A 57,671-nucleotide genomic window follows, 5' to 3' on the forward strand; every position below is an offset into this window, starting at 1 on the left:
CATTTTTACTGGACACTGGCGAGTACCGGTGAGCATTGGGACCCGAATAATATTCTGAACGATTGGACGGGCTCCACTTTTGTACCAGGAGCTACCGGAGGTGTGGTAGTTGCAGGAGGTGAGATCAATGTAAAAGATATTCCCTTACAGTTAGCGCCGGGGACGTCCGTACTTGTGGGAACTGCATGGAAGCCACATATCCCGCAAGACTATGTAAATAGCCCAAATCAGGTAGATGTATGCCTGCTGGCAAGGATTACCGAACAGGTTGCGACACATCCTCCTTTTGGTGGCGTGAATTGGTTTGACGTTTTTATGCACGTTCCTGAAACGGGCGGCAATGAAAAATACAATGTAACTAACAATAACAACATTGTAACCCGTAACCTGATTGTGACAAATACTGACCTCAATAATAAAGGCACAGAAAAGCATCAGGTTTGGGTCGCCAATGCAGAAACAGAGCAACATTATTTCAACCTGCAGTTAATTAATAACCGTGCAATACACAAGCAACTGGCTGGCGACTTTTCGGCAGTTGGCTATATCACCCTGTATCTTGGTGATCTTTTTGATCGTTGGGTGGCTGCCGGTTCTCACGGCATCTATGCAACATCAGATGAGCATAATAAATCAGTAACCTTTGACGGCTCTAGTACTTTGGAGCTGGATGGCATATCATTAGATGCTGGTGAACGTTTCCCTGTAGGAGTAGAAATACATTTGCGTAGCGGCGCAAAAAGCTATGGTAATGATTTTACCGTTCATTTCAGGCAGTTTACCTCAGATGCAACAAATACTTATTCAGACCTGTACGGAGACGTGAGTTTCCTAATCAAAACACCGGTAGCGGATTTGCTGCATTTTGCAAGGAAAGCCCCGGCAACTACAGAAGTACTCAAACAGGGCAATTTCTTTGCTTATCCAAACCCGGTAGACAATACGCTGTATTTTGGTTACAACGGAGATGGCGATATACAATCAGATATCATAGTAACGGACGTAGCGGGTAAAACAGCAATGGTTAAGAAAAATAATGCCTTTGTTAAGGGGCAGACATACTCTATAAATACCAGCGTGCTTCAACCTGGAATCTACCTTGTACATTTTACCAATAGTAGGGGCAGCGAGGAAACAATTAAGATTACCAAGCTAAAATAGATACTCTTTCTCTGAGCGGCTACAGTGTAGCTTTAGGGGTGCTTATTGGCACCCCTTCATATTTACAACCTTTTTTACACGATGAACTTGGGATTTGTGAATAGCTATTGATGCCTATTGCTTCGTTATCCTGCAAGATTTAACGATGACGGCAAATCCGGAAAAAATTGTATTATTTTTTAAAAATTTAAGCATAAGAGAGCATAAGTTGGAATGTACCTTTTTCAGCCGTTTTATATTCGCACCTCACCATAAACAAAAAGAAAATGGCAAATGCAATTATTACCAAAAAGGAATTGAATATTCCAGTCGGTGCACTCATTGAAGTAGCAGATGTGTTACTGGAAAATGAGATCACCAATAACATTACCGGAACCAACGAGGAAGAAGATGAACTGGTTATTGAAGTGCAGTACGAAAAGGAACAACGAGAGGCCATTCACCAAATCGAAGACATTATAGCCGACTATGAAGAAGAGGAGGACGAGGACGAAGAAGATGAGGATGAAGAGGATGATAAATAGTTGTCCGGGAAAACAGCACATGCCCTTTTTGGTTATGTGCTGTTTTCTTTTTAAAATGCCCTGCAACATCAGGTTGCAGACAGGCTTTTAGCAACACTGCACAAGCCACTTTGATTGATAACCAAATTGTTGTAAATTTATTAAGCTATCACTATGAAGGCAAGAATTATACCCTTATCCAAATATAAAAAACGGGTATTGGTGGAGGTGAATGATGAAGCAGTAGAAAGGCTGCCGGTAAGCCAGTGCCGAAAAGTATTGCAGGGTGCAGGGAAGCAGTTAAATGATGAAGCCATCCTGAAGATCAGGGACTACTTCTATCATCTGGCCGCTATTGCATGGGAAGCCTACCAGTGCGGCAAACAGCAACCAAAGAATAAGGCAATTCCTTTAGAACCAAATAAAACAGCCAATAATGAAGAAAGGCATTATTATGAAAAGAGCCATTATCTACGTGCGGGTTAGCACAGATGAGCAAAGTGAGAAAGGATATAGCTTACAACATCAGGAAGATCGGTTAAGGCAATACTGCCAGCATCACAATATTGAGATAGCAGGGTTTTATAAAGATGATCATTCGGCCAAAACATTTGAGCGGCCTGCATTTAAGGAATTACTTGCCTTTCTGAAGAAAAGTAAGGGAGCTGTTAACCTGTTGCTGTTCCTCAAATGGGACAGGTTCAGTCGTAATGCCGGTGATGCTTATATGATGATTAACCAGCTGGGTAAATTAGGAGTAGAGCCGCAGGCCATTGAACAGCCGCTCGACCTGAACATACCCGAAAACAAGATCATGCTGGCCTTTTATCTGGCAGCGCCAGAAGTAGAAAATGATCGCCGCTCTCTCAATGTAATTGCAGGTATGCGCAGGGCTATGAAGGAAGGCCGGTATATGACCACTGCTCCCAAAGGATATAAAAATAGCCGTAATGAGTTGAACAAGCCTATTATTATTCCGGGCGAAGATGCCCCTTTGATCAGATGGGTGTTTGAGGAAATTGCTAAGGGAGTATATACAGTTAAGGAAGTATGGCGTATGGCAAGAAAAAAAGAGCTGGACATTGGCCGCAGCAATATCTGGTACACATTGCGCAATCCTGTTTATTATGGAAAAATATTCATCCCGGCCTATAAAGATGAACCAGCCATGTTGGTAAAAGGTATACATGAGCCTATTATCAGCGAAGAACTTTTTTATCAGGTACAAGATGTATTGGACGGCAAAAAAAGAAATACAGTATCGAGATACACCGGTAAGGAAGAACTGCCGCTGCGGGGATTTCTGGAATGTCCAAAATGTGGCCGCAACCTGACCGGCAGCGCGTCAAAGGGAAAGATGGGGGTTCGGTACTTTTATTATCACTGCACCTCAACATGCGCCACCCGCGTGAAAGCCGAAGAAATCAACACATCCTTTAAAAAAAGATTATCGAAGCTCTTTTATAAGGATGAGTATATCTCCCTGTTTGAGCATGTGATGAGGGATTACTACCAAAAAAACTGCCGGGATGCTAATAAAGCCGGAGCCGGGATAAAACAGGAAATAGAAAAGAATCAGACCCGTATTGCCAATGCGCAACAGCTAATGGTAGATGGCCAGTTACCTGCTGCTGAATACATGGCTATCAAAAACAGGTACGAAACCGAAATACAAAGCCAGCAAAGGGAATTAAACAACCTTGCACAAGTAGATAATAATCTGATGGACTATGTAACGGAAAGCGCCGACTTGTTACGGAATGTTGCCCGGTACTATGAAAAGGTGGATTTACCCATCAAACAAAAGATCGTGAGTTCGATATGTGTTGGAAAACTGGAAATAGATGGAAACGAATGTCGAACTCCGAAATTAAATGAGGTAATCGACCAGATAAGCATGCTGGGCGCGGCTTCCAAAAGATTAAAAAAAGAACAGGCTGGCGATTTTGCCAGCCTGTCCAATTCGGTGATCCCCTTGGGACTCGAACCCAAGACCCATACATTAAAAGTGTATTGCTCTACCAACTGAGCTAGGGAATCGTTTCATTTAATGGGAGTGCAAAAGTAGTAATTAATTTATTACTTCCAAATTTTTTTTGCCTTTTTTATAACGCCTATGGATACACGTTGTCTGACAACGTATATTTGATACCATGACAACTCCTAAAGAATCCCCCATATTAACCTTTCAAACCCAGGAACAATGGGCCCATTGGCTGGATCAGCATCATGCCGATATGGATGGCGCCTGGCTGCGTATCTTTAAAAAAAACTCCCAAACACCAACGATCAATTATGCACAAGCGCTGGATGAAGCCCTCTGTTACGGCTGGATAGATGGAATAAAAAAGTCGCTGGATGACGTTTCTTTCATACAGAAATTTACGCCCCGCCGCGCCAAAAGCATCTGGTCGCAAAGAAATACCCAGCATATTGAACGACTCACCACCGCTGGGAAAATGAAGCCTGCCGGCCAGCGGGAAGTGGAAAAAGCAAAAGCCGATGGACGCTGGGAAAGCGCTTACGCCACTTCAAAAGAAGCGGCTATCCCGGAAGATTTTATGGCGGCGCTGAAAAAAAACAAAAAAGCCAAAGCCTTTTTTGATACCCTCAACAAACAAAATTTATTCGCTATTTACTTCCGCCTGCAAACCGCCAAGAAACCGGAAACAAGGGCCAAACGCATCGTTACGATTATCGACATGCTCAGTCGCCAGGAAAAATTTCATTAGCCGGGCCCTCTAAAAGACCCGGCTGTATTGAATTATACCATACCGTTTTCATGCGGCATCACCGCCGGTATCACCTGGCTCACCCGCCAATGCGCCGCCAGCAACTGATCCTCTAAACGGAAGATATCGTAAAAAACAGCGCCATGGCAGGTAGACTGTACCATCACCAACGCACCCTCTGCGATGATCCTGTGAATAATATGACCGCCAAAATCCTGCGGACCAGTATACCCTGGCGCCAGTAAGGCAATATCACCACTGCCGAAAAACTGCTGCACGATGGCTTTGTTCACCGCAGGAACACCCGGCTCCGCAATACCCGGAATAACCAGGGTAATAGCCTCCTCTTGCGTAGCATCCCAGTGCTCCGCCAGTTTTCCATCTGCCACCCGGTAGAGGTCTGCTATAGCGATGCGCTTTCCCATAAAGCGCAACTGCATCAGCAACAATACATAATCATCTTCTGCCATTACCACCACTATCGGCGATTCCCGCTGCTCAGGTACCGGCAGCTGCCGGAGCTGTTGCAAAGCGGTTTTCAAACCAGCCTTGCCCCCTTTTACCTGCGGACTATGCTGTATATAATCGTTGTGTACATAAGTATCTACTGCATCAGGGTTACGCTCCCCTATCAGCTGCTTTACGGCGGCCAATACCATGGCCTTATTGTTGACTGTAGTCATGATAGTAAATATATATCCGCAGCGCGATGGCGCGGAAAACAGGATTAAATAATAAGGTGAGAAATATCAGGGAAAGGAAAGCCCGCTTCCTTTCCGGGAAGCCGGATGTTGGATCCGGGAGATGAGATATGAAGCGTAAATACTGATGCCACAAACATAGCGCATTCTGCAGAAAAAGCCAATGCCTGCCGCCATAAAATAAAAAAGCGTCCGGAATCCCGGACGCCTGCCACTTATAATTATTTTTTACCTATCCCATGGCATTACTGTACATGCCATCTGCTTTCTCTTTCACATCTTCCATAAACCGCCGCGCTTTGCGGCCCGTTTTTTTCATCGCATTGCGGGTGTCATCGATGATACCTGAACCCTGTTGGCGCTTCCTGATATACAAGGCTGCTGCCAGGGACACTGCGGTACCCACTGCTGCGACTGCAATCAATATCTTTTTCATATGCCAGGTTTTTGGTCCATGATAAAAACCCAATTGTCATGCCAACAGCGGCATACACAGCCATTAGTAGATCTCCTTACCGAAGGGCGTAAAACTCAGGCTCATCAGCTTGAAATGCTGACGCCCAAAGGGAATACCGATGATAGTAATACATAGCAACAGGCCAAAAAATAAATGCCCCAATGCTATCCAGATGCCCCCGATAAATATCCAGATAATATTAAAAATGGTCGCCAAACAACCCGTTTGCCCCGGTACTTCCCGCACGTGTCGCCCAAAGGGAAACAGGGTAAAAAACCCTATCTTAAAACATTGTATGCCGAATGGAATACCAATGATGGTCAGACACAGCAAAAATCCGCTGATCATATACTGGATAAATGAAACAAAGCCCCCGAAAATGAGCCACAAAATGTTACCAAGTAAGTTCATATCCCAAATGTAGAACGGAACACGTACATTTTAAAGCAGCTCGATAACTTACCGGGAAAAATCCCGCCAAATGCGGCATTAATGACCAGGATCCGCTTCAAATACATCTGCTGCCAGCTTCCAGCCGGCAGTCTCCGGGCGCCATACCTGTACGAAATATCCTTTTTCAGTAGTCTTGTCCTCCCCATGATATATGATAGCCCGGCCATAATAATACTGCATTTCACGGGTAACGGATGCCCCCTGTCCCAATACCTCAAAGTCACAGCGCGTCACGTTGGCTGAGCTAAGGTAGCGGTCTATCTCCCGGGAATCAACCAGCTGCGGCCGGTTAGCGCGCACCACCAGCGGCGCAGCAGATATATATTGTGGGTAAGCCTCCGCAGGCCGGGTTTGCGCTAAGGTGCAAAATTGCTGAAATGCTTTTTCAGCAGTACTATCTTTTGCAGGCACGTAAACGGGTACATTGGCAGGCAATACTACTTTCGCTGCTTCACTAACCGGAGGCGACAAAGCCGCTACAGCATGCGTTATGCCTGCATCCAATGCTAACTTGTACACCTGTTGCTCATTCTTCTCCCAGATACTAAAAAAATACCCGGTACCCATTATACTATCCTTTAAGGAATACCAGTATGGGCCCGAGGTAAATCCCATATCGCCGGAGCGGGTCACCAGGGCGTATTCGGGGTACCACTGTAGTTTTTCAGCAGGCACAGTGGTCCGCCTGGCATTCAGGGAAAGCCCATTTACAGGCTTACCAGCCCGGAACAAAATTCCCTTAGGCGCCAGGTAGGCATCAAATGCTGCCTTGATGCTGGTATTCGCCGCCAGCCGGGCAAACGCCAGCTCATTGCCAACTAACTGTTTTTTATGAAGGAGATATTTATCGGGGGGAATCATGCTTACCGCGAGACAAATGGCAGCATGGAAAAGGAACAACTTCATGCTTTTTTATCTTAAAGTTGCAACATATGCCGCAATCTTTTTCACACCGGCGACATATGCCCTGCGAAGGAGGACAAACAACCGGTTCTGCTTCCCCAACTGCATACCTGCACCCGGGGAAGCATCCGGCAGGTATTACTTTTTCCAGCTGTTATCCTTTTCGTTGGCATCCATAAACAGGTTGCCATCCAGGGTAACCTGTTTCACGGCTTTCTTCAACGTTACCGGCAGTACCACCGCCCTGGTATTCGCTTTCCAGACAGCCGGCGTTTGATGAATGCTTTCTTTACTGTCGTCGGCATAGGTAATCACTACATCAAAAGGCACAGCAAATCCACCGGTATTGGTAATATGCAACAGCGCCTTCTTTGCACTGATCTTTACATCCGACAAAGTCAGGTCAATATAGTTATTGCTGAAGAACCAGTTGTTCCAGAACCAGTCCAGGTTTTGACCGGCAGCAGTGTTAAATGAATAGAAATAATCCCAGGGTATCGGGTGCTTTCCATGCCAGTTGTCCATATAGGCATGTAAACATTTTTTAAAGAGATGCTCCCCTAACAGGTCTTTAACAGCCAGGTACGACAACGACGCTTTTCCATAGGAATTGTTGCTATACCCCATGCCGCTTACCTGGTTAGACATGGAAATGATAGGCTGATCTTCTTCTGTAGAAGGATCGGTAATATATTTGGTGACCCGGAATCTTTTGTAGAAGTTGTCTGCCGCCTCCTTTCCTTTCTCCGCAATACCTATCAGGTATTCGAAAGTGGTAGCCCACCCCTCATCCATAAAGGCATAGCGACTTTCATTGATGCCCATATAAAAAGGGAAATAAGTATGCGCTATTTCATGATCCTGTACCAGCTGGGCAAAGTCGAGGTCATCCCCTACCGATCCGTCATTCACCATCATCGGGTATTCCATATCAGCAAAGCCCTGGAAGGCCGTCATTACGGGAAATGGATAAGGCACACCGGGATAATGATGTGAAAACCAACTCAACGCATTTTGCGAAAAAGCGACAGAATGATGGAAATCAGTAGCCGTATCATTATACGCCGCCTGTACACTGGCACGACGCATGGTGCTGCTGTCGACCACTACGCTCGACGCATCCCATACATAATGATTGCTGGCCGCAAATGTTACATCAGCAATATGATGCGCCGCAAACTTCCAGGTGTTCCAGTCGTGCTGCTGCGTAACCGCTCCCTGCTTCATCTGGTCGAGGGTAGCGATATGCAGGATATCATTGCTGGTATAGGATTGCTTTAAACGCCTGGCCACTTCGGGTTGCAGCACTTCTGCTGCATTCAGCAAATCGCCGGTACCCCATACCACGAAGTTCTTCGGTACTTTTACCGCCACCTGGTAGTCGTTAAAATCACTGTAAAACTCTACCCGGTCGGTATGGTCAATACCATCCCAGCCGTTGTAATCATCGTATACGGATACCCGTGGGTACGCATAGGCCATATATACGGTGGTGCTGTCGATCATCCCTTCGCGGCCGCTCAATACCGACAAATCATAATGCCAGTTGATCTGCAACTGCACGCTGTCTTTCGAAGCTAGTGCCTGTGGTAAAGATACATACGCAGTGGTGCCCACGTCGTTATTGAATCTAACCGCTACCCCGTTGATCAGCAACGTATCGATGGTGACCCCGTCGGTTAAAAAATCTTTACTCATATACCCGGAGCGGGGCGACTGGTACTTATGCAGGTTGCAGATGATGCGCAGCATCATTCCTTTCAACGCATTAGGGCTGTTATTTACATAGCTGATGGTTTCTGCGCCGGTAACGGTTCTGCCGGGCGGATTTACCGACAGCTGGATATCATAGCGTCCCTTGTTCTGCCAGTAACGTTTCCCGGGCGCGCCGGTTTTACTTCTTGTTTCATTAACATATGCCTGCTTAATATTGCGGGGCATATACAATTCCTGTGCGGATGCCAGGGTGTGCGCACCCATCAGCAACAGCAGGCTATACATGATCTTGTTCATACCTTAGTACTGGTTACAGGGATAAAAATAGGGAAAAGTTGACGGATACGCTTTTTAGAAGAAATACGATTCGATCTTCTGCGCCAGCCGCGACAGAAATTCGTTGGGAATATGATCGTGCGAAGCCGCGAGTTTCCCCTGCTCATCTGGCTGGAAAATTACCTGGTGCTCATCTATTTTCACGAGATAAGTTTTCTCCTTACCTGCCGCAGGAAAGATATGATAGTCTTTGCCGTCTAAATGAATGATCGTCTTTTCCATAGCTGTTTTTTTATGGAAAGTTAACCAATTAGCCGCATAAAAACGGGCAGCGACTGTTTCAAAAACGAACACATAGCATCTCACGTCTATATATAAAAATATAAAAACAAGTACCTTGGATTCCGGTATAATTTTCCTGACCCAGGAAATGCTATTAAATCTTGCCACTGCATGCAGCTATTTAAAATCGCTTACCGTAACCTGTTTAACAACAAAGGATATTCGGCTATCAATATTATCGGGCTGGCCACCGGCATGGCTGTTACGCTATTGATAGGCTTATGGATCTGGGATGAGCTCAGCTTCAACCAGGTACATTCCCGTCACGCGCGCATTGCCCAGGTGATGGACGTACAAACCATTAACGGCGAAGTAAATACCAGCGAAGCAATTGCCATCCCGCTGGCCGCCGCGTTGCGCAATGACTTCCCGGGCGATTTTAAACAGGTAGCGCTCCTGTTTCCCAATTTCGTACATGCGGTAACGGTAGGCGATCACAAACTATCGCAATCGGGCGTATGGGTACAGCCCGACCTACCCGCCATGCTGTCGTTAAAAATGATCAGCGGCAAGCAAGATGCCTTGAAAGATCCGTCATCCGCCCTCATCACCCGCTCCCTCGCCAACGCACTATTTGGTAATACCGATCCCATAGGCAAAGGCTTTAAACTAGACAACAGGACCGACCTGCAGGTGGGCGGCGTATTTGAAGACCTGCCGCAAAGCAGCTCCTTCTATGGCACCCAGCTCTTCCTGGCCTGGGACAAGGCCCTCAGCACCTTGCCCTGGATGAAAGAAGCCGAACAACAATGGGATAGCCGGTACTGGAAATTATATGTGGAGCTCAACGAACATGCGGACCTCGACAAAATAAATGCAAAGATTAAAAATGTGGCCCAGACGCACCTCAAAGCAGGAACAGAAACCCTCTTCCTTCATCCCATGGACCAATGGCGCCTGTACAACGAATTTAAAAACGGACAGGTCACTGGCGGAAGGATCCGGCTGATATGGCTGTTTGGTATTATCGGCGCGCTGGTACTGCTGCTGGCCTGCATCAACTTCATGAACCTGGCTACGGCGAGAAGCGCTAAACGTTCCAAAGAAGTAGGTGTGCGTAAAGCCATTGGCGCTACCCGCCTGCAACTCATCTGGCAGTTTATGGCCGAATCGCTGTTGCTGTCGGTGCTTTCCTTCGTGGGCGCTATGGCCCTTGTAGCGGGCTTATTACCTGCTTTTAACCGCCTGACGGAAAAACAATTATCCATTCCCTTTTCACCGGTATTATGGATCACTATGATCGGGTTCACCCTTTTGACCGGCCTGCTGGCCGGCAGCTATCCCGCTTTCTATCTGTCTTCTTTCCGGCCGGTAAAAGTATTGAAAGGGCAACTTCCCCCGGGACGCTTTTCACTGCTTCCCCGCAATACCTTAATGGTGGTACAGTTCAGCGTATCCATTGCATTAATGATTGGCACCGTAGTAATTTACCAGCAGATCCAATATGGCAAAAACAGGCCGGTAGGATATAATCGTCATGGGTTGATTATGGTTACCATGAGCACTGGCGAAATGTATGGCGCACCTTACAATGCCCTGCGCAACGCGTTGCTGGCTACCGGCGCGGTGGCCGATATGGCCAAATCAGATATGCCTTCTACCAGCAGTCCTGCATACAACACCAACGTACAGTGGAAAGGGAAAGCGCCCCAGGAAGAAATACCTTTCGGCGTCATAGGGGTTACGCACGATTACGGACATACGATGGGCTGGCAAATAAAGGAAGGACGCGACTTTTCACGGGCCTACCCTACTGATACCGGTACGGTGGTACTGAATGAAGCCGCCGCCAGGCTGATGGGAGATGCCGGCGCTCCCGGGGAATTTATCCAATTGGATGGGCGCTCCACCCGGATTACCGGCATCGTAAAAGATATGATCATGGAATCGCCCTATGCCCCGGTACAGCCTACTATTTTTCAACTCCGCTATGGGATGATGAATGCGCTGACAGTGCGTATCAATCCGCAACTGCCCATGCGGCAAGCCCTGGCAGGCATGGCGCCGGTGTTTAAACAATTCAACCCCGAAGGCCCATTCGACTATACATTCACCGATGACGCCTATGCGCAGAAATTTTCCGATGAAGAGCGCATCGCCAGGCTGGCGGCTGTGTTTGCGGTACTGGCCATCTTTATCTCCTGCCTGGGCGTATGGGGACTGGCTGCCTTCATGGCCGAACAACGGACCAAAGAAATAGGGATCCGCAAGGTGCTGGGCGCTTCTGTAAGCAGTGTATGGATGTTACTGTCGAAAGACTATGTCCGGCTGGTAGTATTGTCGCTATTGCTTGCCGCACCGGTAGCCTACTACGGCATGCATAGTTGGTTAAAAAACTATCCTTATCATATCACGCTTTCGGGGTGGTTATTTGCCGGCGCCGGTATCACCACATTGGCGGTGACTTTGCTCACTGTCAGTTACCAGTCGTTGAAAGCGGCGTTGACGAATCCTGTAAAAAGCCTGGCTGCAGAATAGCTTACTGCATGCGGCCATGCAGGGTGCCCCATTTTTTTGAAGACGAAGTATCCGTAGCAGAGCGGCTATATTTCTTGCGGTATTCCTGCGGCGTAAGACCGGTAAAGCGCTTGAACACCTGTCGGAATGTCTTCACATCGTTGTAGCCTGCGTTGAACATCAACGTGGTAATGTTCTGCGTATTTTTTTCCAGCTCTTTTTTCGCTGCTTCAATTTTTACCCGTTGCAGGTATTCCAGTGGGGTATTCTGGGTGGCTTGTTTAAACCGGCGGATATAGTTCCGTTTGCTCATATTGGCCATGGCGGATAGCTGATCGATAGACAGCTGCTCATCAAAATGCTGCTCGATATATACCTGCGTTTTGAGAATGTCCTCGTCCTCATGCCGGCGTTGTCCCTGGAACACGGCAAAGTGCGATTGATTAACGCGGTCCATATCGATAGAAAACATTTTACTCACCCAGATGCTGGCATCGCGTCCGCAGAATTTTTCTATCAGGTACAGCACCAGGTTCAGAGAAACAAAGGCGCCGCCGCTGGTGTAGAGCCCTTCCTGGTCGGTCATTACCTTATCGGCCAATACGTTGATGTCGGGATAGCGGGTGCGCATATCATCCAGTGCCTGCCAGTGGGAAGTACACGATTTCCCTGAAAGCAGGCCTGCTTCTGCCAGGAAATAACTGCCCAGGCACAGGCTGGCCACTTCTGTGCCACCGGCATGCATATCCCGGATCCAATCTACCAGCCCTTTATTTTTGGGCAGTACATGATCGGGCGTTCCCTGGAAAGCGGGCGCCATGATCAGGTCGGTCTGTGTTACCTCATCAATGGTTTTATAACAAATAAACTGCGCCGGCGACTGCAACTGTATGTTCTTCATCTTTTCGCCAATGAGTTCCAGCTTAAAGGCTGGCTCTTTGCCGGCTTGTGCGCAATAGCGGTTGGCGCCGTTGAAAATATCCATCACACTGGCGATAGAAGAAAGAATAGCATCTTCGTAAATGAGCAGGGAAATTGTTTTCATGGCAATTAGTGTATGACGCCATACAAAAGTAGGATATTCTGTTGGCACAAATGCCCCCCAAATTAGGCGTGTTTGCACAGGTGATTTTTCCATTAAACAGGAGAAATTTGTAAGACACTAAACAGCAGAAATCATGAGTACCAATGCATCTGCCGGTTTAACGTCCTCACCCGTAAAACCCGGTTTCTCTCCCCAGGTAGTATCTTCAGAAGAATGGCTGGTGGCCAGGAAAAAATTCCTGGAGAAAGAAAAACGGCTCACCCGCCTGCGCGATGAATTGAGCCGCGAACGTATGGCCTTGCCATGGGTAAAAGTGGAAAAAGAGTATGTGTTTGAAGGCCCTGACGGGAAAGTAACCCTTTCTGACCTATTCGATGGCCGCAGTCAGCTGATCATCCAGCACTTTATGCTGGGTCCCAACGATGCCGAAGGCTGCGTAGGCTGCTCTTTTGCGGCCGACTCCATCGATGGCGCATTGCCCCACCTGGAAAATCACGATGTATCGCTGGTGGTGGTAGCCCGCGCACCGTTTCCGAAGTTGGATGCATTCAAAAAACGTATGGGCTGGAAATTCCCCTGGGTTTCTTCCGCTGGTAACGATTTCAACTACGACTACCATGTATCCTTCCACAAAGCGGATATAGAAAAAGGGAAGGTCGCTTACAATTACAGCATCATAACCGACTTACCGGTGCATATGGAAGATCTGCCGGGACTCAGCTGTTTTTATAAAGATGAAACAGGAACGATCTATCATACTTACTCCACCTATGCAAGAGGAGGAGAATTACAGCTGGTCACTTATAATTACCTGGATATAGCACCACTGGGGCGTAATGAAGGCACTGGCACCAATCTTTCCAACTGGGTGCGTCACCACGATAAATACGATAGTCCTAAAATGGCGCCCGGCTCCTGTTGCAGTTCAGCGGAGGGTGCGTCATGAAACCGTATTGCTCCTGCGGTGGTGCTACGGGCAGCAACACCAGCAAAGCAACACCTCCACAATCCACCGGTTCGCCCTCCTTCCGTCAGCGTATCATCAAAACCGTACGATGGCTGCTACCGGGCATCACCCTCGCACTGATACCTAAATGCCCCATTTGTCTGGCTGCTTATGTAGCAGTGGGCACAGGAATAGGGCTATCTGTTACCGCGGCCACCTGGCTGCGAACAGGGCTGGTGGTGTTGTGTGTGGGTTCATTAATATACCTGGTGCTGAATAAGGGATTGCACCTGCTGCAACAACACCGGCAGACCAGATCAAAGCCCTAATGCAATATTAAACAACATCAGTTCCTCTGCCTCTCCCGGCGGAAGAATAGTACCTTGCAGGGTAAAGCCGGAACGCGTAAGCAAACGTACCGACCGGTGATTATCCTGCTGGGTAATAGCAAACAAATAGGGCAAAGCCAGCTCTTTTCGTGTATACTCCAGCGTAGCCGCTGCCGCTTCATAAGCGTAACCCTTCCCTTCCGCTTCCGGTAAAAAGGCAAAGCCGAGATCCGGCTGGTCCAGGTATTTCCGTTTAAACAATCCACAAATACCGATAGGCGCATTCGTTTCCTTCAATACCACCACCCAGGCCCCATATCCCTGCTCCGCATATAAACGCAGTAAATTATTCATGATATAGCGCTGTGCATCTGCCAGGGTGCGTATCTGCCGGTCCCCGATATATTGCAGCCAGCTGGGCGTATTCAATAACTCCAGGATAAATTTATCGTCCGATGCAGCAAACGTACGTAACTGCAAACGGGGTGTTTCAAATAAGATTTTCATGCATCCAGTTATTACGAGTCCTTACAAAATAGATTTTTCCAGCGAAGACAGCAAATAAGCATTGCTGCTATCTGTTCAAAAATGAACATCCGGTAATAAAAGCGGACATTTTCGTTATTTTAAGAAACGTAATTTATTGATTTATAATTTACCGGATTCTGGCACCTGATTAGTGTGCCTCTACAAGACTATCTGCTTCATATGCTTAAAAGCTACTTTCTTACAGCACTTCGCTTCCTGAAAAAAAACAGGTCTTTTAGCTTTATCAATATATTCGGCCTGGCCGTCGGTACGCTATGCTGCCTGTATATCCTCCTCTATGTTCAGGAACAATACAGCTACGACCGGCACTACCAGGATGCCGCAAATATTTACCGGGTCAATACCCTGATGAAACGGGCCGGGGAAACGCACCATACCGCTACCACTTCTCCCCCTATTGCCCCCGCACTAAAGAACGACTTCAGCGAAATACAGCAATATACCCGCGTCGTCATCCCCAAAGATGCCAACAAACACCTGTTGCATTACCAGGATAAAGCCATTTATATCTCAGATGCTGCGTATGTTGACTCCACCTTCTTCGATATTTTTACTTATCATTTTATCAGCGGCCACCCCGCTACGGCCTTATCTGGTCCCTATTCCATTGTGCTGTTAAAAAATGTGGCCGAAAAGTTATTTGGCACCACAGATCCTACCGGGAAAATAATACGGGTGGAAAATACCGATGGCATACACGATTTTAAAGTAGATGGCATCATAGATGAAAGCCTGGGAAAATCGCATGCGCAGGCGCCCATTTTCTTTTCGATGAACAGTGGCGGCATTGGCGATTATGTGCGTACCAGCGATGCCTGGGCCACCAACAATTTTGTGGCTTCTTATGTGAAACTCGCCCCACATAGCAACGCCGCTGCGCTGGAAAAGAAGCTACCGGCCTTTCTACAGCAACACGGAGCAGAACAACTGAAGCATACCGGCATGGAAAAATCCCTGGTGCTGCAACCGGTAAAGGAGGTGCATACCAGCACCGACTTTGAACTGGGACTGGGTAAAACAGTAAGCCCCCGCTTCCTGTACCTGTTGTTACTGATAGCTGCACTAATACAGCTGATTGCCTGTATCAACTTTATGAACCTGTCTACCGCCCGCGCTTCCAAAAGGGCAAAAGAAGTAGGCATCCGCAAAGTGATGGGCGCTAAACGTAACAACCTGGTGCAGCAATTCCTGGGAGAATCGCTCCTGCTCTCCGCCCTGGGCGTATTGATTGCCCTCCCGCTCCTGGCGCTGGCCCTTCCCTGGCTCAACTTACTTACACAAGCTACAGTACAACTGTCTTTCCTGACCGACTACCGGTTATGGACTATCATCGTATTGCTCATCGTGATAACCGGCCTGGTCGCCGGCAGCTACCCTGCTTTTTATCTCTCTGCCTTCAACAGCACCAAAGTGCTGAAAGGCAATTTTACAAACCGGGTGTCTGCATCGGGAATACGCCGTATCCTGGTAGTATTCCAGTTTTCACTGGCTATTGTGCTGATTACCGGCATCGTTATCATCTACAGCCAGCTGAATTATATCAGGCAAAAAGACCTGGGCTTTGAGAAAGACCAGCAACTGGTACTCAGCTTCCATACACCAGATGCCCGGAATAAAATGAGCGGACTGGCCGCTGCATTAAGACAGCTCCCCGAAATAAAAGCCGTAGGCTTGTCTAACAACTATCCCAGTCAGTTTGTGTTCAATGACATTCACCTGCGTACCTCCAATAGTAGTGGCGATGGAATGGCAGATGTTCAGTTCATGCTCACCGACGAACATTTTGCATCATCCATGGGCATACAGATCGTAGGCGGCAGGAACTTCCTCCCCTCCGATTCCGGCCGGGTGCTGATCAATGAAACGATGGCCCGCAAACTGGGACTCACCCCCGAAACTGCGCCGGGGCAACTGCTTTACACGCAACCAGCCGACCAAAGCGCACCTACCAGCATTGAAATTGCCGGGGTGATGAAAGACTTTAACTACAATTCCCTGCACGATAACGTACGGCCGTTTATGATCCTGTTTGATACACAGGTGTCTGACTATACGTATATGATCGTTAGCAGCAGCAGTAAAAATTATTCCGCCCTGCTCAGCAAGATGGCAGGAGTATGGAAAAGCTACCTGCCGGAAGTACCGTTTGAATATATTTTCCTGGACCAGGCGGTACAAAAACAATACGATACAGAAGTAACGCTCTCCCGCATCATCAATTATTTCACCATTATTGCCATCCTTATTTCCTGCCTGGGATTATTTGGGTTGGCGGCTTTCAGCGCCGAACAGCGGAGGAAGGAAATCGGCATCCGGAAAGCGTTGGGCGCCAGCGTGAGTGGTATTGTACAATTACTGTCGGGCGATTTTCTGAAGTTGGTATTAATTGCCATGGCCATCGCTACCCCTATTGCCTGGTACGCCATGGATAAATGGCTGTCGGCCTACGCATACAGGGTTGACCTGCAATGGTGGATGTTTGCCGGCTCCGGGTTATTGGCCCTGGTAATAGCTTTGTTTACGGTAAGTTACCAGGCTATCCGGGCGGCGCTGGTAAATCCTGTCAAGAGTTTGAGAACAGAATAACGGGTATTCAATCTTCCGTCAGCTGCCGCAGCTGCCGTTCATAATCGTATTGCAGGTCCTCATGCTGAGCGGCCACCACTTTCTTAATCTTCTTCAGCTGTTGTTCGAAGAGGTTATTTAATTGAATACTATAGGAAGATAATAACCCGGATTGTTTCATCTTGGTACAGAAATAGATCAACAGCTCTGCCTCCACCTGCTTAGAGCCAGTATAACGTATGTGCTTATTCGTTATACGCAGTATTTTACGCAGACGCTTTTTGGCATGGTATAATTTATCACTGGCAATCTCCGCAAACCCGTTATCTATCTCTTCTTTCACCGCGGTAGTATATCCTTCTTCGTTGTGTGCTTCAAACAGGAGGTAGGTCAGCAGCTCTTTATTATCGTTTTTATATTTGGCCAGCCGTAAGCACAGCGCCGCCAGTTCGGCAGGCGCCAGTACAGATAATTCTTTCTTTATTTCGCTGATAGAAGCAGCCTTCATAATAAACAGGATAAGGAGGCAAAGTTACTATCTATTCTCCAGCCCGCGCACTGTCTTTACGCGCCAGCCATGAATTGAAGATGGTATAAAATACCGCTACAATGATTGCGCCTTTAAACATGCCTGTAAATCCCCACGCCGCTACTCCGCCGATAACGCCTATAAACAGGACGAGGAAGGGCAATTTTCCACTCCTGGCAATGAGTATGGGCTTCAATATCGCTTCACCAATGAGAATGCCGATACCATAAATAATCAGGAAAACCGTCATGCCCGGATGTCCTTGCGTGGCCACCCAGATGGTGAGTGGCACCCAAACGATCAGTGGACCGATCTGTATCACTACCAGGAAAAATATCAGGGCAGCCAGTCCCAGCGCATACGGAATACCGGCAATGGTAAGCCCTATCCAGGCTACAATGGCCGTTATAAACGCCGTACCCATTACGCCGATGGATACCCCTTTGATAGCCATGGTGGTGGCGTTCAACAAATCAGCTCCATCTTTGCGCCCCAGCAGGTGCTGCACCGTAGCGCGGATAGGCTTCACCGCTTTTTCTCCGCTTACCAGGAAAAAGGCGGATACAATAATCCCGATGAGCAACTGCACCGCGGCACCAATGATGCCCGCGCCGCTGCTGATAATACGGTTCAATAACATCCGCACCTGGCTCTCGTGGCCGTTAAGCAAATCTTTGGGACTGTCCTGCATCTGCTGCCAGATACTGCGAATGTCGCCACCCACATAGGGCATATTGGCGGCCCATTCGGGCAGGGGTGGCAACCCATTTTCCCTGGCATCCCGGATCCAGTGTATGGCCCCGCGCAGGTGAGCACTCATTTCTGCTATAATATAGGTGACAGGTAAGGCGATGACCGCCATTACGGCAATGGCGTAAATGGTGGCCGCCAGCTTCCGGCGACCGCCCATCCACCGGACCATGCGCTCGAAAAAGCCATGAAAGGAAACAGAAAATATCAGGGCAAAGGTAAGTACCCCAAAAAAGAGGCGCAGTACGCTATAAAGCGCCAGCAGCAATGCCAGCAACAACAACAGCACCAGGATAGACTCAATCATATTTCTGGAACCAGGCCTCCCGTAATTATTCATACCGTCATATTTAAAGCTACATCATAAATATAACAAGAATCCGCCTTTAGTGTTGGCCAGTTTCGCCAGGTACGCATTCCTTAATTCCGGACATATTTGTCCGGAAACGGACGTCCTTCTCCAACGACTGCTAGTCAAATGCCCGTCAGTCAAACATTCTATTTATGGCAGCCTTCTTGTACGCCCTCCGTAACCATTTACCAATTTGCTTACGTATGCTGCAAAACTACCTGAAGATCGCCCTGCGTAACCTAAAGAAAGATAAATTTTACTCTTTTATCAACATTGTTGGCCTCGCATTAGCCACCACGGCTTTCCTGCTGATCATCAACTATGCCCGGTTCGAATACAGCTACGAAAATGGCTATAAAAATGCCGCCGATATCTACCGTGTTACCCTGCAATTATATAAAGATGCCGCCTTCATTGGTACCGACTGCGAAACCCACCCACCGCTGGGACCGTTACTGAAAAGACAATTACCAGAAGTAGTAGACTATGTGCGGGTAGAAAATATGGAAGAGGTACCGGAGGTAAAAGCGGATGGTAAAATTTTCAAGATGACCCATGTGCTGGCAGCAGATCCTTCCCTGTTTACCATCTTTAATTTCGACTTTATAGAAGGCAGTCCCGCCACTGCCCTGCAACAGGCCGGGCAAGCCGTATTAACCGAAACCAGCGCCCACCGCCTGTTTGGCAACCAATCTGCGGTAGGTAAAGCTATCAGCGACGGAGAAATGGTGTATACGGTATCTGCGGTGGTGAAAGATGCAGCGCCCAATACCCACCTGAAATTCGATCTGCTGTTTTCTTTCTCGTCGCTCACTGCCCGCGGATTGAACCTCGATACCTGGAATGCCAATAACAACTATACTTACGTACAGCTGCTGCCCCATGCCAGCCTGGCCGCCTTCAATGATAAACTCCGGCAGATAGCCCGGGAGAAAATAAAAAGAAATCTTTACATCGCTGAACCCATCAAAGATATCCACCTGCACTCTCATAAATCCTTTGAACCGGAAGAAAACGGCGATATCAGAACGGTGCAGTTTATGCTGGCGGTAGCGGCGCTGATACTGCTGGTAGGCGCTGTTAACTATATTAACCTCACTACCGCCCGCGCCTCCGACCGGTCGCGAGAAACCGGCATGCGTAAGGCGCTGGGATCATCGAGAGCATCGCTGATTAAACAGTTCATGACGGAAACGGTACTGATAAATATCCTCGCCACAGGGCTGGCGCTTATCTTCATACAACTGCTATTGCCGGTATATACCCGGCTTACCGGCCAACCGGTTACCCATGGCTTTTTTCATGCTGCCTTTTTCTGGTGGATGGCGGCAGCCTTGTTTCTGCTCAATTGCCTGCTGGCAGGCCTTTATCCAGCCCTGGTGCTTTCGGGGGTTAAGCCAGTGAGCGTTACCAGGAAAACCACGACCGCTTCGGGGAACGCCACATTCAGGAAGGTACTGGTAGTGGGACAATTTGCCGCTGCACTCATGGTACTTTCCGCCTCCGGCATCATTTTCCAGCAGTTGTCGTTTATGCAGCGGCAGGACCTGGGGCTTAATACCTCGCAGATATTGGTGCTCCGCTCCCCGCATGGAGAGGGCAAATCCATTGACTCCATCCGGCGACTGCAAAGCCAGGGATTTATAAGCCAGGTAAAGCAACTATCCCAGGTAGAACGTGTCAGCACCTCCGAATCATTGCCGGGTGTTAGTTTGCACGAACTGAGCACGTTCGACAACATCAAACGCTATGAATCCGGTGAAGGCAATGGTTATAATTTCTATTGCTATTCCATCGATGCCGGTTTCGTTCCGCTGATGAATATTAAATTACTGGCGGGACATAATTTCCGGGCGGGACAACCTAACCTGGATGAATTAATACTGAACAAAGAAGCCTGCCGGTTACTGGGCTTCAATAGCCCGGAAGATGCCCTGGGCAAGAAAGTAACCCTGGCTTTCCACGAACAGCCCTACAGCACAGTGGTAGGCGTGGTAGATAATTATCACCAGCAATCATTGAAAGGGGCCATACTTCCCATGATGCATTGGTACAACGAAAGCAGGGGCTCCTTCTTTTCCGTTAAACTACAAACCCGGGATATCCGGCAAACCCTTGCTAAAATTGAATCCTACTGGGAAACGCAGTATCCCGGGTATCCTTTCGAATATCATTTCCTCGATCAAATGTATGACCAGCAATACAAGGCTGATCTGCAGTTTGGCACATTGGTACGCATCTTTTCATTATTTACTTTACTCATTACCTGCCTGGGCATATTGGGGCTTACCGCGTATAATATCAGTCGTCGCAGTAAAGAAATCGGTATCCGTAAAGTACTGGGCGCGTCGGTAACCAGTATCGTAGGTTTGTTATCGGGAGATTTTGTGAAACTGGTGGCTATTGCCGTGGCAATTTCCGCCCCATTGACCTGGTATATCATGAGCCGCTGGCTGCAGGGATTTGCGTTCCGTACACAAATACAATGGTGGTTGTTTGCTATATCAGGCCTGCTCACCATGACCATCGCCCTCACGACGGTGGGTTTGCAGTCGGTAAGAGCTGCCCTGGCCAATCCTGTGAAGTCGCTGAAATCAGAGTAACGGGAATGCCTATACGGGTTGCAGCGATAAGCGCATAAACTGCAACACTTCGTCATTTACATCTTCCGGCAATATCATCCTGAAATGGTGATTGAACTGATGTGCATCACCGGGCACCTGGGCTATCCTGGTAAAACATAAGTTATCCGGGTGGGGTGTTTCAAACGGAAATACTACGTTGATGAACGCCTTGCCCAGCTGGTTTACCCAGGCTACCCGCCGGTCGCCGATACCAATACCGATCATCGATTTGGTAGGATACAAATACACGTTGCCCAGCTGCTGATATTGTTGCAGGAAATGCCGCAACAGTGACAACGCCTGCTCGGATTTTCCGGTAAGGAAAGCGGTCAGCAAGGGATCATGGGTGGTATCCAGCAAAGAAGAAGACATGCGCTTTTTTTACTGGCGAAGGTAGCATATTATCCCTTTTCGGCTACAACGTTTTCAGCCAGTCGTCTATCGTGGTCACTTCGGCCTGCCTTACAAATACTTTAGTCATCATTAACTGATGTACCTCGGCATCGGTATCACCACAAGCATCAGACAATACAGTAAGTTGATAGTCTTTATCTCCCGCTTCCCTTAAAGTACTGAGCACTACGCCACTGGTGGAGTAACCTGCCAATACCAGCCGCTCTACCTGCTGCGCTTTTAGTACCGTGTCCAGGTCGCTACCTGCGAAGGCGCTGTAACGCTTCTTGGCAATGATCGTTTCGCCAGGCAATGGCGCCACTGTTGGATGAATAGCAGTACCTTCGTCGCCCTCGATAAAAAGACCCGTTTTTTTCACATAGCCGATTGCGATATTCTTTTCATTGATTTCCGGGTAACCGGGTCTGAACATGAGTCCCACGTAAATAACCGGTATACCGGCTTTCCGGGCGCCGGCTATCGCACGGGCTACATTGTTCAGCAGGGCGGTGGGATCCGCCAGTCTTTCCATCATCTTACGCTGAAAATCCATTACCAGCAGCGCAGTAGGCTGTTGCAGGGTTGCGGTCATATCAATATGTTTATGTTGTTGTATGCACTTGTTATAATTCGGGTATATCGCTCAACAGCTCCAGTGCTTCCCGGATCAGTTTCTTTTCCCGGCTGTTATATTTATCTCCGATCACCCCTGCCAGCCATTCCTCTCTTTCCAGTCTGCTGTCGTTCACCATCTGCCATCCTTTTTTGGTAAGGGCTACCCAGGTTTTCCGTTTATCTTCCTGCGCCGCTTTCCGGTCAATGTACCCCAATCCCTCCAGGCGCTTCAATATCTGCGACATAAACTGGGAAGATATGTCCAGCTGGGCGCCCAGCTCCGAAGGATACAGCGCTTTATGATTCATCAGGATGCTCACCACGTTTCTTTCCGCGATCGACAGCGAGCCGGGATTACTCATTTCCCGCCGCAGGCGTTTATTCATCCTTGTTACCAGGTGCCGTAAGGCATGGGCAATAGCCAGGTCTTCTTTTGTTGCCATAATTAACAAATCAACTTTGCAAAGTTACTTTGTTATTTTAAGAAAACAAAGGCGCACGCAAAGACGCCAAGGAGCAAAGCAGCAAAGACCTAAAAAAACCTACTCCTTGTTCCCTCGAATACGCTTTGCTGCTTTGCTCCTTGGCGTCTTTGCGTGCCGCTGCTGTTTACTTTCCGTATCATCGCGTAACTTAAACACCTGTTTTCCCCTACCCCCAAAACAATACCCTGGTTATGAAAAGTGTAAAAATATTTGAATACATCGACTACCTGGATTGCTTTGTTGTGCACCCGGCGTACAAGGCCATCACCGACCAGCTGGGCCTGGCGGAATGGAACCAGGTAACCTGGATAGGACGGTATTTCTTATGTGATCATGAAAAAGGCGCGCTGTGGTTCGATAACTGGGAGTTGCGGGAACAGCTGCGCGAAAAAGCATCCGAAGTGGGTCTCGATGCCCAGGATCTGCTGATCATTGACCCGGAAAAGTTCAAGAACAAAACCGTAGATCCCTGCCATACACCGGAAGAGCGGACGTTATTCTGGCGGGATGTACTCCGCTCGCTGGAATTGAGCATGGAATTGCTTTGCAGCGAGGCACGTAAAATCAATAAGGCCAGGGAAGGACACGACAATTTCATTCTCGACCTGGAACAACGGATTGGCGCCCTGTCCAGGCGAAGCTATGTGGCGAGGATCTTCTAAAGGGAAACTATTCCGTGCGCAAACTTCTCACCGGGTTCATCAGGGCTGCACGGACACTCTGGAAGCTCACCGTTAGCAAGGCTACCAGCAGGGTGGCCATACCAGCCAGCACAAACACCCACCACTCCAGCGTTACCCGGTAAGCAAAATGCTGCAGCCAGCGATCCATGGCATACCAGGCCAGCGGGAATGCCAGCGTCATACCGGCTACTACCGGCCGCAAAAAACCAGTCGATAACAATACAAAAATACTGGTGTCAGATGCACCCATTACTTTGCGCACCCCGATTTCCCGGGTACGCTGCGCCGCAGTAAACATGGCCAACCCAAATAATCCAAGGCAGGATATAAATACGGCCAGCACCGCAAAATAGTTGCACAGGCGGCTTACCACCTGTTCGCTTTTATACAGCTTCGTATATTCTTCATCGGAAAACTGGTAGGTAAACGGGAAACCAGGATTAATCGATGTACAGATGCTTTCCAATGCTGCCAATACCGGTTTGGTCTTTCCCGGATCAATACGCACCAGGATGTTTCCCCATTTGGGATGCTCGTCCAAGCGCAATACCAGTGGATCTATGGCAGCATGCAGGGAATTGAAATGGAAGTCTTTCAACACACCGATAATATGTCCGGACACTCCATCCAGGGAAAAAGGTTGTCCCACCGGATGTGTATAACCCGTTCTTTTCACGGCGGTTTCATTCAATATATAACTGCCCGAATCATTGCCAAAGTCTCTCGAAAAATCGCGGCCGGCTACTAAGGTCAGTCGCATTGTTTTAACGTAATCATATCCCACTGCGGCATCTGCAAACGATATCGCTTCATTGGGGTCTTTGCCCGACCAATTGAGACCGCTCTTATGATGCTCAATCACGGTAGGATTTTCTTTCATCTTCGATACCGCTACTACACCGGGTATAGCAGTCGCCGCGGCTTTAAACGGTTCATATTTCGAAATGAGCCCTCCTTCTATCGGTATATACACCAGGTTAGTGCGGTCATATCCCAGGTTGCGGGTCTGCACATATTTCATCTGCTGGTAAATAACTGTCATCCCTACCATTAACCCGATAGACAGGGTAAACTGGAATACTACCAGGCCTTTGCGAAACCAGGTGGCGCCTGTGCTGAACTGGAGGCTGCCCTTTAGTACCCGTACCGGTTGCAACGACGACAGGAACAATGCCGGGTAGCTGCCTGCCACAAAGCCGGTGAGGCTAACCAGGGCCAGCAACACGCCCCAGAAAGAAAGGCTTTCCAGGGGCAGGGACAATTGTTTACCACTCAGTTGATTAAAAGCGGGCAATAACAGTAACACCAGCACCAACGCAATGCTGGTGGCGATTAGCGTCAGTAACAGGGCTTCCCCGATAAATTGCATTACCAATACGCCCTTTCCGGCGCCTACTACTTTTCTTACCCCTACTTCCTTAGCCCGCTGCGCCGCTCTTGCGGTAGCCAGGTTCATGAAGTTGATGCAGGCTATCAGCAATACAAAGATGGCGAGTAACGTAAACAGCCGTACGTATTCAATGCGGCCGGCAGTTGGTACTCCATTTTCAAATACGCCATGAAGGTATTTTTCGCGGTAAGGCTGTATACCCAGCTCCATCACTGATTCCGGTTGTTTTGGCTGATAGTGGTATACAAAGTCTTTTATTTTGGCGGCCACCTTGCCTGGTTCGGCGTTATCACGGAGTTGTATATACGTAGCAGGGCTAAAGCTGCCCCAGCTTCTTGTCCATGCGTTAGCGCTGCTGAAATCATCCCAGTTACGGAGAAAATCGAATTGCTGGGAAGAACTGGCCGGCACCTGGAACACAGCACTCACCGTCAGCAAGGTAGTATCCTCGCTGCGGATCGTTTGCCCAATGGCCTGGCTGGCGCCTCCAAAAAACACATCGGCCATATGCTGGGAAATGGCGATGCTGGCGGGTTTACTTAATGACGTAGCGGCATCTCCCTGCAACAAGGGATAGCTAAACATACGGAAGAAATCCCCTCCGGCATAGGCGCCCGTCATCTTAAAGGCTTTCTCTTTCACCTGGAATGCTACCGGGGGATAATATTGTAACGCAGTAGTATATACGATTTCTGGTATTTCTTTCTTTAGTTCGCTGGCCAGCGGTCCCTGGGTAAGGTAGCCTCCATTTACCTTTCCTCCTGCCAGCTCCCGTACATATACCTGGTATAGTTGATTATCATGTGCATGAAAGGCGTCCATATTCCTTTCATCCTGGATCCATAAAATCATCAGCATGCTGCAGGCCAGTCCCAGCGCTAATCCCAGGATATTGATAGTGGAAAAAGTTTTGTGGCGAACCAGGTTACGCCAGGCAATGCGGAAGTAATTACGTATCATAATGAACCAGGTATGTAATTTCTCAGGAGAGAAAAAACATGCCATGGATAAATCTATCTCCTTATCAATTAATTAAAAAGTCATTTAATTAATATATGTTCATTTTTGATACAGTGGTTGACCGGATTTGCTCAAACCGTGGCCCGCACCTCCTTTAACTTCATGATCATCCGTTCCCCGGAGGACCGCAACCAGTCATTATATTCGCTAAGTGCCTGTAATCTTTCGGCGTCGGTGATAAAACCGCTGGCCACTACCTGCGGACCCCGCAGCTCTGCTACTTTAGACCAGATTCCGGCCTTGTCCGCAAAATCCGCGCGTCCCTTTTCATATACTTCATCGGCATTTAACGTAGTAATATTGTGGCAACCCAATTGTTCAAACAAAGCGGGTAAATGATCGGCTATTTCATTGTCCATTCCGGCGTCGGATCGCCAGTCGAGGAATGCTTTATAGAACCGCTGCATACTGGCAGGCGGCTGCGGTGTCCACTCCAGCAAGGTATGATTATAGTCGAGTATAGAGATCCATCCGCCGGGGTTCAGCAACGAGGCAAACTTTGCCAGCGCGGCCTTGGGGTTGCTTAACCACTGTAATACGCGGGCAGATACCACCAGGTCAAATTGCTGAGCGGGGGTATAGGTAAAGAGGTCTGCTTCCAACAGCGTTAGCTGTGGAATATGAGCATGATCATCTTTTCCTTTGGCGATTAAATGAGGACTGCTGTCTATCCCCACCACGGCGCCGGTAGGACCCACCATTTCGGCGATGCCGGCGGAAATGGCGCCGGTACCACAGCCCACATCCAGCACCCGCATACCTTCCCGGAGGAGAGGAATCAGGGTAGCATAACTGTTCTGCAAACTGCGGCTGTCCAGCACACTGCTGGTGCCTTTGGGCATGGTAGCCCTTTCACTGGCGGTATTACTCATATCAAAAAGTTGTATGCTTAAATATACAGCATAGGGAGGAAAATTTATAATACGTATATCCGTTATAGTAGGAATCACCCAACCATTTTCCGTTTTTTTTGTAAATAGTACCGGAGAGAAATATGCTGAAAATGACTTTCATTAAAACCGTTCACTTTCACCTGCTGGCAATTGGCGGGTGCCTGCTATTGTGTAATGCCTGTCAAACAGGCCGTGTGATCAGCAGCAGCGCCGTTAATAAGAACTACTGCGCCCCTGCCAATACTACCATTATAACAGGAACGTCGGTTCTCCTGGAGAATACCGATTCGCTGATATCCGCCTATCCGGGTATACCAGTGCACGAGTTGCTCATGGCCAACGCTACCCATACGCTGGCTCCACTGCAACAGCTACAGCTATTGCGTACAGACACCAGTCTCGCTGGCCGGGTAAAAAAAATGGAATTGAAACAAATCATACAACAGCGATGCCTGTTGGCTACCACGGAAATAGGCAGTGTGGCCGGGGAGCTGGATTGTGAAGGTGAAAAGACCGATCAGCTGGCGCGTTACCTGGACAATATCAATAGTAAAAGAAATACGCACTTTACCGTTGCTTCGATTATTGTAGGGGCCATTACCACGGTGGCCAGCGTGGTGATTACGAAAGATGCGCCCAAAAATGCGGCGGCCATCGGCGGCGGCCTTCTCTCCGCGGGACTTGGCGCAATGACCATCAACGCCAACCGTAAAAAGGTGAAGCTGCTGCATCCCCGGAACCCTTTACGGGACACCTGGTACGATACTACTGCATCCTCCATTTATTCGCCGTTTATCCGGTATATGCTGCACGAGCAGCATTTCAGTAACAGCGGAAAGGTATCACTGGCGGCCAGTATCCGGGAGCGCTGGCTGCAGTTCGATCTCCGGGGAACTCCTTCTCCTAAAGAAACCCGGTTATACTTTGGCGATGGTGGCGTGTATACTGCCGAGGCCCTGCATACGCGGGCGGCGATGCTCAATGAGCTGCAGTCTACCATCCGTTCTTTGCACCAGGATTTACAGCAACTGTTGCAATACCTGCAGGCGATGGAATGATCAGGGCGTGCCGGTGACTTCTCTATAAATTTCTTCGAAGTCTTTTCCCTTATGGGACAGCCATATGGCGGCGAATTTTGATTCTACTCCTTTGAGCAATTGGCTACAGAGTTTCATATCGTCTTCCTGCATATCATGAAACATCATGCTGGCCAGTAAAGTAATGCGCTTACGGCAGGTCACGAGCACCTTTTCGCCTTTAGCCGTTACTTTCAGCCGTTTCGAGCGTTTGTCTTCCTTATCATCGTATTCTGCCAGGTAGCCTAGTTTCTTCAGGCGGTTAAGTTTGTCGGTGCCCGTAGATAGCTCCTGTAAAGCGGCATAGATTGCTTCTGTTTTCCGGGGCTCCTGCAGCTGGGCTACGGTATTGAGCAGGGAGTATTCATCGATGTTGCTGATGCCGGTGCCTTCCAGGGCCGCGGCAGTATAAATAGTATGCAGTTTAAATATCCTGCCGATGGTGCGCATCAATACGCCTTCACTGCTCACTGGCATAAATCGCCCGGCGGGCACCGTGTTAGCCTTCCCTTCCCGGTGCGCCAGGTAATGCCGGCAAAATTCTTCCAGGCTACCTTCGGGGTGTTGCTCATCAAATGCTCCCCAGGCGGTGATCAGTGTAACTGCTTTATTCATTGTCATTTATATTACTTCCGAAGCAATAATATAAAAAATACTCCGGAATTCTTGTTTTTATTTCATTTCCGTTATACATTTGAATAAATTACTTCTATTCCGAAACAATAAAATTATACAGATATGTCAACACAAACACTTTATCAAAGCCTGTTGGTAGGGCATCTGATCGGGTTCCTGTTATTTGCGGGAAGCACTATTGCCAGTTTCTTCGGTTTCCGGCAGCTATGGAAACAGTATGCAATTGATGCCGGCCGCGCGGCAACGGTGCTCCAGGCCATGTCGGGATTGCAGGTATTGTTACGTACAGGCGTTGGCGTTATTATTCCTTCGGGTATCGGTATTATGTATCTCACGCATGGCGTGTACGGGGAACAGGTATGGTTCCGGATAAAATTCGCGCTGGTGCTCCTCGTGATACTCAATGGCATTATCGTGGGCAGGCGGCTGAGAGTATCTCTGGATAAGGCTTTAAAAGACGATCCTATGGCAGTTTCCAAAATCAGGCAAAGGGCGCTCCGCTTTCATCTGGTACAGTTGGCAGGTATTTTCACCATTATCCTGCTGAGCGTTTTCAAATTCAATTAAGCTATCGGTCATGAAAAAAGATAAAATCATTTACTGGATCGCCACCGGTATACTCACCGGGGTGATGTTGTGGAGTGCGCTCAACTTCGCTTTTAATGAAAATATGAAAGGAGCGTTTGCTCACCTGGGGCTACCATCATGGTTCCGGGTAGAACTCACCATAGCTAAACTGCTGGGAGTCGTAGCGTTGCTCTTGCCGTTTGTACCTCCCCGCATCAAAGAGTTCGCTTACTTTGGCTTTGGTATTACCCTGATCTCCGCTTCCGTGGCGCACTTGTCCAGCGGAGATAGCGTGTGGCTGGAAGTGGGGCATTTAACATTCCTGGCCAGTCTTATCGTCTCCTATTTATATTATCACAAAGGATTAGAAAAGGCGGGATGACAATAATATCAGAAAAATCTCCCGCAAAAAAATAAACACTGCATTCTCCATCCGGAATAAAATCCTATATTTGTAAGGTAAACTTATTAATTTACTTTGCTAATTATGCCATCCAGGAAACAAGACCAGCTCGCTGCTCAACTGCGGCCCGTATTAGCCCGGCTGGTAAGAAAACTGCGTAAGTTATCGCCTGCCAACGAAGACCTGTCGCAGAGCGAGCGCTCCGTGCTGGTATTATTGGACCAGCACGGAGAGCTGCTGTCGGCTGAACTGGCGGTGATGGAAAAAATGACCCCGCAGTCTATGGGGCAACTGCTGCAACATCTTTTCTCACTGCACCTTATCACGCGAACCATCTCCCCGGACGACAAGCGGAAAATTATCATCGCCTTGTCCAAAGCCGGTAAGGAACGGATAGAGCGGGTCAGAAAAGAAAGGGATGAATGGCTGAGTTACGCCATCAGCAGCGCCTGTACGCCCGAAGAACAGGCTATTCTGCAGGCGGCCATTGCACCATTATCCAAACTGGTGGATTTTGAATAAAGAGGGGAATGTAAGATGAAAATAAGCACTTTTAGCGCGTTTAAAAGCCGTAACTACCGACTTTACTTCAGCGGACAATCTGTTTCCCTGATCGGCACCTGGATGCAGAAAACTGCCGTGAGCTGGGTGATTTACGCCCAAACCCATTCCAAGTTTATGCTGGGCGTTACGCTCTTTGCTACCATGTTTCCCTCCTTTGTCTTTTCCTTCCTGGGCGGCGTGGCCTCCGACAGGTACAACCGCTATAAATTGCTCCTGCTCACACAGGTAGCCTCCATGGTGCAGGCGCTGGCACTAACAGTACTTATCTACTTCAAACATTATTCGGTATGGCATATCATTGGGTTAAGTGCCTTGCTTGGACTGATCAATGCCTTTGACGTACCCGCCCGCCAATCACTTGTATATGAAATGGTGGAAGATAAAGCCGACCTGCCTAATGCACTGGCGCTGAACTCCTCCATGGTAAATCTTTCGCGGCTGATTGGTCCGGGTATAGCCGGACTGGCACTGGAAAAATTCGGGGAAGATATTTGCTTTGCCCTGAACGCGCTTAGCTTCATTGCGGTGATAGGCTCCCTGCTACAAATGAAATTGCCTACCTATGTACCTAAGCCCCGCACTACAAATATGGCCGGTGAACTGAAAGAGGGTTTTGCCTATATCAAAGCTACACCCGCTATTTCCGTGGTGCTGCTCACCCTCTCTTCTATCAGTTTGCTGGTACTGCCTTATACTACGCTGATGCCCGTATATGCCAAGGATATTTTCAAAGGCAACGCTTCTACCTTTGGGGTAATAGACAGTGCTATTGGGCTGGGCGCCTTATGCGGCGCTATTTTCCTTGCTTCGCTGAAACCCGGTAAAAACCTGCGGAAGATCCTCGCCATTAACACTATGATCTTCGGCGCAGGGCTGGTACTATTTTCTCATACTCCCTGGTATCCCCTGGCACTTTTATTTGTGACCCTGGCCGGCTTTGGCATGATGTCGCAAATCACCATCAGCAATACCCTGATTCAAACCGCCGTAGATCCGGCCATGCGCGGAAGAGTGATCAGCTTCTACGCCATGGCATTCTTTGGCATGCAACCATTGGGCGGACTCCTCGTAGGCGCCGTTTCCCAATGGATAGGCACCCCGGATACGGTATTATTACAGGGAATCATTACTATCTTCATTGGTGGCCTGTTATACCGGCAGCTGCATGTAAACCGCCCGGTATCATTTCCCCTGCAATCTTAAAGCTCACACTACCGCCGGTTAACAGCACCACGTTAACGAATTGTTACGCGTTGAGGGATTTCTATTTGCCAAACGAATACATAGTAAAGACGTTACACACTGTACTTTGTATCATTAATTCCAACAACTATGCGTTCATTTATCCCTGTTAAGCTGGTGGTCGCCGCATTGATGGTCCCTTCTCTGCTCCTGTCCTGCAAGAAGAACCATGATGCCACCCCGGAAAAGTCACAGAAATATGAACAGGTATCCGGTACCTGGAAACAGCAGGACATTGTGCTGGCCGTATCGGCCAAGCTGGGGGGCCGAAACCTTCCTGCGGGCACCAGTATCCTTGCCCTGGCGCCGGCATTGGGCGCCGCCGGCGCACTGATTACCTGTACAAAAGACAATAGCTACCAGTTCAACACGGATGGCACCTTTACGATCAACGGATGCACGGATTTAATATTACCTGCCGCCGGTAACAACGGTACCTGGAAACTGGATGTACACGATGCGGTATTTTTACTCACTTCCCAGAAAGGCGTAAACGATCCGCACTGGATTCAAAATGTGAGCAGCAACGCCCTGGAATTATCGATCACCGTTACTATTCCGGGAGTAGCTACCGCCCCGCTGATCCTGAAACTGCAAAAGCAGTAAGATCCACGGTGGCACTACGCAGAGTGGTTAAAATAACATTAACATAATCAGTAATTCCTTGTATCTTGTTTAGGCCCACCAGATATTTGCGATCATTATGGAAAGTATCGTACAGGATATAAAGAATGGAAATATCGAACGCTTTAAAATGGTGTACCAACAATACCATACAAAGCTCTATTTCTACGTATTGAAATGTACGCATTCTGCCTACCTGTCGGAAGAAACCGTGCAGCTGTCTTTTATACTGCTCTGGGAAAGAAGGGAAAAATTATCTACCAGTTATAATATCTCCGCCCAATTATTTCGTATAGCCAAAAGCGTTATGACCGACCTGTTGCGCAAGCAGCAGGTAAGAAACAGGCACACCGCCTGCATGGTACAGGAACAGCCCGACTGGCATATGGAAACGGATATTACGGTGAAGGAAGAACTACAGCAGGTGTATAATAGTATAGAACAATTATCTCCCATCAGGAAAAATGTTTTTAAACTAAGCCGCTTCGAAGGACTTCCCCACAAAGAAATAGCCAGGCAGTTATCCATCTCTCCCAAAACCGTGGAAAACCACATCCTGCGTGCAGTACGCCAGCTGAAAGACTCCCTCTTACTGGTACTTATTCTTTTGATCAGGTACCTGCTCTGATATTCTTGTTATGCAAATATTAATTGATGAACGACAGTGAGGGGTTTGCTGTTTTGAAACGAATACATAGATATGAAGCATCCAGCAACATTACTTGAAAAATTCTTCCGGGGCGAATGCAACGAAGCAGAAAACCAGGTGGTAAGGGAATACCTTATACAACACCCGGAGGCTTTGCAGCCCTGGCTGACAGAGGAGAGCTGGCATTCTTTTCATCCGGAGTCATTGCTACCCACCGACATTTCCGAAAAAATGCTGGCCGCCATTGAAAGTCGCACGTACCGGAAAATACCTCCGGCAGGCCGCTCCTATAAATGGCTGGCCGTTGCTGCCGCTATTGCTATTCCCGCTTTGGCCGGCGTGTGGTGGATGCAGCAACATACCACGCCGATAAAACAACACCTCGCCACACCGCCGGCAACAACGCCCACCGCCGTAACACCAGTATTTGCACAGCAGGTAAACCGTACATCCAAAACGATGCGGCTCCGCTTAAACGATGGTAGCACCGTAGACCTGGCGCCACAAAGCCAGATACGCTATGAAGAGCCATTTGCCACGCATAACCGTTCCATACAGCTCTCCGGCGCCGCCTTATTCAACGTGGTGGCCAACAAGGAAAAGCCGTTTACAGTATATGCCGGCAACTATGGCACTACCGCCCTGGGCACGGTATTCAGGGTAACCACCCTCAACAGCAAAAAAGGTGTGATCCGGGTACAGCTGATCAGTGGTAAGGTAGTGGTAAAACCAGACAGCCTGCTGGACAGCAAAGGCATCAAAGCCACTTACCTGCTGCCTGGACAAGCACTCAGCTTCGATCAGCAAGGCGTGGTGCCCGTAACCAATAATAATCAACAAGCGCCGGTGAAAACGGAAAATGAAATATTTACTTTCCGTAATGAACCACTGGCAAATATTTTCCGGTTGATGTCCGAAAAATTCCATGTAAAAATCCAGTACCAGGAAAGCAACCTGGCAGATATGAGTTTTACTGGCGTTTTCGATAGTAGTAAAGAGTCGTTAGCTGATTTCCTGGGTACCATTAGCACATTAAACAACCTTACTATTAAGCAAACCAATGAAACTATTTACATAACACAATAATCCTTTACTAAACCGATTCAATGCGCTGGCTAATTGCTCCCGTAATACGGGGCAGGCGATTCCTTTGCCTAAAAATGAAATATTATGCGTGAAAACAAACGACTATCCCCGATCTGTCGCCGCACCAAAACTATATGGCTGCTACTGTTCCTACCGCTGTATGCCGGTAGCCTGTGGGCACAAAACGCCCACCCCGCCGCCATCGGCATTATCAAAAATGATCAGAACGAACGGCTCCCCAATGTGATGGTAAGAGTAGCCAACACCGACAATACCGTACTGGCCAGCACCGTTACCAACGACAAAGGTATCTTCACCTTTGCCAAACTGCCCGCCGGCGGCCCTTACCATTTTATCCTCTCCCAAATGGGATACATAACGGATACCCTCCACGGCTATACGATTACCGATTCAAGCAAATTATCCCTGGCGGTCACCCTGAAAAAAAAAGTAGAAGAACTGGAACAGGTACTCGTGACCGCCCTCGGCATTAAAAGGGAAAAGAAAGCATTGGGCTATTCCGTGGAAGAACTGACAGGCAAAGAATTTAACCGCGTTAACCAGGAAAATTTCCTCAACGCCATTTCCGGTAAGGTGGCCGGCGTAACCATCAACTCCACCGGCGGTCCCGGATCATCCGTCAGCATGATCATCAGGGGCGCTACCTCTCTCAGCAGCGACAACCAGCCCCTGTTTGTAGTAGATGGCGTACCACTGGCCAACACCATCAACAACATCAGCAAAATAGGGAAAGATAATATGGTGGATTATGGTAACGCCATCTCCGATATCAACATGGATAACATCGAAAGCGTGACAATCCTGAAAGGTCCCAGCGCCGCTGCCCTATATGGTTCACGTGCCGGCAACGGCGTGGTGCTCATCACCACTAAAACCGGTAAAAAAGTAGATCGCACCACAGTCAACGCCTCCATCAACACGGTATTCGACAAACCCTACAAATTCCTGAAATGGCAACATAAATTTGGTGCCGGGCAATTCTCCGGTATCCCGGTGTCCCGTAGTGGTAACCTCCTCACCAACCCCTTTGGCACCATCATATCGGAAAATGTAGATGGCACCTTCGGCGCGGAGCTGGACATGGGATATGAAGAAGTGCAGTGGAACAGCCCACTCGATAAAAACGGTAAACGCATTCCCATGCCGCTGGTATCACATAAAGACAATGTGAAAAATTTTGTCAATACCGGCATCACCACTACCACCAACGTCTCACTGGCTAATAATAACAATAAGATGGCCTATCGCCTGGCCTATGTAAACATGAACAACAAGGGGATCATTCCGAATACCGATCTGTTCAAAAATGCACTGAACCTGAACTCCAGTTTACAGGTAAATTCAAAATTCAGTGTAAGCGCCAACGTGGATTTCAGTCGTACCAACTCCAACAACCGCCCAGCAGGCGATCGTGGCGCCAATCCCCTCCAGGCCGTGTACAGTATTTCCCCACACATTGATGTACGCGACCTGAAAGACTACTGGATGCCCGGGCAGGAAGGATTGCAACAACGCACTCAATACAATGGCGTATTCAACAATCCGTATTTCCTGGCCTATGAAGTGAAAAATGGATTTGTGAGAGATCGTGTATTCGGCAACGTGAGAGCCGACTGGAAAATATTGCCTTCCCTGACTTTCATGGCCCGCTATGCACTCGATACCTATGATGAAAAAAGAGAAACGAAAATAGCGACCAGCTATCTCAGCAATCCAGGCGGCGCCTATGGCATTATCAATATCAACAACTATGAGCGCAATATCGATGTGCTGCTTACCTACAAAAAAGATATCGGCGATGTAGATTTCACCCTCTCCGCCGGCGGAAACAAACGATACCAGACGGGTAAAAACATTACCACTGCTACTAAAGACGGCACCGGGCTTACTACTCCCGGCGTATATACCATTCAGAATATTGCCCCGCAAAACCTGGACTATAGCAGTACCCGCTATGAAAAAGGCGTCAACAGCGTATACGCTATGCTGAATGTGGGATACAAAGGCATGGCTTACCTGGACCTCACCGGCCGCAACGACTGGTCCAGCACCTTGCCTGAAGCCGCCGCCTACTTTTATCCTTCTGCCTCTCTGAGCCTGCTGGTCAATGAAATGATGCACATCACCTCCGATAACATCAACATGATTAAACTCAGGGGCGGCGCTGCACAGGTAGGTAACGATGCCGCACCTTATCAGCTACTGGGTACTTTATACAATGCAGGCGCCTGGGGTAACATCCCCCGCCTGAGTACTTCCGGCACTTTGCTGAATCCTTTCCTGAAACCGGAAATTGCCACTTCGTACGAAGGCGGCGTAGATGTAAACCTGTTCCGCAACCGCCTGCATATGGCGGCTACCTGGTATATGGTGGAAAACAAAAACCAGATCTTCAGTCCAAAAACACCGCCTTCTTCCGGCTACTCTTCCCGTAATATCAACGCAGGGCTGTTGAGAAGCCGGGGCATAGAACTCACGCTGGGAGGCACCCCGGTAGATCGCAAAAACTGGAGATGGGATGTTAACGTCAACTTTACCCGTAACCGTACCAAAATTATTTCCCTGCCCAACGACCTGCCTTATTACACCCTCTGGGAAGAAGGTAAAGGCGGCGCATGGACGTACGTAGGGGAAGATATAGGCGATATATACGACGCGCAGGTAGTAACGGTAACGGATAAGTCATCGCCCTATTATGGCTATCCGCTGCTGGATAATACCGGCAAATGGCAAAGCATAGATGCTATTAATACGCGTAACAAGATCGGCAACTTCAACCCCAAGTTTATTATGGGTTTGCAAACAGCCATTACTTATAAAAACTTTACACTGAGCATGACCTTTGACTGGAGAAACGGGGGCGACTTTGTTTCCCAGACTTACCGCTATGGAGAAGAGCATGGCAACTCCCAGTTGTTTCTCGACAAACTTACCAACCCCGGTAATATGAAAGGCCAGGAGTTACGCGATTACCTGGTGAGTCACCAGGATCAGCTGGTAATACCCAGTGGCAACAAATTCCCCCTCGTAGGCGGACCTACACCTGAATACAATAGCTATCCCTTTGCGTATGGTCCTTATGTACTGCCTTACGGAGGCGTATTCATTCCCGGTGTACGGGCCAAGGGCTATGATGCCAATGGCAACCCTACCGGCTATATTGAAAATCTCGGTAACGATGGCACAGTCACCCTTCCTTATGCCGCCAGCACTGCCTGGTCGTTTACCCGGGCGTTTCTGTTTCCTGCTTCCTACCTGAAGCTAAGGGAAGTATCCCTGTCGTACCAGCTACCGAAAAGATGGATTGCCTATGCAAAACTGCAAAATGCAGCCCTGTCTGTCTATAGCCGGAATATCATCCTGTGGACTGCTGCCAAGATCGGGATAGATCCTGAAAATGCCTACCAGCCCTCTACTACCGTACAAGGCTCCGGTATGCAGTTTATGCAGGGAATAGAAAGATATAATGTAACCCCATGGTCTATTCCAATGGGCGCCAAGTTGAACGTAACCTTTTAAGCGTTTCTTTAATTGTTGACATATGAAACCAGTTAATAAATCAATCCTTTTGTGCCTGGGGCTACTGCTTACTGCGTTGCCCGCCTGTAAAAAGGACCTCATCAAATTAAACGACAACCCCAATGGTTCCAATCCTGCCACCATCAATCCCAACCTGGTGCTATCCACGGTATTGACACAGGCAGGTATAGAGATCGTAACACTGGGGTACCAGGATATGGCCGGGGTGATGCAACATACCCAGAAAGATGGGTGGACCACCACCCACAATGAATACGACTGGGCGGGTACCAACAGCTGGACTGCCTACTATGATATCCTGAGAAATAACCAGCTGGTATATGACCGGGCCGTAACGCTCAACAATGAGCTGCAACAGGGTGTATCGTTGGTGATGAAATCCATGATGTTTGGATTGATCACCGACCTATGGGGCGATGCACCTTATACCCAGGCACTGAAAGGACAGCTCGGCGGCACAGACAATACGTTACCGGTATACGATCCTCAACAGGTGATTTATACCGGCATACTGGCCGACCTGGATAAAGCCAACACATTGCTGTCTAAGTCCAAAAGCGAGTATACCAACCCTATTGATGCGGTGGATGTATATTATGCCGGCGATCCCACCAAATGGCGCAAAATGGCCAATTCACTGGCTTTACGGTATTATATGCGCCTGTCGGAAAAGTTGCCGGATGTGGCCAAAGCAGGCATTGAAAAAATAGCGGGCGACCCGGCAAAATATCCCATCATCACCGATGCGTCTGAAGATGCGGCCATGTCGTTTCCCGGCAACAGCAACGCCGATTCCTGGCCCGCCAACGCCACCTATGATACTGATAGTAGCGGTTACCGGAGGCTGAAAATGTGCAATACGCTGGTGACGTATCTGCAAACCCGGCATGATCCGCGACTGGGCGTGTGGGCCAATAAAGTACAGTGTTTTTTACTGGTAGATAATAACCTGCCCCCCGGTACCGGCAATGTATACAAACCGGTAGACACCGTAGTGAACGGCGAAAGCCGGAAAGTGCGGTATATATCGCCTGATGTACTGGCGTCTAAAGGACTTACCCTCAATGATATTAACCAGGATGTAGATTATGTAGGCCTGCCTCCTGCTATCCCTGGTCCTGCCGTATATAATTTAAGTCCCGATGCCGGCCAGGCTTCCCGGAACCCGCATGTATCCTGGCTCAACGATATCTACAAACAGGCCAAAGGACCGCTGTTAAAAGCGCGGCTCATTTCCGCCGCAGAAGTACACTTTATTTTAGCTGAAGCAGCTGGGATAAAGGGCTGGGCTGCCGGCGATGGCGAAACGCATTATAACGCCGCTATAAAGGCTTCGCTCACTACCTGGGGACTGGCAGGTTACTATACCGCCTATATCTCCCAACCTGCGGTAAAATACAATCATAGCCAGCAGCAGATTGTGGAACAAAAATGGGTCGCCAGCTGGACCGCAGCCACCGAAGCCTGGGCCGACTTTAAAAGGACCGGCTATCCGCAACTGCATGCAGGCCCCTATGCCAAAGGCCCTGTAGTACCCGTACGCCTTTATTACATGCTGGAAGAAAGGAACCTGAACAAGGCCAACCTGGCAGATGCCCTGAAACGGCTGGAAGTGACCAACTATTCTTCGTTCGGCGCCAACGGGGCACAAAATAGTCCCTGGTCCAAACCATGGATTATCCAGGGCACTGGAAAACCCTGGTAAGTATTGCTTATCTTAAACATATCATAACTATACCCACAATTAGTCCGCATATGAAGAAACTATTTTTTGTTTTGCTGGTAAACGTGTTGTTCCTGGCTGCGGCCATGGCTCAACAAACCATAACGCCCGCTACTGCACTGAGAGCATATCTCGATAACGACGACAAATCCTTTCACTGGGAAGTAAAAGACTCTTTCCAGGTGAATAACACCACCGCCTACAGTATACTCCTCACGTCGCAAAAGTGGCGGGAATATACCTGGACACATCAACTTACCATTTTTGTGCCCGGGACCATCGATTACGATGGCGCGCTCCTCTTTGTAACCGGCGGATCTAACCGTGACGGACAACCTAACTGGAACGGCCCTACGGATGAACTATACCAGCAGGTAGCGTCCCTGGCTACTACCAATCACGCAGTAACATCCGTATTACGGCAAACGCCCAATCAGCCGCTCTTTGGAAAGCTCACGGAAGATGCCCTGATTTCATTTACCCTGCATAACTTCAAAAAAGATGGCGACTATACCTGGCCGCTGTTGTTTCCCATGGTAAAAAGCGCTGTGCGCGCCATGGATGTAGTACAGGATTTCACTAAAAGCAAATCCATTCCCGTGTCCCGTTTCGTGGTATCCGGCGCCTCCAAACGGGGCTGGACCACCTGGCTCACCGGTGCCAACGACAGCCGCGTAGCAGCTATTGCCCCCATGGTAATAGATGTGCTGAACATGCCGGTAAGCCTCGACTACCAGATCAAAACCTGGAAAGAATACAGCATCCAGATAGAAGATTATGTGAAACTGGGTATCCCTCAAACCGCCCATACCGGCGAAGGACAGGCCATCAACACTATGATTGATCCTTACTCCTACCGTCAAAATCTGACCATGCCCAAAATGATTTTTATGGGCACCAACGACGAGTATTGGGTAGTAGATAATATTAAAAATTATATCGACAGCATACCCGGCAAAAACCTGATCAACTATGTGCCCAACGCAGGACATAGCCTGGGTAACAAAGCACAGGCTTTTGAAACGCTGGGCGCCTTCTTTGGCAATACACTTACCAAACAGCCTTATCCCGATTGCAGCTGGACCACCCGCACACGTCGTGGTAAAGTGAACGTAACCGCCAAAGCCAGCGCCGACAAACTGGTAGACGTGATCTTATGGTCGGCCGACTCCCCGGATATTGATTTCCGTAACGACAAATGGACGTCGAAAAGCATGGGCATTGCCCACCAGTCCACCGTAAAAGTAAGCACTCCCCTGCCGCAAAGCGGATATCGTGCTTTTTATGTAGACCTGAAATACACGAATCCTACCGGTGGCACCTATACCGTTAGCACGCGTGTATTTGTAACCGATACTAAACAGATATTATAATATGAAAAAATTACTGCTGTTCGCAGGCACATTACTCACCCACTATACACTCCTGGCTCAACAGGCTACGCCCTTACTGCCAGCTACGCCACACAAATTTGTAGTAGTAGCACACCGGGGCTATCATATCCATGTTCCTGAAAACACCGTGGCCGCCGTGGAGGCTACCGCGCAATGCGGGGCTGACTATGCCGAGCTGGACCTGCGCACCACGAAAGACGGAAAGCTGGTATTGATGCACGATGCTACCGTAAACCGGACCACCGGCGGCGAAGAAAAGGTAGCCGACCTTACCCTGGCACAGCTGCGGCAGCTATCGCTGAAAGGCAATGATGGCAAGACTTACCGTGTACCTACCTTCGCCGAAGCATTGCAGGCAGCAAAGGGGAAAGTAAATATCTATCTCGATTTTAAAGAAGCCGATGTGGCGGAAACCTGGAAACAAATACAGGCAGCCGGCATGGAAAAACAGGTAGTGGTATACCTGAATAAAAAAGAGCAATACCGCCCCTGGAGAAGTATCGCGCCGCAGGTGCCCCTGATGACCAGCCTGCCCGATGAAATGAATACCCCTGCACAGCTGGAAGCCTTCCTGAACATGGTCACCGTTTCCGTGCTGGACAACCTCACCGACAGCACCCTGCTGGCAGTCGCCCGCCGGCACAACGTGGCGGTGTGGCTGGATGCACAAACGCCAACGGAAGGTCCCGGCGAATGGAATGCCGTGCTCCGCAAGGGCGTACAGGGAATACAAAGCGATCACCCGGACGCCCTGGTCAGCTATCTCATGAAAAATAACCTGCGGGATGGGCTTACTAACGCCAACACCTATACGCCTGTCACCGGCCGTTATATCACCCTCCGTGATGTGCCTTATGGCGATGCCGGGGAAGATAATATGCTGGATGCCTATCTTCCGGAAGACCACCAGCCGCAAACAAAGATGATTGTATACCTGCATGGTGGCGGTTGGACAGGCGGTGATAAAAAAGAACTGCCTGCGCAGCTGATCAGCGAACTGGCCGGCAAACTGCACTACGGCGTTATATCTATGAACTACCGTCTTATCAGGGATGGGAAAAACGTATACCCGGCACAGTTAGACGATATCCGGAAAGCATTGGCTTTTATCAGCAGCAAAGCGAAGAAATATCAATTCGACGGTACGCAGTTCGCGCTGATAGGCGGCAGCGCCGGCGCTTACCTGGCCCTGCAATACGCTTATGCTTATGACTCCCTGCGCCAGGTGAAAACGGTGATTGACCTCTGGGGGCCTACCGATTTCACAGATAAAAAAGTACGCCAGGAAAATAAAGATGCCGACGAAAAAGTGGTGCGCCTATTGGGCGTTGCTGATCCGGCAGCCCAGCTGGCCTATGATGCAAGTCCCTATCACCAGCTCAGCGCTGCCAATGGCGTACCTACTTTGTTGTTTCATGGCGACGAAGATCCGCTGGTACATGTTAGTCAGTCAGAAAAGCTATATGCTAAACTTACCTCCCTGCATATTCCCACGCGGTTTGAAAGATACCCGCATGAAAAGCATGGCGTGGGCGCGGCAGCCACCGTGGATATATTTACGAAGCTGATTGGCTGGTTACAGCAATATTATCCAGCCCTGTAAGCAGAAAGCTTAAAGCAGAAAGCTATTGTAGCGAGTCGCCAACAAATATTCGCGAATAATATTCGCTACAATAGCTTTGTGCTTTCTGCTTTAAGCTTTCCGCTTTACAAACAACCCTCCCATCAATCCCCCCAGGAATCCCAATCCACCGGCTATACGTAAAATGTTGCCGTAGGCATCAATAAATCCCTGATGATAGACCGTAACGATCGTGCCATGCTGTGAAGCGGCTATATCGGCCGGTACAGCGGCGTTGCCCAGGTTCACCGTTTGCTCCATTACAGCAGCCTGCTGGGCGGAGGTAAGCGAAAGTGCGGCGATGCGCTGCTGCACCACTGCGGAAAAAAACAATACGGCCAGCGCGCCAAATGCCGCGTTAGCAAAAACGCCGGCAAGGCGGGAAACTGCGTTGTTGATGCCAGAGGCTGTACCCGATAAATGCGGACTAACAGCGCCCATCACCGTAGCCGTTAACGGCGCTACCGTAAATGACATGCCTAGTCCTAATACCAGCATCCCCGGGAAAAAGGTAGTCCAATAATCGGCAGGGCCCCGGGTTTGTTTTACAAAAGATAACCATAGCAAACCGGCGCCCGCAATACAGGGGCCCAATATGAGGAACAGCCTGGCGCCATATTTATCTGCCAGGGTACCGGCATACCGGGCCAACAAAATCATCAATATCGTAAAAGGTAAAAAGGTAAGTCCGGACTCCAGCTGGCTGTAGCCCTGTACCTGCACCAGGTTGAGCGACAGGAACAGCATGCCGGCTCCCAGGCCGGCGTACAGAAAAAAAGTAAGGAGATTGGCGCCCGTGAAAGTCATATTCCGAAATAAGTTCAATGGCAACATGGGGTCTGCACTTTTATATTCTACCCAGATGAAAATCAACAGTAGCAGTACGCCGCCAGCTAATGTGCCATATACCTGCGGATGAGCGAAGCCCAAGGAAGGCATGCGCAGCAGTCCAAACGTAAGCAGGGCCAGTGCCAGGGCAATCAGTCCGGCGCCCATAAAATCTATACCGGGCGCGCTGTTGTCTTCCCTTCTTTCCTGCACTTTGGTGGCTAACAGCAGTAGCGCTATTACGCCTATAGGTAAGTTGATGAAGAAGATGTAACGCCACAATCCTGCATCGGCCAGGGCGCCGCCTAATACCGGTCCTCCCATAGTTACTAATGTAGTAACCGACGACCAGGTACCGATCGCTTTTCCCCGCTCATTTTCATCGATAGAAGCGGCAATCATGGCCAGGCTTCCCGGTATCATCAGGGCGCCGCCAATACCCTGGATAATCCGGAAGATAATCAGCCATAATGCGCTACCCGCCACACCACAGGCGGCCGACCCCAGTATAAAAATGGTAATGCCGGTCATAAATATTTTCTTACGTCCCAGCTTGTCACCCAACGCCCCGCCAATCAGTATCAACGCGGCCAGCATCAGCATATAGGCATTTAATACCCAGAAAAGATCAGCGGCAGAAGCCTGCAAAGCCCGCTGTAGCGCAGGGAGCACCACATTGAGTGCAGTACCATCTATAAACGCCATCGCTGAAGCCAGGATGGTGGCAACCATGATCCATCTGCCTTCCTTACTGTGGAGTGATACGGTGGGAGTCATAGCGTTATTTTTAGCGGGGAGGTATCCTTAAATATACGCTATTTTCTGCGCAAAGGAGGCACGCTCACGCAAAGGAGCAAAGAAGCAGAGCAGCAAAGAAAATATTAGATTTTTCATCTTCTTCTTTCTTTGCTGCTCTGCTTCTTTGCTCCTTTGCGTGAGCGTGAGCGTGAGCGTGTTGCTATCGGTTACAGGGAAGAGTTGGGTTCTTCTGCCGGAGGTACGGCTCCTTCGTCAGGAGTGCCACCTACCGTAGTGTCGCCTTCCAGTATTTTTTCTTCTTTATTGCGACGGAATAATTTCCTGATAAATCCTGCCAGTGCGGCAAATCCCAGCAAAATAAACTTCCAGCCAGCTGCTAAGAACTTAACGATGATGGCAAAGAAGCCTACTTTCGCCAGCACTTTACCGGCTACGAGTCCACCGATGGTCCAGGCGGCCACATTGTCGATCTTGGGATCAAAATCGGTATAGGCATTCCCGTCGGTGAAGGTAGCCATGTGCAATACCTTTCCGATATCTGCTTTTACCAGTGGCAGTTCCTGCATGGTACATACTGCATTCAGCGAAAGGATACCATGCCGGCCCAGGATACGGATCTGGTAGTTGAGGGTATTAATGCCATCCTGGTCGCCGAAATGAATTTCCTTGGCCCAGTGCAACACTTTATTTTCCTTATCATAAAACGGCGCCTGCGCCCAGCCTACCAGGTGAATGGCCGGATAGCCTTCTTTCAGGCGTTGCGCATTTTCTTCTTTTTCGTCCTTTTGCAGGTTTTTCAGCATCTCATCGTAGTTGATTTTCCCGGCATCGTCATCCTTTACATAACCGATGTCTTCATACTCCACCACAAATGCGTAGCTGCTGTCGCTGAAAGGGTCTGATTTTTCCGGGAAGATCATGCCCAGGGTATTGGCCGCATTCGACTCGGGGTTGCCCCATAGCGTGGTCAATACATACTTGCTCTGTTCCTTGTTCAGGAACTTAAAGCCTGCCGGGATCTTAATTTCCGCCTTGCCGCCGGGAAGGTGGATCAAACCCGTTTCATACTTTTGTGCTTTCCGGATGGAGTCAATTGTTTTTTCCACCTGCCGACTGGAAATTTCCAGGGAATCACTAATGGGGGCTGCCTGGGTACAAAGGGGTACAAACAGCGTACATGCCAGATATAGGTTCTTTAACATAATGAATGAATATTTCAGGGGGCAAAAATGCAATAAATATTTCACATTAAAAAGCTGCTTCGGGCCAGGAACTGAAGAATGAACAAGGGTTAGCCCGGGAATGAATAAAATGAATGATAGAACCCACTTGATTTGTACTACATTTAGGTAAGCGCAGATAGCGGTCAAATGTGCTACCAGCAGTAACTCCCCGAAACCAATAACATGAATACGCTTAGCCAGTCGTTTAAAAAAGTGTATGTTTTCCTTTTTGCCAGGAAAGCTTTTTATTCACTGCATCTCCTGGGTTATAAACTTAGCATGCTGGGCATGGGTATTCAGAACTATGAAAATGACCGCGTATCCGGAGAGAAAGCTTTCATCAAGTATCTCATTGCCCGTAACAAGCTGCAGTCGGGCGTTATCTTCGACATCGGCGCTAATGTTGGCCACTACTCTATCATGCTCCGTAAGCACGGTATCACCTTACCTATCTTCGCTTTTGAGCCACACCCGGGCACTTTCCGCCGGCTGGTATCCATTGCAGATGCCTACCAGATAACACCCGTGTCTAAAGGCGCCGGGGAAACCACCGGCCATGCTGCTATTTACGACTACTCCGGACAGAATGGTTCCGAGCACGCCAGCATGTACCGCGATGTGATTACCCAACTGCGCAAAAGCGAGGTAGAAGAAATCAGTATCGACCTTACCAGCATCGATGAATTTGCAGCAGCAAACCAGGTATCAAAAATTGCGCTGCTGAAAATAGATACCGAAGGACATGAACTACAGGTGCTCAAAGGCGCCAGGCGCTGTATCGAGAAGGGAATGGTAGACGTGATCCAGATGGAGTTCAATGAAATGAATATCATCTCCAAAACATTCTTTAAAGATATTGTGGACCTACTGCCTGGCTACGACTTTTACCGGCTGTTACCCGACGGACTAAAAGCATTGGGCAAATACCATCCTATACACTACGAAATATTTTCGTTCCAGAATATTGTCGCCATGCGGCGACTATCATAGCCGACGGTTCACTTCGGATTCGAAGTTACTCATAATGTAATCTACTGCCAGGTGATTTTCTGCATAGCGCCTGGCATTCCTGCATATTTCCGTGGCCTCCTCCTGCCCCCAGCGACTGATAGCGGCCGTCAGCGCGTCGGGATCATCTGCATTCACCAACACCCCATTCCGGTGTAACTGCACCAGCTCATGTAAACCGGTACCACCATTGGCCGTAATAATGGCCAGTCCGCCCACGGCCATAATCGTAGTCAGCTTGGAGGGCATCACCAAATCGCCCGCATTGCTTTTCTGGATAACCAGGTGCAGATCGGCCATATTAAGGAAGCTGTTGAACTTAGCTTCCGGCTGCAACGGTATGAAATGAACATTGGAAAGCCTCCATGCGTTGGCCTGTTCCTGCAATCGCATTCTGTACGGCCCGGTACCACATATCAGGAATGTCCACCCTTGTTCGGTTTGCAGCGTTTTTGCTGCCTGCAGGATAGATTCCAGGCCCTGCTTCTCTCCCAGTGCTCCCGAATACAACACAATACGATCACTCCCCCTGAACCCAAATGCTTCTTTCAGCGCAACACGGTTATCCATCGGGTAAAAGGAGGTAATATCCACCCAGTTGGGAAATAACAACACCTCTCCATTAAACTTAGCTTTTATTTTCCGGATCATCCCTTCCGCAATACTGCTTACAATATCTGCCTGTTGCAGGATAAACCGCTCTGTGGCAAATAAGGCTTTCAGCAGCCACCCTGCTTTGATCATTCCCAGGTCCTTTGCCGCATCTACCTGCAAATCCTGGATATGGTATAGGAAGGTGGTTTGCCGGAATTTTTTATATAACACGCCCAGCAAGCCCAGTTGAAAGGAAGGCGCTACTACGATGACAAAGTCATACCGGCGATGAAAGAGCAGCTGTATTACCTTCCATCCGGCTGATAAGCTAAAAGAAAAATCCTGCAACATTCGCTGGGCGCCGGAAGGCTTTCCCGGCACATACTGTGGGCAGCGGTATACGGTAATCTTTCCTTCGCCAGTATTGACCAATGTTTCCCTGGTATAGATAAATCTGCAACGGCGATAGGGTTCCTGTACCTTCCACTGGGGATAATAAGGATAGGTAGTTACAACGGTACAATCGTATCCACGGGTAGCCAGCCACTGTATCATTTCCCCGTTATATTTCCCGATACCATTCAGCTCAGGAGAAAAATTACCTGATATCAGTAATAAACGCCTTTGTTGCATAGATCAGTAAGCATTTTTATCTCCCTTTATGAGGTTCACCATAGTCTGAGCAATGATCTGCCAATCCAGCCAAAAGCTGTAATTCTCTATATACCATATGTCGAGGTTTATACGCCGTTGCAGCTGTTCAGGGTTAGATCCTTCACCGCGACACCCGTTTACCTGTGCCCATCCTGTAATACCCGGCTTCACGAGGTGCCGTAGCATATAATGCTGAATGGTTTCCTTTAACTCCATGTGCATAGGCGTGGCATGTGGCCGGGGACCGACAAAAGACATCTCGCCTTTCAACACGTTAAAAAACTGGGGTAGTTCATCCAGGCTGGTCCGACGCAAAAAGCGTCCCAGGACAGTAATCCTGGCATCATTTCTCGCCGTAGGCGTAAATACACTACTATCAGCCTTCTCATGGTCCACGACCATAGTCCTGAACTTATAAAAAGTAAGCCGCTTATTCCTGAACCCATACCGTTCCTGCTTATAAATAACAGGCCCTCCCGACGTGAGCTTGATCAGCAGGGCGATCAGCAGGAAAAGCCAGGAGAAGGCAGCCATCAGTATCAGGGTAAATACTACATCAAAAATGCGTTTCAGCTGCTGATTACTCGGATCATCCAATGGAGAAGACCGTACTGTGATAAGCGGAAACGTACCAAAAAGACTCATGGATACCGTGGTTGTGCAATGCTGGTAGCAATTGGCGATAATCCTGACCCGGGAGGTGGCCTTTTCACTCGTCAGGATAATATGTTCTGTTTCCTCCCGGGTACTTTCGGGCAACGCCACAATCACATCATCTACTTCATGCACTTCCAGTATCTGTTTCAATTCCGACAGCCGTCCCAGGTACTGCCCGTTCAACGATGGATTTGCGCAGTCATCTACAAAACCTACACAGCGGTAACCAAAATGATCGTTCGACTGGATAGTGTGATGAAAACGCAACCCCGTTTCTCCTGCTCCTACAATGAGCATGTTCCGCTGGTTATATCCGCGTATCCATAATTTCAGCATGAATTTCTTGATCACGAACTTGGAAAGCAGCATACCTGGGAAAATATAAGCACTATAAGCCAGCAAAAATGTGCGGGGAGAAGCCAGGTATTTGAAGAAATAAAAAACAGCAAACGTTAACAGGAACACGTGCAGCAACGATGTTTTCAATATCGCTACAAACTCGTAAGAGAACGGCCTGGAGCGGTAATCGTCATACAGGTGCACGTAAGCTCCTCCAATCGTCCAGATCAGCATGCTAACAACCATCAGCTGCAAATGAATACCTGCTGTCAGCTTCATGCCGATATAATGACAAGCCAGCAGGTAGCTGATCTCCAGGATGAGGCAATCAATCAATTGCCTCAACAGGCGGTTTACATCAAAAGCGGGTTTCATAGTCAACGTTTTGAAATAATGACCGGATACATTCCGTTATCTCTTTCTTTTATACAACAAGTCCATTTGCAGGATCTGTAACTGCTCTGATTGCAGGAATCCCACCGGCGCCACCAGTTCAAATCCATGGCCTTTTACAAAATCATGCATTTCATCAAACAGCGGTTCTTCTTCATACATCCTTACGAAAGAAGTTTCAAACAACAGGTAGTCTACCTGCGCCAGGCTATGCAAAGCGCCTAACAATACTTCCTTTTCAAATCCCTGTACATCCAGTTTCAGTAATACCGGCGCCTCCAGGCATAACTCGGCCTGCAGGCTATCCAGGCGTTTCACCACTACCTGGATACGCCGGGCTTCGGCAGTTTGCGGCATCAGCTGTTGTTGCAGCTCAGATACCTTCAGTGCAGAACTGGCATGTGAATAAGCGTGACTGAAAAAATCCAGCGTGCCGTCGCTGCTGCCTAATGCGCAGTTGAAAATAGCAATGGCAGGCATTGCCCGTGTGTTGTGCTGCAACTCCTGGTACACCGCTGGCACAGGTTCAAAAGAAAATATTTTTGCATCGGGATAGCGGTGTGCCGCAGCCAGTGCAAACTGCCCCTTGTTGGCCCCCACATCGATCACCGTACTTAACCGGGGAATATAAAGTCCGCAGTTATGCAGGATCCGGACCGACGCCACCGAAGCCCCCGGCCGCATCATGGAAGCAATCCCTCTCCCTGATGTAAACATCACTTTTGCCGCATCTGCCATTTTAAATAAGAGGCTCATCCCGAAAATTTATTATTCCAACAATCCTGGTAAAATGCAAGGGTTTCCTTTACGGTTCGCTCCCAGCTAAACTGCTTTACCTGCTGCCATCCACGCTGGATATATTGTTGTCGTACAGCTTGATCTTCCAGCCATCTTATCCCTGTGACAAAGGCTTCGGCATCGGGCCTATCGGCCAGCCAGCCGGCAGCTCCTACCACTTCCGGTATGGAAGCCGCATGGGTACTTACCACCGGGCAACCCGCTTTCATGGCTTCTCCCAGGGGAAATCCAAATCCCTCATATACCGAGGGATAGAGAAAGCAAAACGCGTGGTTATACAACTCGTTTAACTGCACCGTGCTAACAACCGGGAACAAGTGGTAATGACCCGGCAGCTGATCTTCCAGCAGCAGCAGCTCTTCTTCGCTCCAGGGTCCACCGCCTGCTGCCACTAGATTATAAGCGGGCAACAGGGCTGCTACAGCGTCAACGGCTACACTGAAATTCTTATATCCCTTCCTGGCGCCCACATATAAAATATAAGGAGCCCGCAGCGCTGCGGGCGGAGATATTGTTTTATCAAGTGGATAAAAGTCATCTGCAATACCATGATAAATAACTTTCAGTTTTGCCGGATCGGTGGCCGGATAGAAATGCAACAACTCTTGTTTCGTACTTTCCGAAATACAAATAATACCATCTGCTTTTTTTATACCATATGCTTTCTGCCAGGTATTAGCCAGGCGCCGGGGAAAACGGCTGGCCAGCTTCCGTTCGTGCGCAAAGTCATGTACCGTAAGCATATTCACAATATCTTTCTGGGGAGATACCCGCAAATACCCTCCATGAAATACCGCCATTGGCGGCAGCTTACACTGCAATGGCAAATAGCGCAGGTAGCGGGCGGGCAGCCGGCTTTCCCTGATACAGCGATAAGGCCGGTAGTCAATCTGTTGCTCAAACAGGTTGTCCTGCGCTGTACCTGCATTTAGAAAACTGACAGGCAAACCACTGTCGCAAATACCGCGTAACAACTCGTACCAGTAAACGGATACGCCGCCCGCCTGCTGGATAGTGAATACGATATTGTCGAGAAATATATTCATCCGGATCGTTATCTTTTTGTAGTTTGAATCAATCTTTCTCCGCCAACAAATTCCGCCTCCGTTCCAGGCCCGTAGGCCGTTAACATGGCCGTTATCACCAGGAACAAGTCGATCTGGCTAAAGAAAAAACAGGTGGCCACATAGGCCAGGTAGTTCCGGTTGAATCGCGAAATATCCCCGCTGGCCCTGGTCAGCATAAAGAAAAAGAATAGCAACGACACACCTCCAAATTCAGCCAGGATATAAAACCATCGCATATTGAGATTTTGTCCGCCAATACCTGCCAGGTGATTGGCATAACTCATCTGACCGAAAAAATATTGACTGGGAATAAAAGTGCTGTTGCCACCGCCGTAACCCGTCCACAACAAATACGGTTCATCTCTCAGAAAATCTACCACCGGCAACTCCATATCCCGCTGCAGGGGCAGCCCTAATATGATGTTATCCTTCTGCCAGTATTCATTATCATACCGGTAAGCTGATCTTTCAAAGATGAATTTGTACACCGGCTGATTTTTATTCTCCACATAATGCTGTAACAGGTAGTCTTTAAATTGCGCCACCAGCAAGAAAATGCCAATGATAAGGCCCAACGTTCCCAGTACTTTCGCCCTTACCGGGTAAACTTTCCCCCATACGAAAAATACAATACCTCCTGCCAGCAAATTGATCCAGAAGGTTTGTGAAGAAGTGATCACGCCCATCGCAAAAGCCAGGAAAGCAGCCCTGTATTGCCGGTCTCTCAGAAAGATGGGGATAGACAAAGACAAGAATGCACTAAATGTTTTTGGTTCGGAAAACAACGCCTGCGGGCGGATACCCAGTGGGCCATTAATTCCTTCCACCAGGTAGCGGTGCTGTAGTCCCAGTAATTCTCCCAGCTCCACATTCCTGAATACCATATGCACCACTAGCTGCACGCCACCGATAATGCAGGAAATGATGGAGATGCGCTTCATGGTTTCCGTAAACTGCTCAAAGGAATACTGATCGCGCTCCTGTACAATCTTAGCGCCAATAGCAAATAGCGGCAGGTACGTTTTTACATAGAAGTAAAGCGGCCGGAGGTAAAATGTGGCCGCACTATTATTGGGGTAAAAAAATGGATCCTTATACAACTGCGTAGTTAGTATCACGGCTATGTGCGACAGCAAGGGCAATATCAACAGGATGAAATACTCCTTCCGGATGTATAACTTCCCGGTAAATAAACGGTGGGCCTGGTCTACCAATATAAATATGCTGACAAAAAACGTGGCCGTAAAAGTAGGCCCGATGACTAACATGGTATAGGCCTCTGTTGCGAAAGCATACAACAGCATATCAACGATACCGATACGTTGTCTGTAATAGCTATACAACAAGATGCCTGTTACTACCAGGGGCATGGCCTCCCGGAAGCATTCTACGAACAAACTACTGCTTTGAAGGCCGCTATATCCCGCTTCCATTCAATTTATTTTTATTTTTATAACATCGCTATCCGTTTCAATAGCCTATATAACAAGGCATTCTTCTTCACAAAATATTTGATACGGCTATACACCGGGTTGGGAGAGAATAACGTCCGGGCCGCATATGCATCGGCTTCGGCAGCGATTTCCCTTTTCTCCGGGTGAATAATTTCCGCAATGGCGCCATATACGATACCCCGGTACCAGCGTGGCGGATAAAAGGTATGCGTAGCATCCTTACCATAGCCAATATTCCTTACCAGGCAGGTGTTGGGAGTAATGGCCCATTTTCGGTTGAACCATACGCACATAAACCACTGTACATCCCAGGTATCTGTTTTATGGGCACGCACCGCTTCCAGGTCGTGTACTAATCCCGGTGGCAGTTCATTTGTAGCGGCATCCCGGTATCTTTCCAGGGAAAAATCGTAGTGCTGCCAGGCCCTGCGCCAGGAGGCCCATCCCCAGACGTGACTATACCGGGAAAAATAATAGCTGGCGTTTCCCCGCTGCCGCCCCCCCTGGAAATTGCTGCCGTTAATATGCATAATGGTTTCATCGTCCCGGTAATAATGGAGCATCTCCGTACAAAAAGAAAAGAAGCTGGGATCTGGAATACAATCGTCTTCCAGGATGATGCCTGCTTCTACATGCACGAAAAACCAGGTGATGGCGGTGCTTACGCCCTTGCCGCAACCCAGGTTTTCTGCCTGGAACAATGTCTGTAGCTCACAGGGCCAGTCAATCGCGCGGAGAATAACAGCTCTTGTTTCCTCGCATAAAGCTGCCTCCCCGGGAACGTGCGGCCGGGGGCCATCCGCTGCCACAAATATTCTTGCAGGTTGCTGCCGGCGAATTTCAGCCAGCACCTGCAACGTTTGTGTTGGGCGGTTAAAAGCCAGCAATAAAACAGGCGTTGTCAACATCATTTCGTAGCCTCCAATGCTACTGCGTTTTCAAATCGGATGGCGTCTTCCACACGTTCAAACATCCGGTCTTTACAATCATTGAATGCGCAGGCCCGGATATGCTGAAATCCGGCCCGCTGCAGCTCCCCACTCAGTGACAGGTGATCCCACATATATAAATGTTCTTTGTTACCATATGCTATCTGGATGAACCGCTTTACGCCCCGCGGCCGCTCCAGCATGCCCAGTAAGGTAGCTTCCATAAACCTGACATTGGCTGCCTGGTCCTGCTCATGCAAATGCGCGATATAATCTTTTGCCGCGCTTTCCAGGTCCGGCACCACACAGCGGAAATAGCCGCCAGGCTTTAGTAGCCGGTAGGTATTATGCAATGCCTTACGGCAGTCGTGGTACGATAAATGTTCCAGCACATGGCTGCAGTAAATACCATCGCAGGAGTTATCCGCGATACCTGGCAATCCTTTAATGATATCGCCGTGGAGAATACTGCGATCAAAAGCCACATGCATCTTCTTTCTCAGCAGGTTGCCCACTAAAGGTAGTTGCTGTAGCCGGAGTGTAGGCGATGCATCAAAATTCATCCATCCGGCAGGCGCCGAAAATGGTCCACAGCCATATTGTACATATAGTTTACCTGGCGTCATCGTGATGGGTCATATTTCTGAAAAAATAAGTGTAGTAGGTTTTCGCAAAAAGGCAGTAGCCCTGCTGCTGCATAAAATTGTATAACTCGCTTGCATCCATCCGCTCCAGTTCAAAGGGCTGCGATTCTACCAATACATACGCCGGACGGTATTTGTGCCAATTGTTCGACCGGAGTACCTCCATGTCCAGCCCTTCGGCGTCTATGGTCAGGAAATCAATGGACTGCCCTGCCTGCAGGTATTCGTCGAGGATGACCGACAGCGGCCAGGTATCTATCTTCACCTTTTCTATTACTTTATATTGTGCTTCCTGGGTATACTCAGCTACCTTGTCAGCGGAGAAGGTATTGAGCGCCGGCTCATTGAAGATGGAATAAGTAAGCTGCTGCTTTTGCAATGATACCCCCATTTCCAGGTTGATATCTTCCGGCCGGTACCGGTTAAACAACGCCTGGGTGCCAGGCATCGGATCAATGTTAATTCCTCTCCATTTCATCTGGTAAAAAAGATAGGTATTGGAAAAACGGAAAGGATGATGCGCACCTACGTCTACATAAGTTCCTTTTTCTTTTCCGTGAAATATCCGCTTCAGGATCAGGTCTTCCCCTTCCGAACTATAGGCAGGAACACGGTACCTGAGCTGCGGCGCCCAGGCCGACAACCATCTCTTGACCATATTTTTTAACCTACTCATGGGGCAACGGATTATTGGAATTAAAAACGCTCAGCTGACGTCTCAACTTGCCCTGTACCTGTTTCATATCTGCGTATACCCGTAACGGGTATACCATCCTTTGTGTGAGTATCCAGGCCTGCCCGGTCTTATCCATGCATACCATGGCCACAAACACACTGGAGTAAGCCACCACGGTGGCAATAGCGGCGCCGGCGCCTCCCATAGAAGGTATCAGCAACCCGTTAATCGCCACATTTACCAATAAGCCGGTGATGTTACCGTAGAGATATACGTTGTATTTGCCCGCTACAAACAGGTACTGCGTTATTACCGACAACAGGAACACGGGGATACAAGCCCAGATATGAATCATCAGGATAACTGCGGCAAATTCATACGCAGCACCATACAGTATCCGGATCATCGCCGGGGTAGCCACCGATACTACCACCGCAATACACAAACCAGCCCAGCAGGATAAACGCAACCATCTTTCCAGGGTAAGCAGGTAGGCGGCAGTATCGTCTTTCTTTTGTTGGATCAGTCCTGGCAACATGGCAGTTCCCATCACCGCCGGCAACGCATACCAGAGCTCCGAAATCCGGATCGCCACCACATAATTCCCCAACTGGTCCGGGTTACTCCACCAGTCGAGTAATACCAGGTCCAGCTTCACAAACAATACCACCACCAGGTTGGAAAATATCAGGGGCCAGCTCTTGTGGAGCAGGCGACCGGCCATCGCCATATCAATATGCTGCAGTTGTATGGCCGGATACCTGCGCCCATAGCGAATTAAAATCACCGCATAGGTGGTTACCAGCTCCAGCAGCGTAATCCATAAAAACACGTATAAGCTGGCCTGCAGGTATACCAGCACTATCTTGATGAAACAGAAAATAACGAATACGCTCACCCGCGGAACGATCACATTCCTTAACCCGCTTTTTACCTGGTAGAAATAATCCATTACATCGAAGGACTGGAAGAAAATAGTGAAGGCGGAAAAAACCGTACAATACCCATACACCGGCTGTAAGGGCCTGGAGAAGAAGACCAGCAATATACAGGCAGCCATACAGATCAGGGCCGCTACCACGCGCATAAATATAATGGTCGCCACTACCGTTGATTCCTGTCCTTCATGATGAATCAATTCCTGAACGCCCATCCGGTCCATACCCAGCACGGCCAGGTTTCCTACGATTGTTGTTAATGCGATGGCGTAATTCCAGATACCAAACTGCTCCGGACCGAGATGCCGTGCCAGCAATGCCAGCACCAGTATTCCCGGGAAAAGCTTACTGACCTTGTCGGCCAGCAGCCAACTGATATTTTCAAAAATATTACGCAAGACGTTTGGCTGTTTTTTTAATAATCGTTGCCCAATTATTTCTCTTGTGCCTGTTTTCCTGGTAAGAATAATGATCATAGTAATAGTAAGGATAGAAGGTATCCTGTTCTATGCCGTTGAAGATGATCCCTTTCTTCCGGAAAAATCCTTCCTTCATATTTTCTGCCACCTGCATCAGTTTCGACTTCTGTGTGAAGTTATGCCGCACCACAAAAAGGGTACAGTCCACATGCGGTGCTATACTCTTGGCATCCGATACAATGCCCACCGGTGAAGTATCTACCACTACGTAATCAAACATATCTTTCAGGGTAGCCAATAACGATAACATACGGGTGCCTTCAATCAACTCTATCGGGTTGGGAGGAATAGGTCCGGAAGAAATAAGAAACAAACCATCGGTGCCGGGTACCTTCCGGATAATATCGTCCAGGTTCTTTGACCCAACAATGTAATTGGTAATCCCAACCTGGTGGTCCATACCGAGGAACTGCGACAATTTCGGTTTACGCAGATCCAGCTCCAGCAGTATCACCCGCTTACCACTCACCGTAAGCGCGTTGGCCAGGTGGGCCGATAAAAAAGTTTTCCCTTCCCCGGAAAGGCTGCTGGTGAGCATAACGGTGGCAGCTCCTTTCTGGTCGGTAAGCAGAAATTTTAAGTTCGTACGCAGGTTAAATATTTGTTCATTGAGGATAGACCGGTTCTGTAATGACAGATCGCGTACGCCCTCTGTTTGTTGGTACACTTCCGCTATCACCGGCAATTCGAATACCTGTTCTATTTCCTTCTTGTTCAAAATCCGCGGGTTCAGGAAATACTTAATGTACACATACAGGGTGGCCAGCACCAGCCCCAGGGCCAGGAACCCGATATATACCGCCGGCTTCTTGGGCAGAATAGGTTTATCAGGAATAAAAGCGGGAGCGATTACTTTATTATCTATCACGTTGCTGGCGTAGGTTACAGCCGCTTCTTCTTTCTTTTTCAGGAGGTAGAGATAAAGATTTTCCTTTACACCCTGTTGCCGTTTAATGTTGATATATTCCCGGGCATAGGTAGGGATGTTGGCAATTTTCCCTTGTATCTCATTCACTTTGGCCTGTGTTTTCTGTTGTACGATACCGGCACTGCGGCGATACCCGGCAATATAATTACGGATAGTATTGCGGCTGTCGTTGACCTGTGCTTCCAGGTTCTGCATAATGGTGCTGGAAGGTTTCAGGGATAGCGACAATCGCCGCATTTCTCTTAATCCTTCCTCGTAGCGGTTAATGAGGCCTGTAAGGGTTTGATCTACCGCGCCGGTTACCGGGGCAAAGGGATAGTCGCTGGAGGGATTGTTGATATAACGTTCCACCTGGTCGATAACAGAGAGCTGCATATTGGCTTCGCTCAACCGGGAATCGGCTTCCTTTACCTGTTCCAGTGCCAGTTTGGAGCCGGCATCGATATCGGTAATGCCCCGTTGTACTTTAAATCTTTCCTCTTCTTTTTCCAGCAGCCCCAGCTCTTCTTTCAGGGAATCTATCCTGGCGGAGAGGAAGCGGATCGTTTTAGCGCCGGCTTTATTCTTATCATTTAACGTATAGTCGTTGTAGTTGTCGAGCAATGCGTTGAGGAAATCGGCGGTTCTTTTGGCCACCGGGTCTTTATAAGTGATGAGCACCACGGTAGCATCGCGGTTTACCAGGGCTGTGCTGATATCGTCCACTACTTTGTAGGCCATTTCCATGATAGAGTCTACCCGGATGCGCACGGTCCTGTCAGCGGCCATATTCAGGTAGGGTACCAGGCTAATACTAAAAGTATCCTTACCCAGTGCGAAAGGCTGGTCTGGCTTTACCTGTAGTTGTAACCGCGTTACCGCGTTGCCGGTACCACATTTGGCGCGTATGTTCAGCTGGCCGTTTTCCGGGGTAACGAGCAGGGAGTAATCTCCTACTGCGGCACTGTCGCTCAGCACATGAATACGCATGGGAGCATTGGGATAGCATTCTTCATCTCTTACACTTCCTTTTATAAAGTAACGGATGTTGAACTTGTTCATGCTGATCACCCGTTCCAACAGGATGGGCGATTGCAGCACTTCCATTTCATTCTCCATATTTTTATTGTTACTAAATAGCGATAGGGATTTCAGCGCATCCATTTCATCACTGCCGGCCCCCTTTTTTTCATCTTTCAGGTAAAGGCGGGCGCTCGACATGTATACCGGTTGTTTATACTTCAGGTATAGGAATGCGGCTGCCGCCGCCACCGATAAAACGATCAGGTACAATGGCCAGTGGAAAACC

Annotated in this window: 51 protein-coding genes, 1 tRNA gene and 2 pseudogenes (1 of these 54 running past the window's edge); 24 read left to right on the forward strand and 30 right to left on the reverse strand. The window is 48.7% G+C overall.

Going from position 1 to position 57,671, the window contains the following annotated elements:
* Window positions 1–831: 831 nt before the first annotated feature.
* The gene (locus tag HGH91_RS31655) at window positions 832–981 is read right to left on the reverse strand and encodes an SWIM zinc finger family protein (RefSeq protein ID WP_410493809.1); all 150 of its coding nucleotides are present in this window, start codon (window positions 979–981) and stop codon (window positions 832–834) included.
* On the opposite strand from HGH91_RS31655, the pseudogene HGH91_RS31660 reads away from it, so the two are divergent.
* From HGH91_RS31660 to HGH91_RS31665, 4 genes and pseudogenes are all read left to right on the forward strand, one after another.
* Window positions 934–1,161, forward strand: a pseudogene (locus HGH91_RS31660) (T9SS type A sorting domain-containing protein); the annotation flags it as partial. The gene HGH91_RS31655 and the pseudogene HGH91_RS31660 overlap by 48 nt on opposite strands.
* 296 nt (window positions 1,162–1,457) lie before the next feature.
* Window positions 1,458–1,685: a hypothetical protein gene (locus tag HGH91_RS20140; protein ID WP_168740613.1), complete on the forward strand. Its 228-nt coding sequence runs from the start codon at window positions 1,458–1,460 to the stop codon at window positions 1,683–1,685.
* Window positions 1,686–1,838: 153 nt separating this feature from the next.
* Window positions 1,839–2,150 carry a hypothetical protein gene (locus tag HGH91_RS20145; protein ID WP_168740614.1) on the forward strand — a complete coding sequence of 104 codons (312 nt, stop codon included), beginning with the start codon at window positions 1,839–1,841 and terminating at the stop codon, window positions 2,148–2,150.
* Window positions 2,119–3,090 (forward strand): annotated as a pseudogene (locus HGH91_RS31665) (recombinase family protein); the annotation flags it as partial. The gene HGH91_RS20145 and the pseudogene HGH91_RS31665, both read left to right, overlap by 32 nt.
* 541 nt (window positions 3,091–3,631) lie before the next feature.
* Here the strand turns inward: HGH91_RS31665 and HGH91_RS20155 are convergent.
* Window positions 3,632–3,704: transfer RNA gene (locus HGH91_RS20155), tRNA-Lys, on the reverse strand.
* Between the two features lie 113 nt (window positions 3,705–3,817).
* Here HGH91_RS20155 and HGH91_RS20160 point away from each other — a divergent pair.
* Window positions 3,818–4,396 (forward strand): YdeI/OmpD-associated family protein, encoded by a 579-nt coding sequence (locus HGH91_RS20160; RefSeq protein ID WP_168740615.1) that lies wholly within the window; start codon window positions 3,818–3,820, stop codon window positions 4,394–4,396.
* 32 nt (window positions 4,397–4,428) lie between these two features.
* On the opposite strand, the gene HGH91_RS20165 is transcribed toward HGH91_RS20160, so the two are convergent.
* From HGH91_RS20165 to HGH91_RS20190, 6 genes are all read right to left on the reverse strand, one after another.
* The gene (locus tag HGH91_RS20165; RefSeq protein ID WP_168740616.1) at window positions 4,429–5,079 is read right to left on the reverse strand and encodes a nuclear transport factor 2 family protein; all 651 of its coding nucleotides are present in this window, start codon (window positions 5,077–5,079) and stop codon (window positions 4,429–4,431) included.
* Between the two features lie 250 nt (window positions 5,080–5,329).
* A complete protein-coding gene (locus HGH91_RS20170; protein WP_168740617.1) occupies window positions 5,330–5,533 on the reverse strand; it encodes a hypothetical protein in 204 nt (67 codons plus the stop codon).
* A gap of 63 nt (window positions 5,534–5,596) precedes the next feature.
* The gene (locus tag HGH91_RS20175) at window positions 5,597–5,965 is read right to left on the reverse strand and encodes a YccF domain-containing protein (RefSeq protein ID WP_168740618.1); all 369 of its coding nucleotides are present in this window, start codon (window positions 5,963–5,965) and stop codon (window positions 5,597–5,599) included.
* Window positions 5,966–6,043: 78 nt separating this feature from the next.
* The gene (locus HGH91_RS20180) at window positions 6,044–6,913 is read right to left on the reverse strand and encodes a hypothetical protein (RefSeq protein ID WP_168740619.1); all 870 of its coding nucleotides are present in this window, start codon (window positions 6,911–6,913) and stop codon (window positions 6,044–6,046) included.
* A 135-nt stretch (window positions 6,914–7,048) separates the two neighbouring features.
* Window positions 7,049–8,923: a M1 family metallopeptidase gene (locus HGH91_RS20185; RefSeq protein WP_168740620.1), complete on the reverse strand. Its 1,875-nt coding sequence runs from the start codon at window positions 8,921–8,923 to the stop codon at window positions 7,049–7,051.
* Window positions 8,924–8,977: 54 nt separating this feature from the next.
* The gene (locus tag HGH91_RS20190; RefSeq protein WP_168740621.1) at window positions 8,978–9,184 is read right to left on the reverse strand and encodes a hypothetical protein; all 207 of its coding nucleotides are present in this window, start codon (window positions 9,182–9,184) and stop codon (window positions 8,978–8,980) included.
* A gap of 171 nt (window positions 9,185–9,355) precedes the next feature.
* On the opposite strand from HGH91_RS20190, the gene HGH91_RS20195 reads away from it, so the two are divergent.
* On the forward strand, window positions 9,356–11,722 hold the full coding sequence (locus tag HGH91_RS20195; RefSeq protein ID WP_168740622.1) for an ABC transporter permease: 2,367 nt from the start codon (window positions 9,356–9,358) through the stop codon (window positions 11,720–11,722).
* A 1-nt stretch (window position 11,723) separates the two neighbouring features.
* On the opposite strand, the gene HGH91_RS20200 is transcribed toward HGH91_RS20195, so the two are convergent.
* Window positions 11,724–12,746 (reverse strand): GlxA family transcriptional regulator, encoded by a 1,023-nt coding sequence (locus HGH91_RS20200; RefSeq protein WP_168740623.1) that lies wholly within the window; start codon window positions 12,744–12,746, stop codon window positions 11,724–11,726.
* A 133-nt stretch (window positions 12,747–12,879) separates the two neighbouring features.
* Here HGH91_RS20200 and HGH91_RS20205 point away from each other — a divergent pair, with 133 nt between their 5' ends.
* Window positions 12,880–13,692 (forward strand): DUF899 domain-containing protein, encoded by an 813-nt coding sequence (locus HGH91_RS20205; protein WP_168740624.1) that lies wholly within the window; start codon window positions 12,880–12,882, stop codon window positions 13,690–13,692.
* Window positions 13,689–14,021, forward strand: a complete 333-nt coding sequence (locus HGH91_RS20210) for a hypothetical protein (protein ID WP_168740625.1) — start codon at window positions 13,689–13,691, stop codon at window positions 14,019–14,021. The genes HGH91_RS20205 and HGH91_RS20210 overlap by 4 nt, the downstream gene beginning before the upstream one ends.
* Here the strand turns inward: HGH91_RS20210 and HGH91_RS20215 are convergent.
* Entirely contained in the window at window positions 14,010–14,528 is a 519-nt protein-coding gene (locus HGH91_RS20215) for a GNAT family N-acetyltransferase (protein ID WP_168740626.1), read from the reverse strand. The two genes, HGH91_RS20210 and HGH91_RS20215, sit on opposite strands and share 12 nt — an antisense overlap.
* 201 nt (window positions 14,529–14,729) lie before the next feature.
* On the opposite strand from HGH91_RS20215, the gene HGH91_RS20220 reads away from it, so the two are divergent.
* Entirely contained in the window at window positions 14,730–17,156 is a 2,427-nt protein-coding gene (locus HGH91_RS20220) for an ABC transporter permease (protein ID WP_168740627.1), read from the forward strand.
* Window positions 17,157–17,163: 7 nt separating this feature from the next.
* Here HGH91_RS20220 and HGH91_RS20225 read toward each other — a convergent pair whose 3' ends face one another.
* Together HGH91_RS20225 and HGH91_RS20230 are read right to left on the reverse strand one after the other, a co-directional pair.
* Window positions 17,164–17,643 carry a hypothetical protein gene (locus tag HGH91_RS20225; protein ID WP_168740628.1) on the reverse strand — a complete coding sequence of 160 codons (480 nt, stop codon included), beginning with the start codon at window positions 17,641–17,643 and terminating at the stop codon, window positions 17,164–17,166.
* A 31-nt stretch (window positions 17,644–17,674) separates the two neighbouring features.
* Window positions 17,675–18,754: an AI-2E family transporter gene (locus HGH91_RS20230; protein ID WP_168740629.1), complete on the reverse strand. Its 1,080-nt coding sequence runs from the start codon at window positions 18,752–18,754 to the stop codon at window positions 17,675–17,677.
* Window positions 18,755–18,918: 164 nt separating this feature from the next.
* On the opposite strand from HGH91_RS20230, the gene HGH91_RS20235 reads away from it, so the two are divergent.
* A complete protein-coding gene (locus HGH91_RS20235; protein WP_168740630.1) occupies window positions 18,919–21,369 on the forward strand; it encodes an ABC transporter permease in 2,451 nt (816 codons plus the stop codon).
* A gap of 9 nt (window positions 21,370–21,378) precedes the next feature.
* Here HGH91_RS20235 and HGH91_RS20240 read toward each other — a convergent pair whose 3' ends face one another.
* Genes HGH91_RS20240 through HGH91_RS20250 form a run of 3 tightly spaced genes read right to left on the reverse strand, consistent with a single transcriptional unit; the run spans window position 21,379 to window position 22,841 of the window.
* Window positions 21,379–21,762, reverse strand: coding sequence for a hypothetical protein (locus HGH91_RS20240; protein WP_168740631.1), 384 nt, complete (start codon window positions 21,760–21,762; stop codon window positions 21,379–21,381).
* Window positions 21,763–21,805: 43 nt separating this feature from the next.
* On the reverse strand, window positions 21,806–22,375 hold the full coding sequence (locus HGH91_RS20245; protein ID WP_168740632.1) for a cysteine hydrolase family protein: 570 nt from the start codon (window positions 22,373–22,375) through the stop codon (window positions 21,806–21,808).
* A 31-nt stretch (window positions 22,376–22,406) separates the two neighbouring features.
* A complete protein-coding gene (locus HGH91_RS20250; RefSeq protein ID WP_168740633.1) occupies window positions 22,407–22,841 on the reverse strand; it encodes a MarR family winged helix-turn-helix transcriptional regulator in 435 nt (144 codons plus the stop codon).
* 233 nt (window positions 22,842–23,074) lie between these two features.
* Here HGH91_RS20250 and HGH91_RS20255 point away from each other — a divergent pair, with 233 nt between their 5' ends.
* Window positions 23,075–23,545, forward strand: coding sequence for a hypothetical protein (locus tag HGH91_RS20255; protein WP_168740634.1), 471 nt, complete (start codon window positions 23,075–23,077; stop codon window positions 23,543–23,545).
* A 7-nt stretch (window positions 23,546–23,552) separates the two neighbouring features.
* On the opposite strand, the gene HGH91_RS20260 is transcribed toward HGH91_RS20255, so the two are convergent.
* Window positions 23,553–25,916, reverse strand: coding sequence for an ABC transporter permease (locus HGH91_RS20260; RefSeq protein WP_168740635.1), 2,364 nt, complete (start codon window positions 25,914–25,916; stop codon window positions 23,553–23,555).
* Window positions 25,917–26,047: 131 nt separating this feature from the next.
* Complete coding sequence (locus HGH91_RS20265) at window positions 26,048–26,848, reverse strand: methyltransferase domain-containing protein (RefSeq protein ID WP_211092375.1); 801 nt, start codon at window positions 26,846–26,848, stop codon at window positions 26,048–26,050.
* A 131-nt stretch (window positions 26,849–26,979) separates the two neighbouring features.
* On the opposite strand from HGH91_RS20265, the gene HGH91_RS20270 reads away from it, so the two are divergent.
* Window positions 26,980–27,927, forward strand: a complete 948-nt coding sequence (locus tag HGH91_RS20270; protein ID WP_168740636.1) for a hypothetical protein — start codon at window positions 26,980–26,982, stop codon at window positions 27,925–27,927.
* On the opposite strand, the gene HGH91_RS20275 is transcribed toward HGH91_RS20270, so the two are convergent.
* Complete coding sequence (locus HGH91_RS20275; protein WP_168740637.1) at window positions 27,928–28,560, reverse strand: MarR family winged helix-turn-helix transcriptional regulator; 633 nt, start codon at window positions 28,558–28,560, stop codon at window positions 27,928–27,930. It abuts the gene before it with no gap.
* Between the two features lie 123 nt (window positions 28,561–28,683).
* On the opposite strand from HGH91_RS20275, the gene HGH91_RS20280 reads away from it, so the two are divergent.
* From HGH91_RS20280 to HGH91_RS20330, 11 genes are all read left to right on the forward strand, one after another.
* Window positions 28,684–29,148 (forward strand): hypothetical protein, encoded by a 465-nt coding sequence (locus HGH91_RS20280; protein WP_168740638.1) that lies wholly within the window; start codon window positions 28,684–28,686, stop codon window positions 29,146–29,148.
* A gap of 10 nt (window positions 29,149–29,158) precedes the next feature.
* Window positions 29,159–29,530 carry a DoxX family protein gene (locus HGH91_RS20285; RefSeq protein WP_168740639.1) on the forward strand — a complete coding sequence of 124 codons (372 nt, stop codon included), beginning with the start codon at window positions 29,159–29,161 and terminating at the stop codon, window positions 29,528–29,530.
* 105 nt (window positions 29,531–29,635) lie between these two features.
* Complete coding sequence (locus tag HGH91_RS20290) at window positions 29,636–30,073, forward strand: MarR family winged helix-turn-helix transcriptional regulator (RefSeq protein ID WP_168740640.1); 438 nt, start codon at window positions 29,636–29,638, stop codon at window positions 30,071–30,073.
* Window positions 30,074–30,088: 15 nt separating this feature from the next.
* The gene (locus HGH91_RS20295) at window positions 30,089–31,318 is read left to right on the forward strand and encodes an MFS transporter (RefSeq protein ID WP_168740641.1); all 1,230 of its coding nucleotides are present in this window, start codon (window positions 30,089–30,091) and stop codon (window positions 31,316–31,318) included.
* Window positions 31,319–31,447: 129 nt separating this feature from the next.
* On the forward strand, window positions 31,448–31,963 hold the full coding sequence (locus HGH91_RS20300) for a DUF5004 domain-containing protein (protein WP_168740642.1): 516 nt from the start codon (window positions 31,448–31,450) through the stop codon (window positions 31,961–31,963).
* A gap of 97 nt (window positions 31,964–32,060) precedes the next feature.
* A complete protein-coding gene (locus HGH91_RS20305; RefSeq protein ID WP_168740643.1) occupies window positions 32,061–32,609 on the forward strand; it encodes an RNA polymerase sigma-70 factor in 549 nt (182 codons plus the stop codon).
* Window positions 32,610–32,681: 72 nt separating this feature from the next.
* Window positions 32,682–33,716: a FecR family protein gene (locus tag HGH91_RS20310; RefSeq protein ID WP_168740644.1), complete on the forward strand. Its 1,035-nt coding sequence runs from the start codon at window positions 32,682–32,684 to the stop codon at window positions 33,714–33,716.
* 84 nt (window positions 33,717–33,800) lie between these two features.
* The gene (locus HGH91_RS20315) at window positions 33,801–37,256 is read left to right on the forward strand and encodes a SusC/RagA family TonB-linked outer membrane protein (protein ID WP_168740645.1); all 3,456 of its coding nucleotides are present in this window, start codon (window positions 33,801–33,803) and stop codon (window positions 37,254–37,256) included.
* A gap of 22 nt (window positions 37,257–37,278) precedes the next feature.
* Entirely contained in the window at window positions 37,279–38,982 is a 1,704-nt protein-coding gene (locus tag HGH91_RS20320; protein WP_168740646.1) for a SusD/RagB family nutrient-binding outer membrane lipoprotein, read from the forward strand.
* A 50-nt stretch (window positions 38,983–39,032) separates the two neighbouring features.
* Complete coding sequence (locus tag HGH91_RS20325; protein WP_168740647.1) at window positions 39,033–40,373, forward strand: PhoPQ-activated pathogenicity-related family protein; 1,341 nt, start codon at window positions 39,033–39,035, stop codon at window positions 40,371–40,373.
* 1 nt (window position 40,374) lies between these two features.
* The gene (locus HGH91_RS20330) at window positions 40,375–41,997 is read left to right on the forward strand and encodes a glycerophosphodiester phosphodiesterase family protein (RefSeq protein ID WP_168740648.1); all 1,623 of its coding nucleotides are present in this window, start codon (window positions 40,375–40,377) and stop codon (window positions 41,995–41,997) included.
* 90 nt (window positions 41,998–42,087) lie between these two features.
* On the opposite strand, the gene HGH91_RS20335 is transcribed toward HGH91_RS20330, so the two are convergent.
* Window positions 42,088–43,620, reverse strand: coding sequence for an MFS transporter (locus HGH91_RS20335; RefSeq protein WP_168740649.1), 1,533 nt, complete (start codon window positions 43,618–43,620; stop codon window positions 42,088–42,090).
* 188 nt (window positions 43,621–43,808) lie between these two features.
* The gene (locus HGH91_RS20340) at window positions 43,809–44,804 is read right to left on the reverse strand and encodes a DUF2167 domain-containing protein (RefSeq protein ID WP_168740650.1); all 996 of its coding nucleotides are present in this window, start codon (window positions 44,802–44,804) and stop codon (window positions 43,809–43,811) included.
* A 204-nt stretch (window positions 44,805–45,008) separates the two neighbouring features.
* On the opposite strand from HGH91_RS20340, the gene HGH91_RS20345 reads away from it, so the two are divergent.
* On the forward strand, window positions 45,009–45,815 hold the full coding sequence (locus HGH91_RS20345; protein ID WP_168740651.1) for an FkbM family methyltransferase: 807 nt from the start codon (window positions 45,009–45,011) through the stop codon (window positions 45,813–45,815).
* Here HGH91_RS20345 and HGH91_RS20350 read toward each other — a convergent pair.
* The 10 genes in view from HGH91_RS20350 to HGH91_RS20395 are tightly spaced (at most 36 nt apart) and all read right to left on the reverse strand, a layout consistent with a single transcriptional unit that may run on beyond the window.
* Window positions 45,810–47,060, reverse strand: a complete 1,251-nt coding sequence (locus tag HGH91_RS20350) for a WcaI family glycosyltransferase (RefSeq protein WP_168740652.1) — start codon at window positions 47,058–47,060, stop codon at window positions 45,810–45,812. The genes HGH91_RS20345 and HGH91_RS20350 overlap by 6 nt on opposite strands.
* A 3-nt stretch (window positions 47,061–47,063) precedes the next feature.
* Window positions 47,064–48,452, reverse strand: a complete 1,389-nt coding sequence (locus HGH91_RS20355) for an undecaprenyl-phosphate glucose phosphotransferase (RefSeq protein WP_168740653.1) — start codon at window positions 48,450–48,452, stop codon at window positions 47,064–47,066.
* A 36-nt stretch (window positions 48,453–48,488) separates the two neighbouring features.
* Window positions 48,489–49,226, reverse strand: a complete 738-nt coding sequence (locus HGH91_RS20360; RefSeq protein WP_168740654.1) for an FkbM family methyltransferase — start codon at window positions 49,224–49,226, stop codon at window positions 48,489–48,491.
* Window positions 49,223–50,314 (reverse strand): glycosyltransferase family 4 protein, encoded by a 1,092-nt coding sequence (locus HGH91_RS20365; protein ID WP_168740655.1) that lies wholly within the window; start codon window positions 50,312–50,314, stop codon window positions 49,223–49,225. Before HGH91_RS20365 ends, HGH91_RS20360 begins: the two co-directional genes overlap by 4 nt.
* Window positions 50,315–50,322: 8 nt before the next feature.
* Window positions 50,323–51,768 carry a hypothetical protein gene (locus HGH91_RS20370; RefSeq protein ID WP_168740656.1) on the reverse strand — a complete coding sequence of 482 codons (1,446 nt, stop codon included), beginning with the start codon at window positions 51,766–51,768 and terminating at the stop codon, window positions 50,323–50,325.
* 17 nt (window positions 51,769–51,785) lie between these two features.
* Window positions 51,786–52,700 (reverse strand): glycosyltransferase family 2 protein, encoded by a 915-nt coding sequence (locus tag HGH91_RS20375; protein WP_168740657.1) that lies wholly within the window; start codon window positions 52,698–52,700, stop codon window positions 51,786–51,788.
* Window positions 52,697–53,344: a class I SAM-dependent methyltransferase gene (locus HGH91_RS20380; RefSeq protein WP_168740658.1), complete on the reverse strand. Its 648-nt coding sequence runs from the start codon at window positions 53,342–53,344 to the stop codon at window positions 52,697–52,699. The genes HGH91_RS20375 and HGH91_RS20380 overlap by 4 nt, the downstream gene beginning before the upstream one ends.
* Window positions 53,331–54,038: an FkbM family methyltransferase gene (locus tag HGH91_RS20385; protein WP_168740659.1), complete on the reverse strand. Its 708-nt coding sequence runs from the start codon at window positions 54,036–54,038 to the stop codon at window positions 53,331–53,333. Before HGH91_RS20385 ends, HGH91_RS20380 begins: the two co-directional genes overlap by 14 nt.
* On the reverse strand, window positions 54,031–55,374 hold the full coding sequence (locus HGH91_RS20390; RefSeq protein ID WP_168740660.1) for a flippase: 1,344 nt from the start codon (window positions 55,372–55,374) through the stop codon (window positions 54,031–54,033). The genes HGH91_RS20385 and HGH91_RS20390 overlap by 8 nt, the downstream gene beginning before the upstream one ends.
* A protein-coding gene (locus tag HGH91_RS20395) for a GumC family protein (RefSeq protein WP_168740661.1) crosses the window boundary here: on the reverse strand, window positions 55,367–57,671 show its 3' portion. It continues 68 nt past the right edge of the window; only the last 2,305 of its 2,373 coding nucleotides appear in the window; its start codon lies beyond the right edge, outside the window; the stop codon is at window positions 55,367–55,369. The genes HGH91_RS20390 and HGH91_RS20395 overlap by 8 nt, the downstream gene beginning before the upstream one ends.

Source organism: Chitinophaga eiseniae, from assembly GCF_012641265.1.
Lineage (GTDB): Bacteria > Bacteroidota > Bacteroidia > Chitinophagales > Chitinophagaceae > Chitinophaga > Chitinophaga eiseniae_A.

Bases quoted from the DNA above. Each gene is read 5' to 3' on its own strand.
- HGH91_RS20210 (WP_168740625.1), top strand. From the start codon at position 13,689: ATGAAACCGTATTGCTCCTGCGGTGGTGCTACGGGCAGCAACACCAGC.
- HGH91_RS20240 (WP_168740631.1), bottom strand. From the start codon at position 21,762: ATGTCTTCTTCTTTGCTGGATACCACCCATGATCCCTTGCTGACCGCT.
- HGH91_RS20355 (WP_168740653.1), bottom strand. From the start codon at position 48,452: ATGAAACCCGCTTTTGATGTAAACCGCCTGTTGAGGCAATTGATTGAT.
- HGH91_RS20260 (WP_168740635.1), bottom strand. From the start codon at position 25,916: ATGATACGTAATTACTTCCGCATTGCCTGGCGTAACCTGGTTCGCCAC.
- HGH91_RS20195 (WP_168740622.1), top strand. From the start codon at position 9,356: ATGCAGCTATTTAAAATCGCTTACCGTAACCTGTTTAACAACAAAGGA.
- HGH91_RS20330 (WP_168740648.1), top strand. From the start codon at position 40,375: ATGAAAAAATTACTGCTGTTCGCAGGCACATTACTCACCCACTATACA.
- HGH91_RS20230 (WP_168740629.1), bottom strand. From the start codon at position 18,754: ATGAATAATTACGGGAGGCCTGGTTCCAGAAATATGATTGAGTCTATC.
- HGH91_RS20340 (WP_168740650.1), bottom strand. From the start codon at position 44,804: ATGTTAAAGAACCTATATCTGGCATGTACGCTGTTTGTACCCCTTTGT.
- HGH91_RS20225 (WP_168740628.1), bottom strand. From the start codon at position 17,643: ATGAAGGCTGCTTCTATCAGCGAAATAAAGAAAGAATTATCTGTACTG.
- HGH91_RS20165 (WP_168740616.1), bottom strand. From the start codon at position 5,079: ATGACTACAGTCAACAATAAGGCCATGGTATTGGCCGCCGTAAAGCAG.
- HGH91_RS20265 (WP_211092375.1), bottom strand. From the start codon at position 26,848: ATGAGTAATACCGCCAGTGAAAGGGCTACCATGCCCAAAGGCACCAGC.
- HGH91_RS20190 (WP_168740621.1), bottom strand. From the start codon at position 9,184: ATGGAAAAGACGATCATTCATTTAGACGGCAAAGACTATCATATCTTT.
- HGH91_RS20315 (WP_168740645.1), top strand. From the start codon at position 33,801: ATGCGTGAAAACAAACGACTATCCCCGATCTGTCGCCGCACCAAAACT.
- HGH91_RS20245 (WP_168740632.1), bottom strand. From the start codon at position 22,375: ATGACCGCAACCCTGCAACAGCCTACTGCGCTGCTGGTAATGGATTTT.
- HGH91_RS20365 (WP_168740655.1), bottom strand. From the start codon at position 50,314: ATGAATATATTTCTCGACAATATCGTATTCACTATCCAGCAGGCGGGC.
- HGH91_RS20380 (WP_168740658.1), bottom strand. From the start codon at position 53,344: ATGACGCCAGGTAAACTATATGTACAATATGGCTGTGGACCATTTTCG.
- HGH91_RS20200 (WP_168740623.1), bottom strand. From the start codon at position 12,746: ATGAAAACAATTTCCCTGCTCATTTACGAAGATGCTATTCTTTCTTCT.
- HGH91_RS20235 (WP_168740630.1), top strand. From the start codon at position 18,919: ATGGCAGCCTTCTTGTACGCCCTCCGTAACCATTTACCAATTTGCTTA.
- HGH91_RS20285 (WP_168740639.1), top strand. From the start codon at position 29,159: ATGAAAAAAGATAAAATCATTTACTGGATCGCCACCGGTATACTCACC.
- HGH91_RS20220 (WP_168740627.1), top strand. From the start codon at position 14,730: ATGCTTAAAAGCTACTTTCTTACAGCACTTCGCTTCCTGAAAAAAAAC.
- HGH91_RS20255 (WP_168740634.1), top strand. From the start codon at position 23,075: ATGAAAAGTGTAAAAATATTTGAATACATCGACTACCTGGATTGCTTT.
- HGH91_RS20375 (WP_168740657.1), bottom strand. From the start codon at position 52,700: ATGATGTTGACAACGCCTGTTTTATTGCTGGCTTTTAACCGCCCAACA.
- HGH91_RS20305 (WP_168740643.1), top strand. From the start codon at position 32,061: ATGGAAAGTATCGTACAGGATATAAAGAATGGAAATATCGAACGCTTT.
- HGH91_RS20215 (WP_168740626.1), bottom strand. From the start codon at position 14,528: ATGAAAATCTTATTTGAAACACCCCGTTTGCAGTTACGTACGTTTGCT.
- HGH91_RS20360 (WP_168740654.1), bottom strand. From the start codon at position 49,226: ATGAGCCTCTTATTTAAAATGGCAGATGCGGCAAAAGTGATGTTTACA.
- HGH91_RS20300 (WP_168740642.1), top strand. From the start codon at position 31,448: ATGCGTTCATTTATCCCTGTTAAGCTGGTGGTCGCCGCATTGATGGTC.
- HGH91_RS20275 (WP_168740637.1), bottom strand. From the start codon at position 28,560: ATGAATAAAGCAGTTACACTGATCACCGCCTGGGGAGCATTTGATGAG.
- HGH91_RS20160 (WP_168740615.1), top strand. From the start codon at position 3,818: ATGACAACTCCTAAAGAATCCCCCATATTAACCTTTCAAACCCAGGAA.
- HGH91_RS20295 (WP_168740641.1), top strand. From the start codon at position 30,089: ATGAAAATAAGCACTTTTAGCGCGTTTAAAAGCCGTAACTACCGACTT.
- HGH91_RS20205 (WP_168740624.1), top strand. From the start codon at position 12,880: ATGAGTACCAATGCATCTGCCGGTTTAACGTCCTCACCCGTAAAACCC.
- HGH91_RS20370 (WP_168740656.1), bottom strand. From the start codon at position 51,768: ATGGAAGCGGGATATAGCGGCCTTCAAAGCAGTAGTTTGTTCGTAGAA.
- HGH91_RS20170 (WP_168740617.1), bottom strand. From the start codon at position 5,533: ATGAAAAAGATATTGATTGCAGTCGCAGCAGTGGGTACCGCAGTGTCC.
- HGH91_RS20325 (WP_168740647.1), top strand. From the start codon at position 39,033: ATGAAGAAACTATTTTTTGTTTTGCTGGTAAACGTGTTGTTCCTGGCT.
- HGH91_RS20280 (WP_168740638.1), top strand. From the start codon at position 28,684: ATGTCAACACAAACACTTTATCAAAGCCTGTTGGTAGGGCATCTGATC.
- HGH91_RS20320 (WP_168740646.1), top strand. From the start codon at position 37,279: ATGAAACCAGTTAATAAATCAATCCTTTTGTGCCTGGGGCTACTGCTT.
- HGH91_RS20175 (WP_168740618.1), bottom strand. From the start codon at position 5,965: ATGAACTTACTTGGTAACATTTTGTGGCTCATTTTCGGGGGCTTTGTT.
- HGH91_RS20290 (WP_168740640.1), top strand. From the start codon at position 29,636: ATGCCATCCAGGAAACAAGACCAGCTCGCTGCTCAACTGCGGCCCGTA.
- HGH91_RS20270 (WP_168740636.1), top strand. From the start codon at position 26,980: ATGACTTTCATTAAAACCGTTCACTTTCACCTGCTGGCAATTGGCGGG.
- HGH91_RS20345 (WP_168740651.1), top strand. From the start codon at position 45,009: ATGAATACGCTTAGCCAGTCGTTTAAAAAAGTGTATGTTTTCCTTTTT.
- HGH91_RS20350 (WP_168740652.1), bottom strand. From the start codon at position 47,060: ATGCAACAAAGGCGTTTATTACTGATATCAGGTAATTTTTCTCCTGAG.
- HGH91_RS20310 (WP_168740644.1), top strand. From the start codon at position 32,682: ATGAAGCATCCAGCAACATTACTTGAAAAATTCTTCCGGGGCGAATGC.
- HGH91_RS20185 (WP_168740620.1), bottom strand. From the start codon at position 8,923: ATGAACAAGATCATGTATAGCCTGCTGTTGCTGATGGGTGCGCACACC.
- HGH91_RS20335 (WP_168740649.1), bottom strand. From the start codon at position 43,620: ATGACTCCCACCGTATCACTCCACAGTAAGGAAGGCAGATGGATCATG.
- HGH91_RS20250 (WP_168740633.1), bottom strand. From the start codon at position 22,841: ATGGCAACAAAAGAAGACCTGGCTATTGCCCATGCCTTACGGCACCTG.
- HGH91_RS20145 (WP_168740614.1), top strand. From the start codon at position 1,839: ATGAAGGCAAGAATTATACCCTTATCCAAATATAAAAAACGGGTATTG.
- HGH91_RS20180 (WP_168740619.1), bottom strand. From the start codon at position 6,913: ATGAAGTTGTTCCTTTTCCATGCTGCCATTTGTCTCGCGGTAAGCATG.
- HGH91_RS20385 (WP_168740659.1), bottom strand. From the start codon at position 54,038: ATGAGTAGGTTAAAAAATATGGTCAAGAGATGGTTGTCGGCCTGGGCG.